We start from the raw sequence: 56,305 nt of genomic DNA, 5'->3' as shown, positions 1-56,305 counted from the left end.
ATGTCACCGCATGGTTGTAGTCCTGGCGCCCCTCCGCGGGGTCGCGGCCGCCGGAGCAGCGGCGTTCAGTGCGCGATCCCGACGGTCGCCCTGATCGTCTCGGGCGCGGTGACGGCCGCGAGCACATACTGGGCGAGGTCCTCCCGGGAGATGGTCAGCCCGCCCCGCACGCAGTCGCCCACGGCGGTGCGGTAGACGCCCGTGGCCGCCCTGTCGGTCAGGCGAGGTGGCTGGATCACCGTCCAGTCGAGGTCGCGGCCGCGGATCTCCCGTTCGAGCAGGCGGGCGTCACGATGGACGTGACGCAGCACGGTCGCCCGCGCCATCCGGGTCAGCAGGCCTTGGACCGGCCCTGCCGACGGGTGGTCGCCGAGCGCGTTGGTCACCACCACCAGCCGCCGGACGCCCTCCCCGTCCTGAACCGCGTCCATGGCGTCCATGACGTTGCGGCCGCCCTGTGAGTAGAGCCGCGTGGGGCCGGACTCGCTCGGCCCTGCGAGGAAGACGACGACGTCGGCTCCCTTGACGTCGAGCGTCTCCGGCGCCAGGACGTCACCCTGGCGGACGGAGAGGTTCGGGTGCCGCTCCGTGACCGCCTCCGGCCTCCTGGCGACGGCGACCACCTCGTGCCCCTTTGCGAGCGCGAGCCGTACGAAGTGCAGTCCGGTGCCGCGTGTCGCACCGAAGACGATGATGCGCACAGTTCCTCCAGTGGTAGTAAGTGAGCACTCACTCACCTCTATAGTGGTGAGTGTTCACTTACCCGTCAATACCGGAAGAGCCATACGTGGGCACTCGCGACCGCATCGTCGCCGCGGCGGATCAGGTCATCAACGAGCTCGGCCTGGTCCGGGCGACCACCCGGGAGATCGCCCGGGCCGCGGGCTGCTCCGAGGCCCTCCTCTACAAGCACTTCAGCCGCAAGGAGGATCTGTTCCTCGCGGTGCTGCTCGAGCGCATGCCGGCGCTGACGCCCGCCGTGACCAGGCTGAGCGGCCAGGTCGGCTTCGCGACCGTGGCGGAGAACCTGGAGGAGTTCGCCCGGGCGGCCATCGCGTTCTACCGCAGGTCGCTGCCGTTGAGCGCGGGCCTGCTCGCGGAGAGGTCCCTGCTGGAGGGCTTCCGCGCGATGCTCGCGGAGACGGGCGGCGGCCCGCATCTGCCCATCATGATGCTGGGAACGTATCTGCGGGACGAGCAGAAGATCGGCAGGGTGGGCGCGGACGCGGACCCGGACGCGGCGGCGGCGCTGCTCATGGGTGCGTGCTTCCACCGGGCCGTTCTCGCGGCCCTCGTCGATCTCGGGCCGGACGACAAGGCGCCCGGCTTCGTCGCGACGCTCATGGCCGGGCTCGGCCCGAGGTAGGCGTCACGCCCCCAGGATTCTGGCGGACTCCGACTCCTGTGCGAGGCGGCGGAAGACGTCGAGGGCCTTGCCGTACATGACGGTGCAGATCACCAGTGTCTCCACCGCGGCGTCCCGCGGCCCGTCGAAGGGGATCTTGCCCATCTCGTGGTCGCGGGCCAGGTTCATGGCCGTCTGGGCGTAGACGAGCAGGTCGGCGTGGGTGGCCGGCATGCCCAGGCGCGCGAGGGTGACGAGTGTCTGCGCGAGCTCGTCGCGGCCGGGTGCGAGCGGGCCGACCCCCCATCCGAGATCCGCGATCAACCGGTCGACGTCCTCGCGGGCCCGCGCCCACTCCTCGTCGCCGGCGAGCGGTTCAGGCCGGGAGGCGAGCGCATAGTGGGCGGTCCCCAGCATGGTGTGAACGTCGGTCCGCTCGTCCTCGACCGCCTCGATCACCGTGCGTATCGCCGCGACGGGAACGCGTCCCACCTCGAGGAGCGCGCGGATGAGGCGCAGTCTGCGCAGGTGGGCGGGGCCGTACTCCGCACGGGTCGCCGACGTCTGCTCGCCCTGCGGGAGGAGTCCCTCCCGCAGGTAGTACTTGATCGTCGGGATGGGAACCCCGGATTCCGCGCTCAACTGGGAGATCCGCATGGGGCGATCCTACTGGATAGTCAGACTATCCAGTCTGTGTGGGGAGTGGCCGCCGGGCCTCCGGTAATCATGGTCACTCTCACGGCCGATGGGCTACGCTCCGTCTACCCCTTGATCTGAGCACCGGTCGTTCCGGGCACCGGCCGATCGGGGCACCGGAGAAACGCGCGGAGAACCCATGGGCAGGCACAGGCGTGGAAAGACGCAGGGCATCCACACCGTGGGGGATCTCATCGAGGCGCTGGAACGGTACGACTCTGATCTCGAGGTGAGATTCGCCATCCAGCCGCGCATGCCCATGGGCTACACGGTCGGCCCGCTCGCCGATTACGACGACATCCTGTGGATAGGCGAGGCCGGATCCGACGGCTACGTCCCCGACGGCGCGGCCTCCCTCTTAGGCTGGCGCTGACCTGCGCCCTCCCCGGGCGGGGCCTGCGCCAGAAGGCCGCCGGCTCCCCGGCTCAGGCCTGCGCCGCACGCCAGTAGGACGCCGCCACGAGTTCGGCCACCAGGGGCTCGGTGAGCAGGGCCACGTCGCGATCGTCGTCGTGAAGGTAGCGGACGGAGCCTGCCTGACCGGCGAGATCCCCGCCCACGGTGAGGACGGCCGACCCCCGCTCGCGCACCCACTCCATCGCCTGCTCGTCGTAACGCGACCCAGGGAACACGATGGCCCGGTAGTCGTAGGTCTTGGTCAGATAGACGTCCACGTGCGCCCAATCGCCCGTCTCGCAGGCGTCCGCCTGACGGCGCGGCCCCTCCCGGAACATGAGCGCCGACTGCTCGGCGGACGACAGCCGTTCGGCGGGGGCGACGGTGTACACCCCGTGCGGGCCGTCAAGCAGACGGGCGGCCTCGTCCAGCCAGTCGCCCCGCCGGTCGAGCAGGTCCGCGGTGGCTTCGGCCGCCCTGCGCACCAGAGCGGGGACCCCTGCCCGGCCCGTCATGGCGAGCAGGAGGGCCACGGTGTGCTGGAACGTCCGGCAGGCGACACCGCCCGCCTCGTCGCCGGCGGCCATGTGCACCACGAGGTCGGCGCCCTCCGTGACCGGGGACCCGGGCCGGTTGGTCATCGCGACGACGAACGACCTCCCCGCGTGGCGGGACAGCGCGTCGAGGGTCTCCCGGCTGCCGCCCGACGCCGAGATCACGACCGCCACGGTCCGCGGTCCCGGGAGGGCTCCTGCCGACGCTGACGCGTACTCGGCGACGGCGTCGACCCCGGCGGCGCGCAGCCTCTGCGCGGCCACTCCCGCCGCGTACCGCGAGCTGCCCATTCCCAGGAAGACGATCCGGTCGAAGCCGTCCGGCAGCCCGCTGAACGGATCCGCGGCGTCGAGGAGGTCGGCCAGCCTGCCCAGCGCCTCCGGCTTGGCCTCGAGATCGGCCAAGAACCGCTCAGCGTCCACATCCGCTCCTCGTCGTGATCACGCGAACCACCCGCGCAGCACGCCCATGGGGGCGTACCGCCAGCGCGGCAGGTGCCGGGCCGCGTAGATCAGCTCGCGGCATTCCTGCTCGACCTCGAACGGCCTGAGCAGCGACCGGTCGAGCAGGTCCGCCCGGCCCGCGTCCGCGAGGCCGTTCTCGTAGGCCGTCCGCGTCTCGCTCCTGGCGGACCTCACCCAGGCCGCCGTGGCCGCGGGATCCGCCGACCTGCGCAGCACCGTCACCTGGCCGACATGGTCGAGGCTGGTCAGCAACTGCGCCAGATCGCGCGCCGCGGGCTGGAACGCCTCCGCCTCCGCCACCGTCGGGTTGCCGTCGAAGTCGACCACCGCGTAGCCGCCCCGCCACTGGAGGACCTGCCCGACGTGCAGGTCGCCGTGGATGTGGATCAGCGGCGTACGGCCCGCGCCGGCGAGCGGGGCCAACTCGGCACGCAACTCGCCGGCGTGACGCGCCAGCCAGTCGCCGTCGTCCCCGTCGGTGAGCGACAGGGCCTCGCGCAACGCTCCCTCGGCCCGTGCCGCGAAGTCGGGCCGGGGCGGGAGCCGTACGGGATCGGGGAAGGTCGCCGACGGAGCCGCGGTCGCCGCGTGCAGTTCGGCCGCCAGCCGTCCGAGGTCGGACGCGAAACCGGTGCGGCCGGCGGCCGCCTCGTCCACGCACCACTCCCATCCGTCCCGTGAGCCGGGCAGATACGCCGTGACCAGGGCGACCAGCGCGTCCTCCCAGAAGATCACGGCGTACGGCGCGGCCACGCTGGCGAAGCCCGCGAGATGGGCGAGCACGGCGGGAGCGGGATGCGGCGCCCGGGAGGGGGCGGGGAACCACTTGACCACCACGGCCTCACCCGCGATGACCGAGTGGTTGGTCTGGTCGACGGTGATCGCCCGTTCGCCGGGAGGCACGGCGGGCAGCGGCGCGAGCGTCCGGACGGTGAAAGGCGGCGGAGGGGCCGCGCCGTTCGCCAGGTCGCGCACCACCGACTCGGTGACTCCGGCACCCGCCGCGAGCGTGATCGTGCCGTCCGGCCCCCGCTCGACGACCGGCCACGGCGAGTGTTCCACGGGATCTCCTGAATCGGGGTTCAACTGCGAAGCCTGGCCTAGGGCTCATGATGGAAGCACGATTGCGCGCACTGCCGCAACACGAGCTCACCTGGTCCCGGGCGCGTCGGCGGCGAGCGGATGGCCGGTCGCGAGCCGCGCGTAGCCGAGGACGAGTTCCACGGCGGTCTCCGCGTCGATCGAGTGATGGCGGGCGATGACGCGGTAGCCGTAGGCGTCCTCGAGGGCGACGAGGTTGCGGCCGATGGTCTCGGAGTCCCCGGCCAGCGTGAAGACGCCCTGGGCGGCGCCGGTCTCCAAGATCGCCTGGTACATCGAGACCTGCCGGTCGAACAGCGTGGTGAGGAGCGAGCCGTACACCGGGTTGCGCCCGGCGGCGCCGCCCAGCTCGCACAGCAGGCGGACGCCGGCGTCTTCGGGGCCCTCGGGCAGGCCCGAGCGGATCGTGGTGATCAGCTTGCGGGCCGGGTCGGCGATGCCGCCGGCCTTCCTGATCCGCTGCTCGTAGAAGCGCTCCATCCCCGCGTGGTGCGCCTCTGTCAGCAGGTCGCGCAGATCGGGATAGTGGTAGAGCACGGCGCCCGACGTGAGACCGGCCATCTCGGCGATCTGGTTGAGGTGCACGCCCTCGGCGCCGTGCCGGATCACCGCCCTGCGGGCCGCGTCGACGAGGTCGGCCCTGCGGTCCGCCCTGCTCTTGCGCTGGGTCATCTCACTCCGATCCATCCGCGTCCGCGGTGTTCCGCCACAGCTCTTGACGCGTTCTCCCGCCGCGTATTTGAATCTCGATTCAACATACTCAGGGAGCCCTCACGTGACAGACAAGCGACTCACCGTCCTGTTCATGCCGGAGAGCGCCTACGGGCCGACGAACAACTGCATCGGGATCGGCGACGTCCTGCGCCGGCGCGGTCATCGGGTGGTGTTCGCCGCCGAGGCGTCGTGGAAGGGGAAGCTGGAGGCGCTGGGCTTCGAGGAGGACCTGGTCGATCTCGCTCCGCCGGCCGAGGAGGAGCAGGACCCGGGGCAGTTCTGGAAGGACTTCATCCGTGAGACGGCCCCCGAGTACCGCAAGAGCACGCTGGAGCAGCTGGAGACGGTGACCAAGCCGATCTGGGAGGCGCTCGCCGACGGCGCGAAGTACTGCGAGCCGCAGCTCAAGGAGATCATCCGGCGCGTGCGGCCCGACGTGATCGTCGAGGACAACGTCATCGCGTTCCCCGCTCTGGTGACGGCGGGCGTGCCGTTCGTGCGGATCGCGTCGTGCAACCCGCTCGAGGTGAAGGGACCCGGCGTCGCCCCGGTCTTCTCGGGCCTGCCCGCAGACGGGACCGGCTGGGCGGACTTCCGCGCCGAGTACGACAGGACCCACCGCGAGCTGTGGGCCTCCTTCAACGAGTGGGTCGTCGAGCAGGGCGCGCCCGCCCTTCCGGACCTCGAGTTCATCCACGAGGGCGACGCCAACCTCTACGTCTACCCCGAGATCATCGACTACGTCGCCGACCGGCCGCTCGGCGGCTCATGGACGCGGCTCGACTCCTCCGTCAGGGAGACGGACGAGGCGTTCACCCTGCCGGAGATCCCGGGGGAGGGCGCGCTCGTCTACTTCTCCCTCGGCTCGCTCGGATCGGCCGACGTCGAGTTGATGCGCCGGGTCATCTCCGTCCTCGCCGGGACGCCGCACCGCTACATCGTCTCCAAGGGGCCGCTGCACGAGGAGATCGAACTGGCCCCGAACATGTGGGGTGCGGAGTTCCTGCCGCAGACGAAGATCCTCCCGCAGGTCGACCTCGTGATCACCCATGGCGGCAACAACACCACCACCGAGGCGCTGCACTTCGGCAAGCCCATGATCGTTCTCCCGTTGTTCTGGGACCAGTACGACAACGCGCAGCGGGTCGCGGAGACCGGACACGGCGTCCGCCTGGACACCTACGGCTTCACCGACGACGAACTGGTGGGCGCCGTGGACCGGCTGCTGGGCGACGCGGAACTCCGTTCGAGGCTGGAGGCGGAGGGCGAGCGCATCCGCACCCGCGACGGCCTGCGCGCCGCCGCCGACGTGATCGAGAAGGTCGTGGAACGCCGATGACCACGCTGGTCAATCCCGCGGACGGGCGCACGGTCGCCGACGTCCCCGACACCCCCGCCGGCGAGGTCGCGGCGGTCGTCCAGACCGCTCGGGAGGCCTTCGAGCAGTGGCGGGAGGCGACGCCTGGAGAGCGGGCGCGGGTGCTGCTGCGGCTCGCCGACCTGGTCGAGGGCGACGCCGAGGAGCTGACCCGCCTGGAGGTCGAGGAGACCGGCAAGCCCGCGGCCGTGTTCAGGGACGGGGAACTGCCCTTCGCCATCGACAACCTGCGGTTCTTCGCCGGGGCGGCCAGGTCGCTCGAGGGGACCGGCGCCGGCGTGCTCAGCAAGGGGTACACGTCGGTCCTGGTCAGGCGGCCGATCGGCGTCGTGGGGTCGATCTCGCCGTGGAACTTCCCCTTCATCATGGCGGTCTGGAAGGCGGGGCCCGCGCTCGCGGCCGGCAACGCCGTCGTCATCAAGCCCGCCCCGCGGACACCGCGCACCACGCTGCGGCTCGCCGAGCTGTTCGCGGCGGCGGGCGCGCCGGACGGCCTGCTCCAGGTCGTCACCGGCGGCGCCGACGTCGGCCAGGCGCTGGTGACCGATCCCGGCGTCGACATGGTCAGCGTGACGGGCTCGACCGAGACCGGCCGGGCGGTGATGCGCGGCGCGGTCGACGGCCTCAAGCGGGTCCACCTCGAACTGGGCGGCAAGGCGCCCGCCCTGGTCTTCGCGGACGCGGCGCTCGAGCACATGGCCGCGGGCGTCGTGATGGGTGCGACGTACAACACCGGGCAGGACTGCACGGCCGCCACCCGCGTCTACATCGACAGGTCGCGGTACGGCGAGGCCGTCGAGGCGCTGCGGGACGCCCTGTCCCGGGTCCGGCCCGGCGACCCGTGGGAGGCGGACTCCGACATCGGCCCCCTGATCTCCGCCGAGCACCGCGACCGCGTCGACGGCTTCGTGCGCCGCGCCTCGGGGCGGGTCGTCTGGGGCGGCGCGCCGATCGACGGGCCCGGCTTCTACTACACGCCCACGCTCATCGCCGACGCCGACCAGTCCAGCGAGATCGTGCAGTCGGAGATCTTCGGCCCCGTGCTCGTGGCCGTCCCGTTCGACGGCGAGGACGAGGCCGTGCGCCTCGCCAACGACACGCCGTACGGCCTCGCCTCGTCGGTGTGGTCGGCGGACGTGTCGCGCGCGCTGCGCGTCTCCCACCGCCTCGACGTGGGGGTGACGTGGGTCAACGACCATCTCCCCATCGCGTCGGAGGCTCCGCACGGCGGGGTCAAGGGCAGCGGCTTCGGCAAGGACATGAGCCAGGAGGCGGTGCAGGAGTACTCGGTCACCCGGCATCTGATGATCAAGCACGCGGCACCGGAGGCGCGCGACTCCTTCCGCCCGGCCTAGGTGTACTGACCACCCCCCAGGGGTCAGCCCGAGTCGGCGTCGAAGTGCAGTTCGGAGGTCACCCGGTACCGGTCACCCCGGTAGATCGACCGGGTGAACTCCACGATCCGCCCGCTCACGTCGCGCGTGGTGCGCTCGACCATCAGCGCGGGGAAGTGCTCGGGCACGCTCAGCAGATCGGCCTCGGTCTCGTCGGTGACCGTGGCCTCGATGGTCTGGACGGCGCTGCGCACGTCGACCCCGAACCGCTCGCGCAGCACGCGGTAGAACGAGCCCGACTCCATGTCGTCGGGAACGAGCCCGTCGACCAGCGCATGGGGGAGATGGAGCCGCTCGATCGCCATCGGCTCGTCGTCCACCACGCGCAGCCTGACCACGCGCAGGACGGGTGCGGCGGGTGCGAGCTGCAGGCGCCTGGCGAGCTGCGGACCCGCCGGCGCCGCGCCGAACTCCAGAATCCGGCTCAGCCAGTGGCCTTCGGCGGGCGGTGCGTAGAACGATCCACTCGGAGTGGCGGCCAGGGCCTGGGTGACCCGGTGCGGGCCGGTGAAGGTGCCGCGGCCGTGTTCCTTGACGAGCACACCTGAGCGGACGAGGTCGTCGATCGCCGCGCGGAGGGTCGGCCGGGAGACTCCCAGCTCCTTGGAGAGGTCCCGCTCGGAGGGGATCGCCTCGCCCGCCTTCATGTCGGCGACGAAGTCCAGCAGGAAGTCCCGCACGCGGTCGCGCTTCAGCCCGGCTCCCGTGTTCAGAGTCACGCCACGACCTTACCAAAGCCTTACCAGTTTGCCGAATCTCCCGCGAAATATAGGTCTTGACGCCGTAACTGGTTAAGACCACTCTATCCGCAACAGGCAGATTACTTACCAATATATGACCACTGGGAGTAGCCATGAGGCGCCTTCTCGCCGCGGCCGCGGTGCTCACGATCGCAGCCGGTCTCACCTCGTGCAGTTCCTCCACCGAGACCCAGGGTCAGGGCCCCGGCTCGGCGGGTGGCACCGCCTCCACCAAGCTGACCGTGTGGATCATGCGGGACAGCATCTCCGACGCGCTGGTCCAGCGCTTCACCTCCGACTTCCAGGCCGCGCACGCGGGCACCACGCTGGACGTCCAGATCCAGGAGTGGGACGGCATCGGGCAGAAGGTCACCAGCGCGCTCGCGAGCAACGACGCCCCCGACGTCATCGAGGTCGGCAACACCCAGGTCGCGGAGTACGCGGCGAGCGGCGGCGTCAAGGACCTCACCGACAAGGTCGCCGAGCTCGGCGGCACCGACTGGCTGCCGGGCCTCTCCGAACCCGGCAAGATCGAGGGCAAGCAGTACGGCGTCCCGTGGTACGCCGCCAACCGCGTCGTCATCTACAACAAGGACCTCTTCGAGAAGGCGGGCGTCACCGCGCCGCCGAAGACCCGCGACGAGTGGATCGACGTCACCACCAAGCTGAACAAGGGCGGCGACCAGGGCATCTACCTCCCCGGTCAGAACTGGTACACCCTGGCGGGCTTCATCTGGGACGAGGGCGGCGACCTGGCCGCCAGCGACGGGACCACCTGGAAGGGCGGCCTCGACACACCGCAGGCGCTCGCGGGCATGGACTTCTACAAGAAGCTGCAGTCCCTGGGCGACGGGCCGCGCGACTCCGACGAGGCCAACCCGCCGCAGGCCGACGTCTTCGCCAAGGGCGACGTCGCGCAGCTGATCTCCGCGCCCGGCGGCGCGGTCGCGATCGAGAAGGCCAACCCCGCCCTGAAGGACAAGCTCGGGTTCTTCCCGATCCCGGGCAAGACCGCGGACAAGCCGGGCGCGGTGTTCACCGGCGGCTCCGACCTGATCATCCCGGAGGCGTCCAAGAACCAGGACGCCGCCTACGAGGTCGTCAAGGCCCTCGCCGGCGAGAAGTTCCAGACCGACATGGCCAAGGAGATGTCGTACGTGCCCAACCGCGTGTCGCTGGCCGGCGTGCTGAGCGGCAGCGAGGGCGCGGCGGCCATGGCGGTCGGCGCCGCGAACGGCCACGCGACGCCGAACTCGCCCAACTGGGCGGCGGTCGAGGCCAAGAACGTCATCAAGGAGTACATGACCGCCGCGCTCACCGGTGACGCCGCCGCGGAGGCAGGCAAGGCCTCGCAGACCATCGGCGAGATCCTCAACACCAAGTCCTGAGAGCCCGGTGTCCTGAGAGAGCAGCCTGTTCCGTTCCGCCCCCCTCCTCCCTTCCCGGGGGCGGAACGGGCAGGCCCGTGTGTGAGAGGAAAGCCGTGGCCTCCGAGGCTCCACAAACCTCCGGCGAGTTGGCGTCCGCCGGGATCTCCGCACCGCCGGGGCGGCGCAGGCCCGGCGCCGGGGAGCCGTCACCTCCCGGGCCGGAGGGCTCCGGCGGGCCGCGCCGGACTCCGGCGGCCCGTCCCTCCGGGGCGAACCCCCGGCGCAGGGACTCGGGCCGGGGCGCCGCACGGACGATCGCCGCGGCCTGGCCGTACCTCCTGGTCCTGCCCACCGTGGTCGGCACGGCGTACCTGCTCTTCTATCCGCTGCTGCGCAGCGTGGTGATCTCCTTCCAGCACTTCCGGACCGGCGAGCTGATCCGTGGCGGGGCGGCCTTCGTCGGTCTGGAGAACTACCAGGACGTGCTCGGCAGCGCCGAGTTCTGGACGGTGGTCCGCCGCACACTCGTGTGGACCGCGGTCAACGTCGTCCTCATCATGGTGATCTCCACGTTCACGGCGCTGATGATCGCCCGGCTCGGCCGCCGGATGCGGCTGGCGGTGATGAGCGGCCTGGTCCTCACCTGGGCCACCCCGGTCCTCGCCGCGACCACCGTCTTCCAGTGGTTGTTCCAGTCCCGGCTCGGGGTCGTCAACTGGGCGCTCGTCTCCCTCGGCTTCGACTCCTTCGACGGGTTCAGCTGGTTCGCGAACGGTCAGGCGACCTTCGCCATCATGGTGCTGCTCATCGTGTGGCAGTCGGTCCCCTTCGCGGCGCTCACCCTCTACGCGGGGCTGACCACGATCCCGGCCGAGCTGTACGAGTCGGCGCGGATCGACGGCGCGGGCACCTGGCAGGTCTTCCGCGGCGTCACCTTCCCGATGTTGCGGCCGCTGTTCGGGCTGATCACGTCGCTCGAGGTGATCTGGGTGTTCAAGTGCTTCGCCCAGATCTGGGCGATCACCCAAGGTGGTCCCGACGACGCCACCACGACCCTGCCGGTGTACGCGTTCCAGGTCGCCCAGTCGCTCCACAAGTACGACCTCGGCTCGGCGATCTCCACGCTCACCGTGCTCATCCTGCTCGTCGTCCTGGTCGCGCACCTGAGGCGCATGTACAAGCACGAAGGAGAAGGCCTGTGAAGCTCCGCCGGCTGCCCTTGAACATCGCGGCCCTCGGCGTGCTCGTGGTGTCGGTCTTCCCCGTCTACTGGATGGCGGTCACCGCGTTCAAGCCGACCAGGGACATCCAGGCCGACACCCCGCAGTTCCTGCCCCTGCATCCCACGCTCGACCACTTCAGGACCGCGGTCGGCGCCGACGGCTTCGCCCTGTTCTGGCGCAACAGCCTGCTCGTCTCCGTCGCCGCCGTGCTGCTGGCCCTCGCCGTGGCACTGCTCGCCGCCTTCGCGGTGGCCCGCATGCGCTGGCGCGGCCGCAAGGCCTTCATCCTGATGATCTTCATCGCGCAGATGGCGCCGTGGGAGGCGCTGCTGATCCCGATGTTCATCATCGCCCGTGACACGGGGATGCTCGACAAGCTGTCGATGCTCACGCTCATCTACTTCATCGTCACGCTGCCGTTCACCATCGTCACGCTGCGGGGCTTCCTCGCGGCGATCCCCGCGGAACTGGAGGAGGCCGCCCAGATGGACGGCGCGAGCAGGGCGGTGGCCTTCCGCAGGGTCGTGCTCCCGCTGCTCGCGCCCGGCCTGATGTCGACCTCGCTGTTCGGGTTCATCACCGCGTGGAACGAGTTCGCCTTCGCCAACGCCCTCATCATCAAGAACCAGGACGACCGGACGCTGCCCGTCTGGCTCTCCTCGTTCGGCAACGTCTTCGGCACCGACTGGGGCGCGACGATGGCCGCCGCCACCCTGTTCATGGTGCCTGTCCTGCTCATCTTCCTGGTCCTGCAGCGCCGCGTGACCACCGGTTTCATCGCCGGCGCCGTCAAGGGCTGAGCCCCGGCTCGTGTGTCATCGTGCGGCCCACCGCCGGGCCGCCCGTCAATCCTGCCTGGAGGGATTCCCAACGTGATCATTCCGCGGCCAAGAGAACTGGCCGTCCTCGGGGGCTTCGTCGCGTACACCGACAACGCCGTACGGCTGTCGCATGAACGCGACCTGGGACCGGAGGGGTACCGCCTCAGCGTCTCCGACGGCGTGATCGAGCTGACCGCCGGTGGGCCCGCCGGCGAGTTCTACGGACGACAGACCCTGCGGCAACTCGGCCCGGCAGTGCCGTACGGGACGATCGAGGACGGCCCGCGCTTCGGGTGGCGCGGCGTGATGCTCGACGTCGCCCGGCACTTCATGCCCAAGGAGTTCGTGCTGCGGCTGATCGATCTGATCGCCGAGCTCAAGCTGAACGTGCTGCAGCTGCATCTGACCGACGACCAGGGCTGGCGCCTGGAGATCAAGCGGCATCCCCGGCTCACCGAGGTCAGTGGAGACCACTACAGCCACGACGACATCCACGAGATCGTCTCGTACGCGGCCGACAGGTTCGTGCGGGTCGTCCCGGAGATCGGGCTGCCCGGGCACGTCCAGGCCGCGCTCGCCGCCTACCCGCATCTGGGCAACGATCCGGGCAGACGGCTCGGCGTCTGGGACCGGTGGGGGATCAGCGAGCACACGCTCAACCTCGAGGAGTCGACGATCGCCTTCTTCCACGAGGTGCTGGACGAGGTCGTCGAACTGTTCCCCGACGACTACGTGCACGTCGGCGGGGACGAGTGCCTGCCCGGCGAGTGGGAGCGCACGCCGCGGGCACAGGAACGCCTCCGCGAGCTCGGCCTGCCGGGCGCGCACGCGGCGCGGGCCTGGATCACCGCGCGCATGGCCGAGCACCTCGCCGCCCACGGCAGGAGGCTCGTCTACTGGTACGAGAAGGCGGACGGCCCGCCGGGTGCGACCACGATGACCTGGCTCGACGAGGAAAGCGGCCCGCAGGCGACGCTGGAGGGCAGGGACGTCGTCCTCGCCCCCCACCTGCGCACCTACCTCGACTATCCGCCCGCTCTCGAGCCGGGGCCGTTCGCGCCCGACCGGGTGTTGTCGCTCTCCGAGGCCTACCACTTCGACCCGCCCCCCGCCCCCGAGCGGGCGGGCGGGCGGATCCTCGGCGTCCAGGCTCAACTGTGGACCGAGTACATGCCCACGCCGTCCGACGTCGAGCGTCAGGCCTTTCCCCGGCTCTGCGCGTTCGCCGAGGTCGCCTGGGGATCCGCGGGGGACTACTCCGACTTCCTCCAGCGGCTCAATCCGCACCTGGCCCGGCTGGAGGCCCAGGGCGTCCGGGTCGGGCCGCTCATCCCCTAGACGCCAGGGCGGCCGCGCACACGGGGAGCAGGGGGACCACAGACCACGGGGGACCGCACCCAAGGAAAGGACGACAGTGTCCAGCAAGAAGTGGTTAGCCGGCGGGCTCGTGTCCGCCCTCGCTCTCATCGGCGTGGCCGCCCTTCCGGCCGACGCCGCGACCTCACTCCGCGTCCAGTACAAGACGAGCGCCGCCGGGGCCACGGCGGACCAGGTCGAACCGTGGTTCAACCTGATCAACAGCGGCACCGCCGCAGTGCCGCTGAGCTCGGTGAAGATCCGCTACTACTTCAAGGCGGACTCGCCGACCCAGCAGTACCGCTTCGCCTGCTCGTGGGCGGTCGTCTCCTGCTCGACCGTGACCGGCACGTTCGGCACGATCTCACCCGGGACGGCGACCGCCGACCGCTACCTCGAGGTGGGCTTCACCTCGGGCACGCTGGCTCCGGGCGCCCAGACGAGCGACCTGCAACTGCGCTTCTACCGCGCGGACTGGCAGCGGATCACGCAGAGCGACGACTACTCCTTCGGCGCCTCCAGGACCACTTACGGGGACTGGACGAAGGTGACCGCCTACCAGAACGGCACGCTCGTCTGGGGCGACGCCCCCGCCGGCGGCGACCCGACGCAGACGCCGACCCCCACACCCCCCACGTCGCCCAGCCCGCCGCCCACGGGCGGCAACGCGGGAGTCGTGTTCGACGACTTCTCCTACACCGACGCCAACGACACGCGGATCAACGCGCACAACTGGACTATCCGTACCAACCAGGGTGGCCCCGGCATCCCCGGCGCCTCCTGGCCCAAGGAGAACGTCTCCTTCCCGGTCGTATCCGGTTCCAACAAGGCCCTGCAGCTCAAGTCGGTCACCGACGGCACCGGTTCCGGCACCCAGCAGTCGGAGGTCCTGAACCAGCGCAAGTTCCTCGAGGGCACCTACGCCGCCCGGTTGAAGTTCTCCGACGCGCCCGTCAGCGGTCCGGACGGCGACGCCATCGTGCAGACCTTCTTCACGATCACGCCGCTCAACCGGGACCTCGACCCGGACTACAGCGAGCAGGACTTCGAGTACCTGCCCAACGGAGGCTGGGGCGAGCCGTCCAACATCATGTACGCCACCTCGTGGGAGACCTACCAGAACGAGCCCTGGCTGGCCGTCAACGTCCACAATGAGCTGCGGCAGAGCTACAACGGCTGGCACGACCTGGTGCTGCAGGTGTCCGGCGGCACGATCAGGTACTACATCGACGGCGCGCTCTTCGCGGAGCACGGCGGCGTCTACTACCCGGAGACCATGCAGTCGGTGAACTTCAACCTGTGGTTCATCAGCGGCGGCCAGATCGGCAGCCCGACCCCGCGCACGTACGTCCAGCAGGTCGACTGGTTCTACCACGCGAAGAACGAGGTCGTCGCGCCCAGTGAAGTGACCAACCGGGTCAACGGCTACCGCACGGCGTCGACCACCTGGGTCGACACGGTTCCGGCCGCCTGACCGGCGCTGACAGGCTCGGCTCGCGCGTATTCGGGGCGCGCGAGCCGTCAGCGGCGAACGGCCGCCGGCCCCGGCTCCTGCGCGACGATCCCCGCGGGCTCAGTCCTGGCCGGGGACGTTGCGCAGGGCCTCGCGCCGCGACAGCCCGGAGATGCCCTGATGGCCGACATAACGCACGACCTCGGCCGGGTCGGTCTTGGCGTACTCGCGCAGGGCCCAGCCGATGGCCTTGCGGGTGAAGAAGTCGATGTCCGGCAGGCTCGGCTCGATGCAGGCGTACAGGAGTCCGCGGTCGGTGCCGTGCTTGAACGAGTTCTGGCAGATGATCGCCGTGCGGCGCTTCCACCGGTCCGGCTGGTGGGCCCATTCCAGCATCAACGGGCGCATCGTCTCCGGGAACAGCCGCAGCAGCGGCCCGATCCTGTGGACGGCGAGTTCGTCCACGAAGTCCCACCAGGCGCCGGTGACGATCATCTCCTCGTACATGGGCAGCGTGTAGAGGGTCTGCCAGGGCTTGTAGTAGCGGAAGCCGGACAACTCGATCGCGGCGTACCGCTCCTCGCGGTACTCGGCCTCGCGCCACAGCGCGAGCACGGTCCTGCGCCACTCGGGGGCCGACTCCAGCCGGTGCTCGGCGAAGACCCGCCGCAGGGCGGCGCGCCGGGGCACGGCCGTCACTCCGAAGAACGGCATCGCCGATTTCATGTACGCCTGCATGGCGGGGGCGCGCGAGGGATCGGCGACCTCGGCGAGCGCGGCCCGCACCTTCTCGACGAGTGTCATGCCGGCTGCGTCGTCCGGTCCCCGGTGGCGAGTCCGTCGAACAGCACCCTGATGTAGTGGTCGGCGAGGGCGTCGGTGTCGAGCCGTCCGCCGGGGCGGAACCACCGGACCGCCACCCAGATCCCGTCGCGGATCATGCGGTAGGTGAGCTTGGGGTCGACGTCGGCGCGGAACTGGCCGCTCGCCTGGCCGCGCCTGATCTGCTCCATCCACATGCGCTCGACCTCGTCCTCGGCCCGGACGAGGTAGTCGAAGCGGTCGCCGGGCAGCGAACGGAGGTAGTTCCAGTCGTTCTGCATGACGGTGATGGCGGCGCGGTGCGGCTCGAGCGTGTGGAAACCGATGGTGACCAGCTGGGACAGGGCCTCCCGCGCGTCCTCGGCGTCGGCCAGCGCGGCGCGGTACCGCGCGATCAGATCCTCGAGGAAGGTGCGGAGCACCTCGTCGACGATCGTCTCCTTGGAGTCGAAGTGGTGATAGAGGCTCCCGGAGAGGATGCCCGCCTCGTCGGCGATCTCGCGGACCGTGGTGGCCTGGAAGCCCTTGCGTGCGAAGAGTTCGGCGGCGAGCTTCACGAGATGGTCGCGCCGCTCCGACGCCGGACCGGTCGCGCCGGTCCGCTTCGCCCGTACGGGAGCGGCGGTGGCGCCGGAGTTCTTACGCTGGTTCACGCCGACCATTATGAGCCTTCAAGCAAGCTCTTGCTCGAACGCCCGGAGCTTTCCCTAAGGACATAACCGTGCGACCACGGACGACTTCGGCATTCCGCCCCTGGTCGGCGGCCGGTACGGCGGGGCCACAGCGTACACGTGACGCCGTCGGGCCGTCGTCGGCGGTCTCCTCGGGGGGCTCGGCGATGCCGGGCGCGGCTCGCGTCGGCCTCCGGGGCCGCCGGGCGGGCCCCGGCGTCGACGATCACGGGCCTTTCTCTCGACGCGGAGCAAGACATCGCGTGTCGATCTGTAAAATCCGAGGTCAATAGACTAGCGAATAGGAAAGTTTCCTATTAGATTTCTCGCATGCCAGAGCGCTGCCCAGTGAGCACAGTATGAGACGGAGCCCGGACCTTCTCCGTCTGGCCGAAACCGTCCTCCTCCCCGGCTTCGTGGGGACCGCGGCGCCCGACTGGGTGCGCCGGCGGCTCGCCGACGGACTCGCCGGAGTCGTGCTCTTCTCCCGCAACGTCGACACCCCCGCGCATCTCGCCGATCTCACCGCGGCCCTGCGCGCGGAGAACGACGAGATCCTCATCGGGATCGACGAGGAGGCCGGCGAGGTCACCCGCCTGGAGGCCCGCACCGGCAGCTCCCGTCCGGGGAACTACGCGCTCGGCGTGGTCGACGACGTGGCCCTGACCGAGCAGGTCGCCCGCGACGTCGGGCGCGACCTGCACGCGGCGGGAGTGAACATCGACTTCGCCCCGGCGGCCGACGTCAACTCCAACCCCGACAACCCGGTGATCGGCCTCCGGTCGTTCGGCGCCGACCCCGCCCTGGTCGCCAGGCACACCGCGGCCTGGATCCGCGGCCTGCAGTCCGCCGGTGTGGCCGCCTGCGCCAAGCACTTCCCCGGTCACGGCGACACGTCGGTGGACTCGCACCACAGCATCCCCCGTGTCACCGCCTCGGCGGAGGAACTGGACGAGGTGGAGTTGTGGCCCTTTCGCGCCGCGATCGAGGAGGGCGTCCGCTCGGTCATGACGGGCCACCTGCTCGTGACCGCGTACGACGAGGAGCTTCCCGCCACCCTCAGCCCGAAGATCCTCACCGGCCTCCTCAGGAACCGGCTCGGCTTCGAAGGGCTGATCGTCACCGACGGCATCGAGATGGCCGCGGTGGCCGGGCGCTACGGGCTGGGTGGCGCGAGCGCGCTCGCCATCACGGCGGGCGCCGACTCCATCTGCGTGGGCGGGGAGAACTCCGACGAGGCCACGGTCGAACTCATCCGCGACGCCGTCGCCGACGCCGTCGTGGCGGGCGCCCTGCCGGAAGAGCGGCTGGCCGACGCCGCGGCGCGGGTGCGCAAGCTCGCCTCATGGCACGCCGCCGCGGCCGAGACGGAGCTTCCCGACGAGATCGGGCTCGCCGCGGCGCGCCGGGCCGTCAAGGTCACCCTCAGGCGCGGCGGCCCCGCCGTCCTGCCACTGACGGTGGCCTCCCACGTGGTCGAGCTGGCGCCCGAGACCAACCTGGCCATCGACAAGGGCATGCCGTGGGGGGCGGGCGAGCCGCTGAGCAAGCTGCTGCCCGGCACCACGGTCACCCGGCTGAGCGAGCCGGAGGCCGTGGACGGAGCCCCCGACCGCGCGCTCCGCGAGGCGGCCGACCGGCCCCTGGTGATCGTCGTACGCGACGCGCACCGCCACCTCTGGCAGCTGGACTTCGTGGAACGCGTCCTCGCCGCGCGCCCGGACGGCGTGATCGTGGAGATGGGCCTGCCCGGCCGTACGGACCTCGGCGCGGTGCACATCGCCACCCACGGCTCGGCCCGGGTGTGCGGCCAGGCCGCCGCGGAGGTGCTGACCGGGCAGGCCTGACGCCGGTTCTCCCCGCCCGTCCCGCGATCCGTACGATGGTCGCCGACGAGGGGGAGATGAGAACTCGATGAAGGTCGCATACGTCACCTGTGACAACCCTGTGGCGCGGTTCGACGACGAGCGGGAGATCCTGCTGGGCGCCTGGCTCGGCGCCGGCATCGAGGGGACGACGCTCGCCTGGGACGACCCCCGGGCCGACTGGTCCTCCTTCGACGCGGTCGTCGTCCGCTCGGCGTGGGACTACATCGAGCGCCGTGACGACTTCACGGCCTGGGCCCGGCGGGTCGAGCAGGTGACGCGGCTGTTCAACCCGGCGTCCGTGCTCGAGTGGAACACCGACAAGACCTACCTGCGCCGCCTGGGCGTGCCGACCGTGCCCACTCACTGGGCCGAGCCGGGGACGGAGACGGAGCTTCCCGACTGGGAGGAGTACGTCGTCAAGCCCGCGATCTCGGCGGGAGCGCGGGACACGGTGCGGACCGCCGACCGCGAGATGGCCGAGGCGCACGTCGCCAAGCTCGTCGGCGCGGGCCGGACGGCCATGGTGCAGCCGTACGTCGAGGCGGTCGAGCACGAGGGAGAGCTGTCCCTCCTCTACTTCGGCGGCGAGTTCAGCCACGCCGTACGGCGCCACCCGATGCTGACCGAGACGGCGATCGACGAGGCCAACCGGGCGCGCCTGCGCGATCCCGACGACGACCAGTTCACCCTCGCGGAGCTCGTCCTGAGCAAGGTGGGGGAGCGGCTGCTCTACGCCCGGGTCGACCTCGTCCGCATGCCGGGCGGGGAGCCGGTGCTGATGGAGCTCGAGGCGGCCGAGCCGTACCTATTCCTGCGCTACGAACTGGACGCGCCCGATCTGTTCGCGCGGGTGCTGGCGGACAGCCTCTGACGGCCTGCCGAGGCGCACGCACCAGGCGCACTCACCGGGCGCACTCAGCAGGCGTACGGCTAGGCGCGCCCGGCCAGGGCGAGACGCACGGCCCGGGACGGGTCGTCGGCGGGGACCGGCCCGGGGACGGGGCTCCCCGCCGAGTCGAGGATCCGCCATCCGCCGAGGGTGATCACAGGGGTGCCCCCGCGCCGGGCCAGCGCGAGCTCGGACAGCGTGCCCCATGAGCCGCCGACCACGATGACCGCGTCGGCGGCGCGGACGATGAGGGCGTTGCGCGCCTCGCCCATGCCGGTGGGGATCGCGACCGTCAGGTCGCGGCTCGCCCCCGTGCGGTCCCGGCCGGAGAGGATGCCGACCACGACGCCGCCGGCTCTGCGCGCGCCCGCGGCGGCCGCGGCCATGACGCCGCCGTAGCCTCCGCACAAGACCACCGCGCCCTGTTCGGCCAGCAGGCGGCCCACCTCCCTGGCGGCCGCCGCCTCCTCGGGAGTGCAGTCGGCCGGTCCGCACACCGCGACCTGCGTCATGGCGGTCATCCTAGGCGGCGGCGCCCTCTCCGGGGGGCAGGTCGCCGCGGGTCAGCCGTGGGTGGAGATCCCGCCGTCGACGGGGATGACCGCGCCGGTGAGGTAGGAGCCGGCGCGGGAGGCCAGATAGATGGCCGCGCCCGCCATGTCGTCCGGCCGGCCGATCCGTCCCAGCGGCACCGAGTTCTCGACCAGGGACCGCGTTCCCGGGTCGTCGAGGACGAACGCCATCATCTTCGACTCGAACGGGCCGGGCGCGATGGCGTTGACGGTGATCGACTCCGGGGCGAGCTGGTGGGCGAGGTGCCGGGTCAGCATGTGCACGCCGGCCTTGGCCGCCGAGTAGGCGTAGTTCTCCATGGCCGGGACGCGGATGCCGTCGATCGAGCCGACGTTGATCACGCGGGCCGGGTCGTCGGCCGACGCGGACGCCCTGAGCAGAGGAAGGAACCGGCGGGTCAGGAAGAAGATCCCCTTGACGTTGATGTTCCAGAGCTTGTCGAAGGCGTGCTCGGGATACTCCTCCAGCGGGGCGCCCCAGCTCGCTCCGGCGTTGTTGACGAGCACGTCGAGCCGGTCCTCGCGGGCCGAGACGGCCTCGAAGAGCGTCTCCACTCCCTCAGGTGTCGACAGGTCGGCCTGGACGGCCTGGCATCCGAGCTCCGCAGCCGTGGCCTCCAGCTCGTCCTTCTTGCGCGAGGAGATGTAGACCGTCGCGCCCGCGTCGAGGAAACCGGCCGCGATCATCTTGCCGATCCCGCGGGAGCCGCCGGTGACGACGACCGTCTTGCCTTCCACCGAGAACAGAGTCATGCCCGCAGCATACCGACCGGTCGGTCACGCGACAGGGCGATCTCGGCGGCGTTCGGGGCGGGGCGTCATCGAGATGGCGACGCGTCCTGGCGGGCGTGGGGGACCCGCCAGGACGCGCACCTCCCCGGCGGGAGGCTTCGACCCCGGCGAGGGTTGGGGTCGAAGCCTCGCTTGTTCGCGCGGAGTTCAGGGGGATCAGCCGTCCTCCGACTGCTGCTCCGGCACGCGGTAATGCCGCATTATCAGGCGTGTCGCGCCGTCGGGATCGTCGGACGGATGCGTGACCACCAGATCACCTTCGCTCCACACAAAGCATCCGTTCTTGCACCAGACGGTCAGTTCGGTAGATACCGACAGCACGGACATGCCGTTCCCGTTGCTCTGGTAGGTGTGGGTGAATCCCTGCCGATGCAGGGCGTAGCGAAGCAAACGCGTCGCCTCGCCGGGATCGCGCCAGGGCAGGTACGGCGTACCCGCGCGGACCGCTAGCACCGGCGCTCACCCCCATTTGATGGATTTGTACCAACGTTTGGATAATGCGCGGCCGAACGGGGTCAGGTCAAGGGGTTGTTCCCCGGCAGACCGAGATCGTCTAGATTTGTTGGAACAAAAGGGTAGATTGAGGAAAGATGGCACGATCATCGCTCTACCAACAGGTGGCCGCCGAAGTGCGCCGGGCCATCTATACGGGTGATCTCGCGCCAGGCGACCAGATACCGACCGAGACCGACCTCATGGAAATGCACGGCGTCAGCCGCAACACGGTACGGCTGGCACTGGGCGAACTGGAGAACGAGGGCCTCATCCTCCGGATGCGCCGGCGCGGAACGTTCGTGCGCGAACGCCGGCCTCTTCTCATGCGTCCCCAGGACGAGTTCCTCCCGCTCGACCAGAGCGAGCCCCGTTTCGACTCGTTCGTTCACGCGGTCACCTCGGAGGGCCGCCGGGCCGACCAGAACATCGAGGTCTCGATCGTCAAACCCCCGGAGGACGTCTCCATCCGGCTCGCCCTGGGCGACGACTCCCTCGCCGTCGTCCGCCGCCGTCTGCGTTTCGTGGACGGCCAGCCGTACAACACGTACGACTCGTACTTCCCGCTGGATCTCGTCGGAGACTCGGAGATCGCGAGGCCGGGGGACATCAAGCGCGGGGCCAACCGCGTACTGGCGGAGCTCGGGCATCACCAGGTACGGGCAGTCGACGATATTTCGGCACGTATGCCGACTCCGGATGAAGCATTGCAACTTCAGCTGGAACCGGGTACGCCAGTTGTCGTTTATGTCCGGGTTGGATATGACTCGGAAGATACGCCAGTGCGCGTCGCCGTGTCGGTTCTCCCCGCCGACAAGCACCTGATCAGATACGAGCTGGAACGCCATTGACGAAACACGGATGACCCCTCGCCGGAGGGGTCGTCTCTGGCTGTGCGCCCGCCGCGAGCGATCACCGCGCAACGCCCGGGCACCCTGATGCTGCTCACCTCCCTTCGCTGACGCGGCCGCCGTGCGGCGCGCGGCCGTCACTCTTCGTGTTCACATCAACTCGCTCAGCACCGGAAGGACTCACTCATGCCCACGAACACCCTTGATCTGCCCGCCGAACTCACGCTCCGTCGCGCGACGGCGAGCGATCTGCCGACCGTGCTCACACTCCTGGCCGAGGCGGCGAAGTGGCTGAACGCCGCCGGGGTGCGGCAGTGGCCGGACGGCGGCTTCCCGGCCGCGCGGATCGAGCCCCTGATCGACCAGGGCGTGATGTACCTGCTGGACGACGGGATCGATCCCGTCCCCGCCGCGACCATGGCGGTGGACGCCCACGCCGACCCGGAGTTCTGGTCGGCGCCCGACCGGCCGCACGACGCCCTGTACGTGCACAAACTCGCCGTCAGCAGGGCCTACTCGGGCCAGGGGCTCGGCGAGGTGCTGCTGGGCTGGGCGGTCGCGCGCGCGGCCCGGACGGGCAGGAGGTGGCTGCGCCTCGACTGCGCCAAGGACAACACCCGGTTGCAGGCGTACTACCGCGGGCTCGGGTTCCGCCACGTGCGCACGGTGGACCTGCCGCACCGGGCCTCCGGCGCTCTCTTCGAGCGGCCCGCCGGCGAGACCGGGTACGGCCGCGCCCTTGACACCGAGGCTCACAAGGAGTTGATCCAGGTCTGAACAGGGGCGGATGCCGTACGGCGTCTCAAAGGGACCCGATACTGTTCGCATCATGACCGGATCTCTCCTGGAAGTGATCGCGCTGGACGTGCGCGACGCGGTGGCCGCCGAGGAGGGCGGCGCTGACCGCCTGGAGATCGTGGCCGACATGAGCTCCGACGGACTCACCCCCTCGGCGGAGACCGTGGCGGCGATCGCGGCGGAGTGCGGGCTGCCCCAGATGGTCATGCTGCGCCGCAACGCGGGTTTCGGTGTGACGGGCGAGGAACTGGACCGGCTGCGCCGCGACGCCAAGGAGCTGTCCGAGGCGGGCGCGGCCGGCTTCGTCTTCGGGTTCCTCACCGGTGACGGCGTCGTGGACCTGCTCGCCACAGAGGCGCTGATCCACGCCGTCGCGCCGCTGCCGTGGACGTTCCACCGCGCCGTCGACCACGCCGCCGACGTCCGCGCGGCCTGGCGCGCCGTACGGCTCCTGCCCAACCTCTCCACCGTCCTCACGGCGGGATCGCCCGACGGAGTGGGAGACGGCCTGGCGGTCTTACGCGCCAGGGCCGAGGCGGGTGACGGGCCGCTCGCGCTCGCCGGGGGAGGGCTCAGGACCGAGCACGTGCCCGTGCTGCTCAATTACGGCATCAGAGCCTTCCACGTCGGCAGCGCCGTCCGGGACTCGTGGAGCCTGCCCGTCGACCCGGCCCGCGTCCGCGCGTGGCGGGAGCTCGTGGACCTCGCCTGAGATCCGCCGCGCGGCGGGCCGCGCGGTGCTCCCGTGACGCCGCCGGGCGGGCTCGGCGCGGACGCGGGTCAGGACAGCGCGTGGTCGGCGCGGGCGAGGGCCGCCATCATGGTCTTGACCGTCGCGGGCTCGTCCAGCGCGCCGCCAACCGCGGTGCGCTCGTCCTCCCAGGCGGAGATCCGTTCGGCGTAGGCCTCGTAACACTTGTAGTGGAAGGCGTAGACGGTCGCGAACCGGCTGACGAGATGGGACGGATGCATGTCCCAGCCCTGGTAGTAGCCGTGCGCCAGCGAGTGCCGCACCAGGGCGGAATGCCGCCGGAGGAGATCGCCGACGTCCTCGGGGGAGTCGGAGGCCGGAGCAGCCGCGAGCGAACCGTCCGAGAGCTCCACCCCGGTCCCGGCCAGGGCCGTCTGCATGACGTGCCTGGCGTGGTCGCAGGCGGGATGATCGAGCCGCTGCTCGTGCGGGGGCAGGCCGATCGCGGCGGTGTAGTCGAAGACGCCGAAGTGCGCCGCCGCCAGCCGTCCGCCCAGCGAGGGGACGAGGTCGGCGGAGCGCTGGAGGAACATCACCGTCTGCGGCGCCTCCACCTGCATCTCGAACCTGAGCGTGCCCGGGGCGAGGCGCAGGGACCGCTCGAGCGCCTCCAGGCACCCGGCGAACTGCCCGAGGTAGTCCTCGACGAGGACCTTGGGGAACGTCACGGTGAACCCGGCGGGCAGTTCTCCGGTGCGCTTCAGGACCTCGGTCAGGAAACCGTCCAGTGTGCGGAGCGACCGTCCCGGGTCCCCGTCGGCGAAGGACTTGACCCGCGGCCCCCAGCGCCGGGGCAGCGCGCCCGCCTCGTGCATCGCCGCGATCGCAGCGGCGGCGCTCTCGACGTGGTGGTCCTCCTCGTCCCACGGCCGGAAGCCGTAGCCGTCCTCGAAGTCGACGCGCAGGTCCTCGATCGGCTCCGCGGCGAGCTTCCTGCGCACCCGGTCGTGGACGGGGGTCGCGAGGTCGATGTCGAGATCGAACAGCGAGGCCAGCTCCGCGGGGGCGAATACGTGCCGGTGCAGCAGGTCCATGGCGGCCTGCCGCCATTCGGTCACGGTCCCCGGCGTCACCCGGTCGGCCGGGACGTAGACCGTGTGCACCGGCTGCCAGGCGATCTCCCGGGCGGGGTAGCGCTCCGACTGCCGCCGGTGGGCCGCGTGGAAACCCTCGATCAGCTCGTCCGGCGCGGCCAGCGTCGTGTCCATGGTCACGATCCTCGCAGAGTCCGCCGCGATCAGGGCCGCCCGTCCGGCGCGGGTTGGGCGACCCGCCCGCAGGCGGCGAGCATGGCTGCGCGGCCCACCAGCTTGACGCGTTCTCCCCGCTTCAGCGACGTGGCCAGCTCGGCCTCCGCGGTCTCGATCGCGAGCCAGTCCTGGTAGGTCAGGGGCGTCACGCCGCGGGCGCTCAGCAGGTCGTCGAGCCGGGCCCGGGCCGTCCCCGGCGTCGTCTCGGCCAGCAGCGTGCGGACGGTCTCCGCGGCGTCGGACTTGTTGGTCCCGATCACCCCGGTCGGCCCCCGCTTGAGCCAGCCGGCCACGTACTGCCGGTCGGACACCCTGCCGGCCACGTTGGGCACGGTCATCGTCGAACTGTCGAAGGGCACCCCGGCCAGCGGGACGCTCTGGTAGCCGACCGATCGCATCACCATGTCGGCGGGGATGGTCTCGAACTCGCCCGTCCCCACGACCCGGCCGTCACGCAGCAGCGTCCGCTCGAGCCGGATGCCCTCGACGTGGGAGACGCCCAGGATCTCGACCGGGCGCAGCCAGAAACGCACCTCCAGGCGCCGCGGCCGGTCCGAAGGCACGCGTCCCGACCACGCCTGCAGGACGTCGACGTTCCCCCGGGTCTGGCGGGACAGGGTGGTCAGATCCTCGACCTTCACCTCGTGGGGGAAGGTGAGGACGTCGGCGTTGATCAGCTCGCCGAGCTCACGCAACTCCTTGAGGGTGAACTTGGCGTGCTCCGGGCCCCTCCTGCCGACCATGTGGATGCGCCGGACCCGTGACTCCTCCAGGCGCCGCATGACCTCCTCGGGTACGTCGGTTCCCCGCAGTTCCGCGGCGCCCTTGGCGAGCACGCGGACGACGTCGACCGCGACGTTGCCGACGCCGATGACCACCACGTCCTCGGCGTCGAGGGTGAAGGCGTCCGGCGGCACGTCGGGGTGCCCGCAGTACCAGTTGACGAAGTCGGTCGCGGCGACGCTCCCAGGAAGGTCCTCGCCGGGGACGCCGAGGTGCCTGTCCACCATGGCGCCCGTGCAGTAGACGACGGCGTCGTAGCACGACAGCAGTTCGTCCGCCGACACGTCCGAGCCGAACTCGACGCCGCCGAGGAAACGGACGCCCGGGCTCTCGAGCACGCGGCGGAGGTATCCCGCGATCGACTTGATCGAGGTGTGGTCGGGGGCCACGCCGTACCGCACGAGGCCGTAGGGGGTCGGCAGGCGCTCGATCACGTCGATCTCCACCGGCCCCTGGGCCTGTTTGATCAGCGCTTCCGCCGTGTAGATCCCTGCCGGACCCGATCCGACGACCGCCACGCGCAACGCCATCATGGCCTCCACAGTGCCAGCGTCCTCCTCGTGATTCTCAGGCATCGGCACCCCTCCCGGCCAGAACCCGGGAGCGCGATCTTGCGCGGCGTCGCGCCGTTGCCGTCCCACGCCCGGTCATCGCCGGCCGGCGGGGCCGTCCAGGCGCGTCATCGGCTGCGGTCTCCCCGTGCCGAGATCGCGCGCGGACACGCTGAACAGCCCTCCCGCGTCGACCGCGAACGTGATCTCGATCTGCGGGCGGCCGCGCGGAGCGGCGACGATTCCGGTCACCTCGTACCTGCCCAGCTCCGTGGCGGAGGCGACGCGCCCGTCGTTCCCCTGGAAGACCGCGATCTTGATCGATTCCTGGGCGTCCTCGGCCGTGGTGAAGATCTCCGCCCGGCTCGCCGGGAGCACCGTGCCGCGCTCGATGACCGGCGTGAGCGTGCCGCCCCTGGTCTCGATGCCGATCGAACTGGTCAGACGGTTCGCGGGGACGCGTTCCGCCGGCTCGTCCGCGGGTGCTCCCGCCAGGAGGGCGGCGCCGAGGACGACGGCCTCGTCGGGGCCGGCGGCGATGGGCTCCCTGCCGGTCAGCTCCCTGACCAGCGCGGAGAAGGCGGGCATCCGCGTCGCACCGCCGGCCAGCACCACGTGGGCGACGTCGGACATCCTGACCCCCGCCTGCTTGACGACCTGGTGGAAGGGGGCTCTGCAACGATCGAGCAGGTCAGCCGTGATCAACTCGAACTCGCCCCTGGTCAGGGTCTGATCCAGGAACGACGGGAATCCCTGGCGGGTCCTTCTGTAGGCCGTGTGCACGCTGGTCTGCGACCTGTCGGACAGCTCGATCCTGGCCCTCTCCGCCGCCTCTGCGAGGCGCCGGAGAGCCTGCTCGTCGCCGGACATGTCGACATCGTGCAGGACCCTGTAGCGCTTCAGGAGCTCGTCGACGAGACGCCTGTCCCAGTCGTCGCCGCCCAGGCGGGCGTCGCCGCTCGCCGCACGCACGTGCACGCCGCGGGGGCCGACGTCGAGCAGGGACACGTCGTACGTGCCGCCGCCGAGGTCGAAGACCAGGACCGTCTGCTCCTTCCCCGCGCCGAGCCTGTTCAGCCGGTGAGCCATGGCCGCGGCGACGGGCTCGTTGGCGATGCGGAGCACGTTGAGGCCCGCGATCTCGCCGGCCTCCCTGGTGGTCCGCCGCTCGGGCTCGCCGAAGCAGACCGGGACGGTGATCACCGCGCCGGTGACGCTCTCGCCCAGGCGGGCCTCGGCGTCCTCCTTGAGCTTGCGCAGGATGAAGGCGCTGATCTGCTGGGGCGCGAACGTCCTGCCGTCGATCTCGACGGTCCGGCCGGTGCCCATCAGGCGCTTGACCGAACGGACGGTGCGTCCGGGATTCACCACGGCCTGCCGCCTGGCGGCCCCGCCGACGAGGACCTCGCCGGTGTCGGTGAAGGCGACGACGGACGGGGTGGTCCGTGCGCCCTCAGCGTTGACGACGACGCTCGGCGAGCCGCCCCTGAGGATCGCCACGGCGGACTCGGTGGTTCCCAGGTCGATGCCCACCACGCGCCGCGTCTTGCGCCGGTCCCAGATCCGCTCGCCCATCGGCCCTCTCCTCCGCGCGGTCTCCGGACGGTGAGACGCACGTGGTGAGTATCACGTCCGATCGTTATTTGAGCAATGCGGCGAAATTTCCTGTCAAACAATGCATCCTTCGAATAAAGGTTGTCATTCGTTTATTTGACGGAAAGGCGGGCTCGGCCCTCGGGGTGGCCGCAAAGGTCGTTTCCGGTCGCGACTTTTCCGTCCGGCCGGGCCCGTTCCCTGACCCCGTCGTGCGCCGCCGCACGGGCGTGCATCGGGCGGAGGGCGTGGACGTGCGGTTCTTTCACGTCCGAGTCCCGCCGCTGTCCGGCCCGGCCGGGAGCGGCGCAGACCACGAGAGCTCCTGCCGCGGCCCAAAAGACGGCAACTCCAGGACGAGGGGGCCGATAGATGAAACCCTCCGAGGCATGACGGCACTCCGCGGGGGGCGGGACGAGATCGGGCCGCAGGCGGCCTTCGATCGTGACGACGCCCGGACACCGAATGCACGGCGGTACGAGGCATTAGGCCGCGTCATGGCCGTACTGGCGGGTGAGGCAGAGATGCTCGAGGCCTGCCGCGATCTCGCCTGGTGGCGGGGGAGCGACCACTCCTGGCACATCGAGTGGCGGGACGGGCCGAACGCCTCAGAGGTGGCGGCGCTGCTGGTGGAACGCGTCCAGGAGCCGGGATTCGCCGGCTCGCTGGCCGGGCCGGCCGGCCTCGTGACCGCCTCCATGGCGACACTGGACGTGATGGGCGTGAGCTTCGTGTTGCGGGCCGTCGACCCGATCGGTATGACCCGCCTGCGGGCGCGCCCGGGGTTGTGGCGTATGTCGGCGACGCTCGACGGCGCGGTGACGGCGGGCAGGCGCGTCACCCCGCGCAGGCAGTGGGAGGAGCTTCTCGGCGGCTGACGCCCCGGGGGACGTTTTTCCAGGGGCGCCGCGTGGCCGGGACTGGATACCCTTGGTGCACGTCGTACTCACGTCGTCTCTCAGGCGCCGGTCTCCGCGAGCTTCCCGCAGGACGCGGCATGAGAGCTCTCACGAGCAAGGAGTAGCCGTGCTACTGCGTATGTCGACCCTGTTCCTGCGCACCCTGCGTGAGGATCCGGCGGACGCGGAAGTGCCGAGCCACAAGCTGCTCGTCCGCGCCGGATACGTCCGCAGGGTCGCCCCCGGAATCTACTCCTGGCTGCCGCTCGGCAAGATCGTCCTGGAGAACGTCGCCCGGGTCGTCCGCGAGGAGATGAACCGGATCGGCGCCCAGGAGGTGCTCTTCCCCGCGCTGCTGCCCCGCGACTACTACGAGGCGACCGGCCGGTGGACCGAGTACGGCGACACGCTGTTCCGCCTCAAGGACCGCAAGGGCGCCGACTACCTCCTCGGGCCGACCCACGAGGAGATGTTCACCGACATGGTCAAGGGGGAGTACTCCTCCTACAAGGACTATCCGGTGACCCTCTACCAGATCCAGACGAAGTACCGCGACGAGGCACGTCCCCGGGCCGGCATCCTGCGCGGGCGCGAGTTCGTCATGAAGGACTCCTACTCCTTCGACCTCGACGACGACGGCCTCAAGCGCTCCTACGAGATGCACCGCGAGGCCTACATCCGGATCTTCGAGCGGCTCGGCATCGACTACCGCGTCGTCTTCGCCATGTCGGGCGCCATGGGCGGATCGGCGTCCGAGGAGTTCCTGGCCAAGGCGCCCACGGGTGAGGACACGTTCGTGGCCTGCCGCAACTGCGACTACGCGGCCAACGCCGAGGCGGTCGTCACGCCCGCCCCGCCGGCCGTCAGGACCGCGCAGCCCGCGCTCGAGGTGCTCGACACGCCGAACACGCCCACCATCGAGTCCCTCGTCGACCACGTCAACGAGCATTTCGGCCTCGGGATCACCGCGGCGGACACCTTGAAGAACATCGTGGTCAAGGTCCGCACGCCGGGATCGGACAAGCTCGAGACGCTGATCATCGGCGTTCCCGGTGACCGTGAGATCGACTTCAAGCGGCTGGAGGCCTTCCTCGCGCCCGGCGTGCCGGAGATCTTCGAGGCGGAGGACTTCGTCCGTCACCCCGGCCTCGTGCGCGGCTACATCGGCCCGCAGGTCCTCAAGTCGCTCGGCATCCGCTACCTCGTCGATCCCCGCGTGGTCGAGGGCTCGGCGTGGGTCACCGGCGCCAACCAGCCCGGCAAGCACGCCGCCCACGTGGTCGCGGGACGCGACTTCGAGGCCGACGGCACGATCGAGGCGGCCGAGGTCAGGGCCGGGGACGCGTGCCCGCGCTGCGGCCACCCCCTGTCGATCGACCGGGGCATCGAGATCGGCCACATCTTCCAGCTCGGCCGCAAGTACGCCGACGCGGCGGGGCTCGACGCGCTCGGCCCCGACGGCAAGCCGATCCGGATCACCATGGGCTCCTACGGTGTGGGCGTCTCGCGTGCCGTGGCCGTCCTGGCCGAGCAGCGGCACGACGAGCTCGGTCTGGTCTGGCCGCGTGAGGTGGCCCCCGCCGATGTGCACATCGTCGGGACCGGCAAGGAGAACCAGATCGAGGTGGCCGCCCAGCTCGCGGAGACGCTGGAGGCGCGCGGTCTGCGCGTCCTGGTCGACGACCGTCCCGGGGTGTCCCCGGGCGTGAAGTTCAAGGACGCCGAGCTGCTCGGGCTGCCCACGGTCCTCATCGTCGGGCGCGGGCTCGCCCAGGGCGTCGTGGAGCTGCGCGACCGTGCGGCGGGGACCAAGCAGGAGATCCCGCTCGACGAGGCCGTGGACCGCGTCCTCGCGGCCGCCCAGGCCTGATCACCCGGTCGCCGCGCCGGGTCACTGGGCGGCGACCGGCTCCGAGGCGATCGGCGTGGGGTCGATCGTCTCGGTGGTCGCGCTCGTATCTCCGGTGCCGTCGGTGGCCTCGTCAGTGGTGTCGCCAGTGGTGTCGTCCGTCTCCTCGCCCGCGCCGTCCGGCTGCGCGGGTGAGGCAGTCTGCCCGGGCATCCCGGGGAACGCGGTGACCGCGGGCTGCCAGCCGTACGCGCGGGTGGCGGACTCCTGGGCGGCCAGCGCGGCGACGCGGCGGACGGCCGCGTCGGCGTCGGCCGCCAGTTCGAGATAGGCGGTGACGAGCCGCTGTTCGACGACCACGGCGAGGCGTACGGCGTCGGAAGAGGTCGTCACCTCGAACGGCAGCCGGTAGGTCGGGGCCGGCTCGGCCGGTTCCACGCCCCGCTGGTTGATCAGCGCGCGCAGCTGGTCGCGCCGGGCCCGATGCGCGTCGAACGACGTCGTGGCCCTGGCGCGCAGCTTGCCCGTCGTCTTCGCGCCGATCACGCCGTAGGCGTACACCGCGGCGTGCTCGGCGGCCAGGGCCTTCGCGAGGGGATCAGCCACGCAGACCTCCCAGAGCCATCACGTGGACGGCCTCGCACGCCCCGACGCTGGCGAGCAGCTGGGAGAGGGCGGGAGAGGCCTGGGCCATCTGCGCGGGCCGCCCTGCCGCCGCCTTGCGCTCCGCGTCGCGCAGCTTCTTGACGGAGACGGCGGACGTCGGCGCCGGCGACGGGGTTCCCGCCGCGGAGGGGGTCGCCGCGGCGTCGGCGGGGAGGAGCTTGCGGAAGGCCGCCAGATGGGCGGCGTGGCGTTCCTGGAACGGCGCGAGCGCGGACGCGGGCACGTTCTCGGAGAGCGTCCCCCGCTGGTAGAGCTCGATCATCTGCTCCTTCGCCGCGATGAGCGACCTCAGCAGCACCACCTGGGGATCCACCGGTTTCGGCGCGGCCGGCCCGGAGGACATCGACGAGCAGCCGGAGACGAGCAACCCGGATACGGCCGTGCCCAGCAGGGCACGCCTCGTGACGTGTCCCCCGGTTGTGTGCTCCACGTCATAGATCGTACGGCTCGGCACCCAGTGGTCACCGCCTGACACGGATGGTCGTGCGTGTGGTGGGCAGCCGCCGGGTGTGGCGCTCTTTCCGCCCCGCAGTGTCGATAGGCTGTTGGCACATCGGGCGAGTCAAACGAACAAATGGGAGGTCGGTATGGGCGACGGAGCTCGACGCGACCGCCTTGAGAAGTTGCTCGGCCCGGTGGTCGCCGCCGACGGATTCGATCTCGAGGACGTCACGGTCACTCCGGCGGGCAAGCGCAGGCTGGTGCGTGTGGTGGTCGACCGCGACGGCGGCGTGAGCCTCGACGACGTGGCCGAGGTCAGCCTGTCGATCTCCAAGGAGCTCGACGCCGCGGACCCACTGGGCTCGGCGCCCTACGTCCTGGAGGTCACCTCCCCGGGAGTCGACCGTCCGCTCACGGAGCCGCGCCATTGGAGGCGCGCGACCGGCCGCCTGGTCAAGGCGGAGCTGAAGGACGGCACGTCGGCCGAAGGCCGCGTGACCGGCGCCGACGATTCCGGCGTCGAGCTGGACGGGACGCGCCGCCTCGGGTTCGAGGAACTGGTCAGGGGTCGTGTGCAGGTCGAGTTCAGCCGTGCGGCCGATCTCGACGACGACGCGGACGACGGCCTGGACGACCTCGGCGACGACGACATCGACGACGAGGGCTAGGGGGAACCTTGTGGACATTGACATGAGCGTCCTGCGCAGCCTGGAGCGGGAGAAGGACATCTCCTTCGACCTGGTCGTCAAGGCGATCGAGGACGCGTTGCTGATCGCTTACTTCCGCACGGAGGGCGCGGCGCAGAAGGCGCGTGCCGAGCTCGACAGGGTCTCGGGACACGTGACGATCTGGGCCGCGGAGCTCGACGAGGGCGGCGAGGTCGCCAGGGAGTACGACGACACTCCGGGCAACTTCAGCCGGATCGCCGCCACGACGGCCAAGCAGGTCATCCTCCAGCAGTTGCGCGACGCGGAAGACGAGATCAACTTCGGTGAGTTCGCCAGCCGTGAGGGCGAGCTGGTCGCCGGCATCATCCAGCAGGGCAAGGACCCGCGCGTCGTGCTGGTCGACCTCGGCAAGATCGAGGCGATCCTCCCGCACAACGAGCAGGTCCCCGGTGAGGAGTACGTCCACGGCGAGCGCCTGCGGTGCTACGTCGTGCAGGTGAAGAAGGGGCCGAAGGGTCCCTCCGTGACCCTGTCGCGCACCCACCCGAACCTGGTGAAGAAGCTGTTCGCCCTGGAGGTGCCGGAGATCGCCGACGGCACGGTGGAGATCGCGGCCATCGCCCGTGAGGCGGGCCACCGCACGAAGATCGCGGTGAGGTCCAGGAAGCCCGGAGTGAACGCCAAGGGCGCCTGCATCGGGCCGATGGGATCCCGTGTCCGGAATGTGATGACCGAGCTCCACGGCGAGAAGATCGACATCATCGACTGGTCGGACGATCCGGCCGAGTTCGTCGGGAATGCGCTCTCGCCCGCACGTGTTTCGCGTGTCGAGGTGATCGACCTGGACGGCCGGGTGGCGCGGGTGACCGTGCCCGACTACCAGCTGTCGCTGGCCATCGGCAAAGAGGGGCAGAACGCCCGCCTCGCCGCGCGCCTGACCGGATGGCGCATCGACATCCGGTCGGACGCTCAGGAGGTACCGGCTGATCCCGCTGATGCCTCGGCAAGGTAAGCTGGAGAGCGGTGACCAGGCTGCCCCACTGCGAACATGTGTGGGGTGCCGGGTTCGCACGGTAAAGTCCGAGTTGCTCCGCCTGGTAGTGGTCGATGACGTCATCGTCCCCGACCTACGAGGACGGCTTCCTGGGCGTGGTGCTTCGTTGCATCCGTCTCTGGGCTGTCTGGAGCTCGCCGAACGCCGCCGGGCGTTCTCTCGCGCGTTCCGCGCGCAGAGGGCGCTCGATGTGGCGCGTCTGCGTGCTCACCTCGAGGGGCTTGACTGAGGGTAAGTGCCGGGTGAATGGTTACCGCTGGCCCCTGAATTCGGCCTGGGGCCGACGCACGAAGAACTGTCATGTAGGACGCCGAGTTGAATGGGCGGAGTCAGATTGCTATGAGCGCCTGATGAGCACGCGGCGATGAGTATGTCCAGGTAGCGACGGTCCGGCGGCACTGCGAGCCTCCCGGGCCGAGTTAGGGAGTGCAGTGGCGAAGGTCCGTGTGTACGAACTCGCCAAGGAGTTCGGGGTAGAGAGCAAGGTCGTGATGGCCAAGCTCACCGAGATGGGCGAGTTCGTTAGGTCGGCGTCTTCAACGATAGAGGCGCCGGTCGTCCGCAAGCTAACAGAGGCGTTCGGCAAGGGCGACGCCTCCCGGGGTGGCGGCAAGCCTTCCCCGCGTCCGGCGCAGCCGAGGCCCACGCCGAGGCCGGCCGAGAGCCTGGCCGGTGGCGCCCCGTCGGCGTCGCTTTCCCCGTCGGCCGACGTGGTGGCGAAGCCGGGCCCCAAGCCGGGTCCGCGGCCTGCGCCGCGTCCGGTTCCCATGCCCCATCCGGCCCAGCCGGCTCCGCAGCCGGAGATGCGCCAGCCCGAGGCGGCGCGTCCCGAGGCCGCGCGTCCCGAGGCCGACCGTCCCTCCGTCCAGCCTCAGCGTCCGGCCGCGTCCGGCGGCAGGCCGGCCGGACCCGGAGCGCCGAAGCCAGGCCCTCGGCCGGCACCGGCCCCCCGGCCCACGGGTGCCGCTCCAGGCGCGCCCACGGGCGGCGCCCCGCGTCCCGGTGGTCCCAAGCCGGGTCCCCGTGGCCCGCGTCCGGGCAACAACCCCTTCTCCTCGACCGCGAGCGGCATGGGTCAGCGCCCCGCGCGGCCCGGCAGCCGCGACGGCGCCGAGCGTCCCGAGCGGGGCGACCGGCCGGATCGCGGCGACCGTGGAGATCGCGGTCCCCGCGAGCCGCGTCGTGACGGCGGCCGTGACGGAGCCATGCCGCGTCCGGGGGGCGCACGCAGCGGCGGTCCCGGTGCGGGCGGTCCTCGTCCCGGTCCCGGCGCCGGTGGTCCTCGTCCCGGTCCCGGCGCAGGTGGTCCTCGCCCGGGTCCCGGCGCGGGTGGTCCTCGTCCCGGCGGTCCGCGTCCCAACCCGATGATGATGCCGCAGGGCCGTCCCGCCGGTCCCGGCGCCGGTGGTCCCCGTCCTGGCGGCGGTGGTCCCCGTCCCGGTGGCGGCGGCCGTCCCGGTCCCGGTGGCGGCGGTCGTCCGGGCGGCGGCTTCGGCGGTCCGCGCACCGGTGCCGCGGGCACCGGCCGTCCCGGTGGCCCCGGTGGCGGTCCCGGTGGCGGTGGCGGTGGCGGCGGCTTCGCCGGCCGTCCCGGTGGTGGCGGCGGCCGTGGTCGCGGCGGCGGTACGGCGGGTGCCTTCGGGCGTCCCGGCGGCCGGCCGACCCGTGGTCGCAAGTCGAAGCGCCAGAGGCGTCAAGAGTTCGACAACATGCAGGCCCCGGCGATCGGTGGCGTGCAGGCTCCGCGTGGCGGCGGGCAGACGATCCGCCTTCCGCGCGGCGCGTCCCTCGCCGACTTCGCCGACAGGATCGGCGCGAACCCCGCCTCGCTGGTGCAGATCATGCTGCACCTCGGCGAGATGGTGACCGCGACCCAGTCGGTCAACGAGGAGACGCTGCAGCTTCTCGGCGCCGAGCTCGACTACGTCGTCCAGGTCGTCAGCCCGGAGGAGGAGGACCGGGAGCTTCTCGAGTCCTTCAAGATCGAGTTCGGTGAGGACGAGGGTGACGAGGCCGACCTCGCGCCGCGTCCGCCGGTCGTGACCGTCATGGGTCACGTCGACCACGGTAAGACGAAGCTGCTCGACGCGATCCGCAACACCAACATCGTCGCCCGCGAGGCCGGCGGCATCACCCAGCACATCGGCGCCTACCAGGTGAAGGCCGTGCACGAGGGTGAAGAGCGGAAGATCACCTTCATCGACACCCCGGGTCACGAGGCGTTCACCGCCATGCGTGCCCGTGGTGCGCAGGCCACCGACATCGCGGTGCTGGTGGTCGCGGCCGACGACGGTGTGAAGCCGCAGACCATCGAGGCGCTCAACCACGCCCAGGCGGCGAACGTGCCGGTCGTGGTGGCGGTCAACAAGATCGACAAGGAGGGCGCGGACCCGACCAAGGTCCGGGCTCAGCTGACCGAGTACGGCCTGGTGGCCGAGGAGTTCGGTGGTTCCACGCTGTTCGTGGACATCTCCGCGAAGAACGGCACCGGCATCGACAACCTGCTCGAGGCCATCGTGCTGACCGCGGACGCCGAGCTGGACCTGCGGGCCAACCCGCACATGGACGCCCAGGGCCTGGCCATCGAGGCGAACCTCGACCGCGGCCGCGGTCCCGTGGCGACCGTGCTCGTGCAGCGCGGCACCCTGCGAGTCGGCGACTCGATCGTCTGTGGCGAGGCCTTCGGCCGCGTCCGGGCGATGCTGGACGACAACGGGGACACGGTCGAAGAGGCCGACCCGTCGCGTCCGGTCCAGGTGCTCGGCCTGACCGCCGTCCCCCGCGCCGGTGACAACTTCATCGTCGTCACCGACGACCGGATGGCACGCCAGATCGCCCAGCAGCGGGCGGCCCGGCAGCGCATCGCGGACATGGCCAAGTCCGGTCGCCGGCGCACTCTCGAGGAGCTGTTCAAGGACCTCGAGAAGGGCCAGGTCGACGAGCTCAAGCTCATCATCAAGGGTGACGTCTCCGGTTCGGTGGAAGCCCTTGAGGACGCGCTGCTCAAGATCGATGTGGGTGAGGAGGTCAACCTCCGCGTCCTGCACCGCGCCGTCGGTGCGATCACGGAGTACGACGTCAACCTCGCGATCGCCGACGACAACGCCGTCATCATCGGTTTCAACGTCCGCCCCGAGGTCCGGGCGCGCGACCTGGCCGAGCGCGAGGGCGTCGACATCCGGTACTACTCGGTCATCTACCAGGCGATCGAGGAGATCGAGGCGGCCCTGAAGGGCATGCTGAAGCCGGAGTTCGAAGAGGTCCAGACCGGTACCGCCGAAGTCCGCGAGGTCTTCAAGGTGCCGAAGATCGGCAACGTCGCCGGTGCGCTGGTCCGCTCGGGCACGATCACCCGCAACAGCAAGGCCCGCATCATCCGCGACGGTGTCGTCGTGGCCGACAACCTGACCGTCTCCTCGTTGCGGCGGTTCAAGGACGATGCGACCGAGGTCCGCGAGGGCTTCGAGTGCGGTATCGGTGTCGGATACAGCGACATCAAGATCGACGACGTCATCGAGACGTTCGAGATGCAGGAGAAGCCGCGCAGCTGACGCCTTCGGCCGCCGCCCTCACCGGGCGGCGGCCGAACCGTCTGACACGTGGACGTCACCCATGTATGTAGGTGCACTTTCCCTGGACATCCTGCTCGGCGACGTGCATTCGCTGAAGCAGAAGCGCTCCGTGATCCGCCCGCTCATCGCTGAGGTGCAGCGGCGGTTCCCCGGTGTGGCCGTGGCAGAGACCGGCCACCTGGACCTGCACCGCCGGGCGGAGATCGGCGTCGCCGTCGTCTCCGCGTCGGCGGCCAACTGCGACGAGGTGCTCGACGCGTGCGAGCGAGTGGTCGCCTACCACCCCGAGATCGAGTTGCTGTCCGCCCGGCAGCGGCTGTTCAACGACCACGAGGAATAGACCGGACGGCCGGCGCGTCAGCCGTACATCGAACGAGGGAGCGTGAGCATGGACGCAGCCCGCGCCAGGAAGCTGGCCGACCGCATCCAGCAGGTCGTCGCCGAGATGCTCGAGCGGCGGATCAAGGATCCGCGGCTCGGCTTCGTGACGGTGACGGACACGAGGATCACCGCTGATCTGAGCGACGCGACGGTGTTCTACACCGTGTTCGGCTCGGAGGCGGATCGCAGCGGCACCGCCGCCGCGCTGGAGAGCGCGAAGGGGATCATCCGGTCCGAGGTCGGCCGCCAGACCGGCCTGCGGCACACGCCGACGCTGAACTTCGTCCACGACCCGCTGCCCGACAGCGCACGCCACCTCGACGACCTGCTCGCCGTGGCCAAGGCCAGGGACGCGGAGATCGCCAAGCGGGCGGAGGGCGCCCAGTTCGCCGGCGACGCCGACCCCTACCGGTTCGACGACGAACTGGACGGCGAGGCCGACGAGGACGAGGACGAGATCTCGGACCGGGCGGGGCACCGCACAACGTGATCATGCACGGTACGGCCGTCGCCGAGACGGACTGGGAGCGGGCCGTCGAACTGGTCCGCGGCGCGGGCTCCGTCGCGCTCGCCTGCCATGTGTCCCCTGACGGAGACGCGCTCGGATCGATGCTGGGCTTCGGCCTGGCCCTCCGGCGGGCGGGCGTGGACGTCGTCGCCTCGTTCGGAGACCGCGGATTCGCGGTGCCCAGGCTGCTGCGGTTCCTCCCCGGCCAGGACCTCCTGGTGGAGCCGGCGGCCTATCCGCCGGAGCCGCCGCTGATGATCACGTTCGACGCCTCGACCATGGACCGGCTCGGCCTGCTCGTCCCCAACGCGGGCAAGGCCGGGGAACTGATGGTGATCGACCACCACGTCTCCAACACCGGATTCGGGACCCTGCACCTCGTCGACCCGTCTGCCGCCTCGACCACGGTGCTCGTGGAGGAGTTCATTCACAGGCTCGGGCTCGTGATCGACCGGGACGTCGCCGCCTGCCTCTACACGGGGCTGGTGACCGACACCGGGTCCTTCCGGTACTCGGCGACCACTCCCGCCGCCCACGTCATGGCCGGGCGGCTGATCGCCGCGGGCCTGCGTCCGGACGAGATCGCCCGCGAACTGTGGGACCGGTCGCCGTTCGCCTACCTGCGGGTGCTGGGCGCGGCGCTCGACCGCGTCGCGTTGGAGCCCGCGGAGGCCGCCGGTCACGGGATCGTGTGGACCTACGTGACGAGGGCCGACCGCGCCGCCCATGCCCTGCCGTACGACGAGGTGGAAGGTGTGATCGACGTCGTACGCCGGGTCGACGAGGCCGACGTCGCGGTCGTGCTGAAGGAGGCCGACGACGGCGTCTGGAACGTCTCGACCCGATCCAAGGGCGCCGTCGACGTGGGCAGGGCCTGCGCCGCCCTCGGCGGGGGAGGCCACGCGAGTGCCGCCGGCTTCTCCTCCCACGTGTCCCCGGAAGAGACGATGGCCTCCCTCCGCCCACACCTCCACCCCGCGTGATCATGCACAGGTTCGCGCGCAGGTCCCCCGACCTGCCCCAACCCCGTGCCGTGATCATGCACGGGTTCGGGCGCGACACTGCTGACCTGCCACGAACCAGTTCGTGATCATGCGCGAATTCCCGAACCTGCACCCCGACCTGCGTACCCTCGTTTCGTGACCATGCATTGGACCTCTCATGAGTACGGCTAGGCCGCGCCGGCCCGCGCCCCCCAGTGGGCTGATCATCGTCGACAAGCCGGCGGACTGGACGTCCCACGACGTGGTCGGCAAGATGCGCGGCATCGCCGGGACCCGCAAGGTGGGCCACGCGGGCACCCTGGATCCGATGGCGACCGGGGTCCTGGTGATCGGCGTGGAGAAGGCCACCCGGCTCCTCGGGCATCTCGCGCTCACCCAGAAGGTCTACGAGGCAACCCTGCGTCTCGGCGTCACCACCAGCACCGACGACGCCGAGGGCGAGGTGACCGCCACCACGCCCGCGGGGCACGTCGCGGAGGAGGACGTCCGCAAGGGGATCGCCGCGCTGACCGGTGAGATCATGCAGGTTCCCCCGCAGGTCAGCGCCATCAAGGTGAACGGTGAGCGGGCCTACAAGCGGGCGAGGGCCGGTGAGGAGGTCGAGCTCGCGGCCCGCCCGGTCACGATCCACGCCTTCGAGGTGACCGGGATCCGCCGGGAGGGGGAGACGGTCGACGTCGACGCCACCATCACCTGCTCAAGCGGCACCTACATCCGCGCCCTCGCGCGCGATCTCGGCTCCTCGCTCGGCGTGGGCGGCCATCTCACCTATCTGCGCCGCACGCGGGTAGGGCCGTACGGCATCGAGTCGGCGAAGACCATCGAGGACCTGTCACGAGAGTGCGTGATCCTGCCCATGGCCGAGGCGGTGGCCGCTGCGTTCCCCCGCAGGGACGTGTCGGAGGACGAGGCCCGGCTGGTCGCGCACGGAGGGCGCCTCGCCGCGGCGGGTCTCGGTCCCGGGCCCGTCGGGGTCTTCGGGCCCGACGGCACGCTGCTCGCGCTGGTCGAGGAGCGCGGAGGCGCCGCGAGGCCGCTCGCGGTCTTCGTGCCCTGACGCCGCAGGCGGGAACCTTGATCGCGGTCTCGCGCGAGACTGTTCAGGGGCTGGTTCCCGCAATCGCCGGAGGGCATGGCAGGCTTGTCTTCGGCCGGTTGGCGAAAGCCGTACAGGAATCGAGGTCGAAGTGCAGGGCTGGCACGGACTGGACGACGTCCCGGAAGACTGGGGCAGGTCCGTCGTCACGATCGGCGTGTTCGACGGCGTGCACCACGGGCATCAGCGCATGGTGGCCCAGGCGGTCGATCTGGCCCGCGACCTGGGCGTTCCCGCCGTCGCGGTGACCTTCGACCCCCATCCGGACGAGGTCGTGCGGCCGGGCAGTCACCCGCCGCAGCTGACCACCCCCCATCGGCGCACCGAACTGCTCGCCGAGCTCGGCGTCGACGCGGTGTGCGTGCTTCCGTTCACTCTCGAGTTCTCCCGGATGTCGCCGGACGAGTTCGTGCAGACCGCCCTGGTCGACCGGCTGCATGCGGCGGGGGTCGTGGTGGGGGAGAACTTCCGCTTCGGCCACAAGGCCTCCGGCGATATCGAGACATTGCGGACGCTGGGCGAAAAATACGATTACGTGATCGAGGGTGTGCCGCTGGTGGGCGACGGCGACGCCATCTCGTCGACCTTGATCCGCGAGAGGCTGGCCGCGGGCGACGTGGCCGGCGCGGCGGCGGCGCTCGGGCGGCCCCACCGCGTCGAAGGCGTGGTGGTCCGGGGCCACCAGCGCGGACGCGCGCTCGGCTTCCCCACCGCCAACGTCGAATCCCCTCAGCACACGGCGATCCCGGCCGACGGCGTTTACGCGGGGTGGCTCCAGTGCACGCAGGAGCCCTCGGCGTACGCGGGACAGCGGTGGCCGGCGGCGATCTCCATCGGCACGAATCCGACCTTCGACGGAGTCGCGCGCACGGTCGAGGCGTACGCCCTGGACCGCGACGACCTCGATCTCTACGGCGCCCACGTGGCGGTCGACTTCACCGAGCGGCTCCGTGACACGCTCAGATTCGACTCGATCGAGGATCTGATCGCCCAGATGCGCGCCGACGTCGACGCCGCCCGCCGCCTGACGGCCGGGGACGACCAGGCACGGTGACGGGAAGGCCCTGCGGTGGCGGCCGTCCGGGCCCTTCGGAGATCGCAAGTGTGCGGCCCGCTGAGCTGCGGTGGTAGCCTTGCATGTCAGCCACGTTCAGATGGTGTTCCACACCACATGGCTGGTCTGTCACGGCGACTGTAGGCACGCACGGTCGTTCGCGGGCTTGAGATCATGCCGCGTGCCTTCCCATGAGAAGGAGAAGCAGTGTCGCTTGACACCGCCACCACCAAGGCCATCGTCACCGAATACGGTACGGGCGAGGGCGACACCGGGTCCCCGGAAGTCCAGATCGCGCTGCTGAGCAAGCGCATCAGCGACCTCACCGAGCACCTGAAGACCCACAAGCACGACCACCACAGCCGTCGTGGCCTGCTCCTGCTGGTCGGCCGCCGTCGTCGGCTGCTCAAGTACCTGCAGGCCAAGGACATCACCCGCTACCGCAGCCTGATCGAGCGGCTTGGTCTGCGCCGATAGCGTGAGCGAGGAGCGGCGAGTCTTCGCCGCTCCTTTCCCGTAGCAGGCCACAATTGGGCCTGCTACGGGAAAGGCCCGGGAAACCGGTGGTCGAAAGATCCGGAACCGGGCCGACTGCGACAATTGAATAGCCGAGAGGGAGAGGGCACCGGACGGGTGCCTCGACCCGCCAGAACATGTGCCCCGCGTCCGCAAGCAAAGCAGCACGCGCGATCCCGCGGCGTGAGAGGGCCGGTCCTCGGTAGTGGCCCCCGGTAAGTACGGCGACAGCCGTACAGACGAACCGGGCGCTTCGATCGAAGACCGGCACTGCACCTGAACGGGGAGCCCGGCAACGGTAGGACGCGGGAGACCGACCCGAGAAGGAGGTCCCCCGTGGAGGGTGTCCACAGCACGGAAGCCGTCATCGACAACGGCTCCTTCGGCACGCGCACGATCCGGTTCGAGACCGGTCGCCTCGCGCGCCAGGCGGCGGGAAGCGCCGTCGTCTATCTCGACGACGAGACCATGGTCTTGTCCGCGACCACCGCGTCCAAGCATCCCAAGGAGAACTTGGACTTCTTCCCGCTCACCGTCGACGTCGAGGAGCGGATGTACGCCGCGGGCCGGATTCCCGGCTCGTTCTTCCGCAGGGAGGGCCGGCCGTCCGAGGACGCGATCCTCACCTGCCGCCTGATCGACCGGCCGCTGCGCCCGTCGTTCGTCAAGGGCCTGCGCAACGAGGTCCAGGTCGTGGCGACCGTCATGTCGCTGCACCCGGAGCACCTGTACGACGTGGTCGCGATCAACGCGGCCAGCCTGTCCACGCAGCTCGCCGGCCTGCCGTTCTCCGGCCCGATCGGCGGCGTCCGCGTCGCGCTGATCGAGGGCCAGTGGGTGGCCTTCCCGACGCACACCGAGCTCGAGAACGCCACGTTCGACATGGTCGTCGCGGGCCGTGTCCTGGCGGACGGCGACGTCGCGATCATGATGGTCGAGGCCGAGTCGACGCGTGACACGCTCAAGCTGGTCGCCGAGGGCGCGGTCGCCCCGAACGAGGAGACCGTCGCCCAGGGCCTCGAGGCGGCCAAGCCGTTCATCAAGGTCCTGTGCGACGCGCAGGCGAAGCTCGCCGGGGTCGCCGCCAAGGAGACCGCCGAGTACCCGATCTTCCTGGACTACCAGGACGACGTCTTCGAGGCCGTGAACGCCGCCGTCGGCACCGAGCTGGCCTCCGCGCTGACCATCGCGGGCAAGCAGGAGCGCGAGCTCGAGATCGAGCGGGTCAAGGCGCTGGCCGCGGAGAAGGTCCTGCCCGACTTCGAGGGCAGGGACAAGGAGATCGGCGCCGCGTTCCGCTCGGTGACCAAGAAGCTGATGCGCGCCCGCGTCCTCAGCGAGGGCGTCCGGATCGACGGGCGCGGCCCCAAGGACATCCGGCAGCTCAACGCCGAGGTCCACGTGGTGCCGCGGGTGCACGGGTCGGCCCTGTTCGAGCGTGGTGAGACCCAGATCCTCGGGATCACGACGCTGAACATGCTCCGCATGGAGCAGATGATCGACACGCTGAACCCCGAGCGCACCAAGCGCTACATGCACAACTACAACTTCCCGCCGTACTCCACCGGTGAGACCGGCCGCGTGGGCTCGCCCAAGCGGCGCGAGATCGGCCACGGGGCGCTCGCCGAGCGCGCGCTCATCCCCGTGCTGCCCTCGCGCGAGGAGTTCCCGTACGCGATCCGGCAGGTGTCGGAGGCGCTGGGCTCGAACGGCTCGACCTCGATGGGTTCGGTCTGCGCCTCGACGATGGCGCTGCTCGACGCGGGCGTCCCGCTCAAGGAGATGGTGGCCGGCATCGCCATGGGTCTCATCAGCGAGGGCGACCAGTACGTCACGCTGACCGACATCCTCGGCGCCGAGGACGCCATGGGCGACATGGACTTCAAGGTCGCGGGCACCAAGGACGTCATCACGGCCCTGCAGCTCGACACCAAGCTGGACGGCATCCCGGCCAGCGCGCTGGCCGCGGCGCTCCGGCAGGCGCGCGGCGCCCGCCTGGCGATCCTGGACGTGATGCAGGAGGCCATCGACTCTCCGGCGGAGATGAACCCGACGGCGCCGCGCATCATCACGATCAAGGTCCCGGTAGACAAGATCGGCGAGGTCATCGGCCCGAAGGGCAAGATGATCAACCAGATCCAGGACGACACGGGCGCCGAGATCACGATCGAGGACGACGGCACGATCTACATCGGCGCCACCGACGGCCCGTCCGCAGAGGCGGCCCGGTCGCTGATCAACGGCATCGCGAACCCGCACATGCCGGAGGTCGGCGAGCGCTACCTGGGCACGGTCGTCAAGATCGCGGCCTTCGGCGCGTTCGTCTCGCTGCTGCCCGGCAAGGACGGCCTGCTGCACGTCTCCCAGATCCGCAAGCTGCACGGCGGCAAGCGCATCGAGAACGTCGAGGACGTCATGAGCGTCGGCGAGAAGATCCAGGTCGAAATCGCCGAGATCGACGCCCGCGGCAAGCTGTCCCTGGTGCCGGTCGAGGTCGTCGAGAAGGAGGCCGCGGAGAAGGCCGCCGGCGGCGGCGCCGAGGGCGAGGACGCACCCGCCGCGGCGGCCGTCGAGTCGCAGGACGAGCAGCCGCGCTCGGAGAGGCCGCGTCGCCGCACCCGCGGCGGCCGGGATGACCGCAACTCGTGACGACCACGACTCTGCACCCCGGTAAGGACGGCGCGGGGGTCATCCGCCGCACCGTCCTTCCCGGTGGTCTCCGAGTGGTGACCGAAACGATGCCGACCGTGCGCAGCGTCGCGGTCGGCATGTGGGTCGGCATCGGATCGCGCGACGAGGCCCCCGAGCACATGGGGGCCACCCACTTCCTCGAGCATCTGCTCTTCAAGGGCACCCCGACGAGGGACGCCATGGAGATCTCGGCGTCCATCGAGGGCATCGGCGGTGAGATCAACGCGTTCACCGCCAAGGAGTACACCTGCTACTACGCGCGGGTGCTCGACGAGGATCTGCCGGTCGCGATCGACGTGCTCGCCGACGTCGTGACCTCCTCGCTGGTCACCGCGGAGGACGTGGAGTCCGAGCGCGGCGTGATCCTCGAGGAGATCGCCATGCACGACGACGATCCGTCCGACGTGGTGCACGAGCAGTTCTCCGCCGAGCTGTACGGCGACACGCCGATCGGGCGGCCGATCCTCGGGAACGAGGATTCGATCAATGCGCTCACCCGTGACCGCATCGTCGAGTACTACCAGCGCTATTACCTGCCGCCGCACACCGTCGTGTCGGTGGCCGGGAACGTGAGCCACGAGCGGGTGGTCGAGTTGGTTGCCGCGGCGTACGAGCGGGCGGGGGCGCTGGGCAGCGTGGCCAGTCCCGCGCCGCCCCGTCTGGGCGGTCCGGGCGTCGCGGAGCGTTCCGGCATCAGGGTCGTCGACCGTCCCACCGAGCAGGCCAACCTGGTCCTCGGCATGACGGGAGTGTCCCGGACCGACGAGCGGCGCTTCGCCCTCGGCGTTCTGAACGCGGCCCTCGGCGGCGGCATGTCGTCACGCCTCTTCCAGGAGATCAGGGAGAAGCGCGGCCTGGCCTACAGCGCGTACAGCTACACCTCCCAGTACGCCGACACCGGCCAGTTCGGCATCTACGTCGGCTGCCTGCCGTCCAAGATCGACGATGTGCTGAAGATCTGCCGTGACGAGGTGGCCAGGGTCGTGGCCGAGGGCATCACCCCCGAGGAGATCGCCCGCGGCAAGGGCCAGATGCGCGGCGGGCTCGTGCTGGGGCTGGAGGACACCGGCTCACGCATGTCCCGCATCGGCAAGAGCGAACTCGTCTACGAGGAGCTCATGTCGGTGGACGACGTCCTCGCCCGGATCGAGGCGGTCACGCCCGACGACCTCACGGCCGTGGCGGCGGACATCCTGAACCGGCCGCTGACGCTCGCCGTGATCGGCCCCTACGCCGACAAGGACTTCGGCTTCGCCATCGCCTGAGGCACCTGAGCCCCGATCGTCGTCTCGAAGCCGCGCGTGCGCCCGTCGCCCGCGCGGCTTCGTCATGTCGGGACACGAGGCCGATATAGCCTTGGGCGCGTGATTAAGGTCGGAGTTCTGGGCGCTCGCGGGCGCGTCGGTGTGGAAGTCTGCAAGGCCGTGCACGCGGCGGAGGACCTGGAGTTGGTGGCGGCCGTCGACAAGGACGACCCCCTCGAGGCTCTGGCGAGCGCGGAGGTGGTCGTCGACTTCACCCACCCCGACGTCGTCATGGGCAACCTCGAATGGTGCATCGGCCACGGCATCCACCCCGTGGTCGGCACCACGGGATTCGACGCGGCACGGCTCGAGACCGTGCGCGGGTGGCTCGCCGCCAACCCGGGGACCAACGCGCTGATCGCGCCCAACTTCGGCATCGCCGCCGTCCTCATGATGCATTTCGCCCAGCAGGCGGCGAAGTACTTCGAGTCGGCCGAGATCGTCGAGCTGCATCACCCCAACAAGGCCGACGCGCCCTCGGGAACGGCCCGCCGTACGGCCGAGCTGATCGCTGAGGCGCGCACGAAGGCGGGCCTCGGCCCGTCGCCCGACGCCACGACTTCCGAACTGGCGGGCGCGCGCGGGGCCTCTGTCGACGGCGTCCACGTGCACGCCGTACGGCTGGCCGGGCTGGTCGCCCACCAGGAGGTGATCCTCGGCGGTGACGGGGAGATCCTGACGATCCGGCACGACACGATGAACAGGTCGTCCTTCACGCCGGGCGTGCTGCTCGGCGTCCGGCGCATTCAGGGGCTCGACGGGCTCACGGTCGGCCTCGACCGGCTTCTCGACCTGTAACGGGCCTCGCGGGTACGGCTGCCGGCGTCTTCGCGGCGGCAGCCGTACGAGCTGGAGGTCAGAGGGCGAGACCGAGCGCGAACAGGACGCCGAAGACGAGCTGGAGGCGGCCGGTCTGCTGCAGCGTGGCGATGAGCGCGGGGCCGGTCGCGCCGGAGCGGACCGCCTTGACGGGTGCCGCCACCAGGGGGACGGCCAGCAGGGTGAGCAGCGTGAAGGGCCGCGCCGGGACCAGAAGCAGCGCGATCACGATCGGCAGGATCAGGGCCGCCGCGTAGAGCGTGCGGGTGCGGCCGTCACCGAGGACCACGGCGAGAGTCCGCTTGCCGGACACCCCGTCGGTGCCGATGTCGCGCAGGTTATTGACGACCAGCAGGGCGCACGCGAGCAGCCCCACCGGGATCGCCGCGACGAGGGACAACCACGTCACCCGCTCGAGCTGGACGTAGGTCGTGCCCGCGACGGCCACCAGGCCGAAGAACACGAAGACCGATATCTCGCCCATGGCGCGGTAGCCGTACGGACGGGATCCGCCGGTGTAGAACCAGGCGGCGAGGATGGCGGCCAGCCCGACCAGGAGGAGCCACCACGCGCCGGTCGCGATCACCAGGGCCAGACCGGCGACCGCCGCGGCGGCGAAGCACGCGAGAGCGGCGGCGAGCACCTGTTTCGGCGCGGCCGCGCCCGAGCCGACCAGCCGCATCGGGCCCACCCGGTCCCGGTCGGTGCCCTTGACCCCGTCGCTGTAGTCGTTGGCGTAGTTCACCCCGACCTGCAGGGCGAGCGCCACGAACAGGGCGACCACGGCCCGCCACCAGACCGCGCCGCCTTGGGAGATCGCCGCCCCTGTGCCGACGACGACGGGGACGACGGCCGCGGGGAGCGTACGGGGGCGCGAGCCCGCTAACCACTGAGCTGGTGTGGCCACATTCTTACCTTTTCTTGCTTGTCTTGCCTTCGCGGGACCGCGGAAGGGACGCCTCAGATGCATGATCACGGACTGGATGCCCGCAGGTCACAGCCGCGCGCGCGAATCCGTGCATGATCACGCGGGAGGTGTGCGCAGGCCGGAGGCCATGTGCACGAACCTGTGCATGATCACGCGCAAACCCCCCCGGGGGGCCGGGGGGTCAGCTGATGTCGGTGGTCAGGCGGATCATCCGGATGGGGCGGCCCATGTCGAGCACGCGCTCCGCGCCGTCCTCGCCCCAGCCGGCCGATTCGAGGAAGCCGATCATCGCGTGGTCGTCGGCGAAGACCCAGGTCACCACCGTGCGGAAACCGTCGTCACGCAGGTGGTCGACGGTGGCGTTGAGCAGCCGGCTGCCGTGTCCGCGCCGGATGTGATTGGGGTCGATCAGCAGGGTCAGCAACTCGGCGGTGCTGGAGGCGTTCACGTCGGGGTCCTCGGCCGGGCCGTGCGAGGCGAGCCCCACGACGCGGTCGGAGTCCGGCACCTCCTCGCCCTCCGAGCTGTCCGAGGCGTCGCCGTCCGGCATGACACGTTCCACCGCCACGAGCACGCGGTGCCGGGGGGTGGGCGGCGAGGTGATCGCCTCGTCCCACTGCCGGCGCCACATCTTCTCTGCCGACGCTCCGGTCATCTGCTCCAGCGGACCGAGGGGCAGGAAGTCGCGGTAACCGTACTTCCATGCGCGGATCTGGGTGCTCGTCACCGCTTCGACGTCCTCAAGACGGGCAGTTCTGACACCCATCCGGCTCAACTCCCTTCCTTGCCCGTATCACCGTACTGGTCGGCGTGCTCTGATGAGTCGTCCGCCCGACGTCGCGCCCGATATGTCCGAGTTTTGCTGCGGTTCCCGCACACGCGCATCGAGCACCAGGAGCGGGACCGGTTCTTCGAGGAGTCGAGGAACGCCCACTGGCAGGTGCTCTCGGCGCACACCTTCAGCCGCGGCCAGGTCCCGTCGGCGTGCGCGGCGGGGATCAGGGCGGCGATCCTCGCCAGCCCGGCCTGCGCTCCGGTGACCGCCGGCTCCAGCGACGGCGTCCCGCCGATCAGCGTCACCCGCATCGGCAACGCGCGCAGCGCGGAGGCCAGTTCCTCGGAGGCGTCGTAAGGGACGCCGTCGTGGCCGGCGATCAGGGCCTGCCGCAGTCCCTCGCGCAGCCGGGTCGCCACCAGGAGGTCGCCTTCCATGGCGCTGTCGGCGGCGTCGATCAGCCCCTGCTCGCGGAGCCATACGGAGAGTTCGGCGGGGGAGGACAGCTCATCGGCGTCCTCCTCGACGTCGTAGGTGTTCACGAAGTCGCGGAGCAGTTCCGCCGGACTCGTCATGTGAGTGATCGCCTCCTGCCACCACTGTAAGGGAGTCGCGGGTCATGAAATACTCAACACCAGTGTAAGTGTTTTACTGGTGTCTATAATTCTGGAGGAGCGATGCGATTCAGCTACCTGGCCTACCTGGCCGTGCAGGAGAAGAACCGCCGCGAGCGCAGGCGTGCGCTCGCCGTCCGCAAGAAGCCCGCCGCCGCCCGCTGAAACGGCACTTCGGGCGATGAAGCGTCTCACCGGGCCCGATCGTTTCCGGCTTCATCGAGGAGGCCGCGGAGCGCGACGGCGAAGCGCCGCACACCCTCGTCGAGCTCGGCGAGGGTGACGGCCGCGATGTGGGTCAGCCGGATCCGCGGGCCCGGCGGCTCGGAGGGGTAGTAGATCCGGCCCGGGCTCACCAGGACGCCCTCCCGGCGCGCCGCCTCCACCAGGGTCGCCTCGTCGGCCTCCGCGGGCAGCCGCAACCAGACGTGCAGGCCTCCCCTGGGGACGAGATGGACCGTCGCCTCGGGGGCGTGGCGGGCCAGGCCGGTGAGAAGCGCCGCCTGCCGGGCGTCGACCTCGCGCCCGACCGTCGCGAGGTGCCGGCGCCATCCCGGCGAACCGACGAACTCGAGTGCGGTCTCCTGAAGGGGGCCGGCGACGAAGAAGGACTCGACGACCTGGCTCGCCCGCAGCCGTTGGGCGGCGGGGCCTCGAGCGATCAGCCCGGCCACCCGCAGGCTGGGAGCGGTGATCTTGCTCAGCGACAGGATGTGGACGACCGTGCCGTGGCGGTCGAGGCTGACCAGCGGAGGCGGCACCGGCCCCCGGGTGAGATACCGCGCGTAGTCGTCCTCGATCACGAAGGCCCCGGCGGCCGCGGCCACGGCCAGCACCTGTTCCCTGCGATCGAGGGACAACGTCGCCCCCGTCGGGTTGTGGAGTGTCGGCTGGCAGAGGAAGACCCTCGCGCCGGTGACCGCGAAGGCCTCCGCCAGCAGGTCGGGACGCACGCCGTCGACGTCGACGGGCACGGCGGTCGCCCGCAGCCCTGCCGCCCTCGCCGCGGCCAGCGCCCCGGGATAGGTGGGGGTCTCCACCAGCACGGGCTCGCCGGGTGCGGCCAGCGCGCGGAAGGCGTGCGTCAGCGCCGACTGGCCTCCGCTGACCACCAGCACGTCGCTCTGCGTCACCGTGCCGCCGACCTCGCTCGCGAACCACCGCCGCAGGTCGGGCAGGCCGTTGAGGGGCGGCACCGCCCAGCTTCCGGGTCTCCGTACGGCTCTCGCCGCCGCGGCCGACAACTCCCGCACCGGCCGGAGTTCGGGGTTCAGGTAGCCCCCCGTCAGCGGGACGACCCCGTCCGGCGGCTGCGCGAGCAGGCTCACGACGCCGGAGTCGTCCACGACCCTGTCCCCGAGGGAGACCGTCTGCCACGACAGGTCCGGAGCCTCGGCCGCGGGCGCCCTGACCGGCGCCACGAACGCTCCGCTGCCCGGCCGCGTCACCACTCGCCCCTCGGCGGCGAGCTGGGCGATGGCCCGCGAGACCGTCACCGGGCTCACCCCGTGGCGGCGCATGATCTCCCTGCTCGACGGCAGTCGCTCGCCGGGCCGCGACGCGTCCACCTCGGTGCGGAGGATCGCGGCAAGACGCACGATACTGCTATCGTCATTCATGAAAGTTGACAATAGCGCTATCGTCACGCTTCCGGTAGCGCAGTCCCCCGCGGAGGGACGGCGGCACGCCTGGCATGGCACTCTGCTCGCCGGCCTCGGAGTGATCGCGTTCTCCGGCTCGTTTCCCGCGACCGTCTTCGCGATGCGCGGCCTCGATCCCTATCTGGTGGCGATGGGGCGGGCGGCCTTCGCCGCCGTCCTGGCCGCCGTCTCCCTCAAGGCGGCGGGCGCGCCGATCCTGCCGCCGCGGGCGCATCTCCGGTCCTACGTGCTGATCGTGCTCGGCGTGGCCGTGGGCTTCCCGTTGTTCAGCGGGCTGGCCCTGCACGGCGGCGCGAGCACGGCGCACTCCGCGGTCGTCATCGGTCTGCTGCCGGCGGCCACCGCCGCCTTCGCCGTCCTGCGGGCAGGGGAGCGGCCGCGCCCGCTCTTCTGGCTCGCGTGCGCCGGTGGAGTGGTGTCGATCACGGCGTTCACCCTCACCCGGGGGAGCGGGGAGTTCGCCGTCGCCGACCTGCTGCTCGTCCTCGCCCTGCTCTCCGCGGCCGTCGGGTACACCGAGGGCGGCCGGCTGGCCCGCTCGGAGCCGGGCTGGCGGGTCATCTCGTACGCGCTGGTCGTGGCGGCGCCTGTCACGGTGCCCGCGACAGTCGTGCTGGCGCTGGTCACCGAGCCCCGGCTCACCGCCGTGTCCGTGGGGGGCTTCGCCTACGTCAGCCTGATCTCGATGTTCCTCGGCTTCATCCCCTGGTACGCCGGGCTCGCCAGGGGAGGGATCGCCCGCGCCGGGCAGGTGCAGCTGGCGCAGCCGCTGCTCACCCTCGTCTGGGCCTGGTTGTTCCTGGATGAGCGGTTCGGCATGGCGACGGTCGTGGCCGCGGCGGCTGTACTCGTCTGCGTCGCGGTGAGCCAGGGCAGCCGGCGGTCCGGCGGTTGAACGAGAAGCATGGCCGGGAAGGGCTTGAATCGTGTAACAGGTCGGCGCAGGATAGGGCTGAAACTGTCACACCATTCGAGCGGCGGTGAAGCGATGGCGGACGTCACGATTCCCGAAGGCGGTCTGTGGCCCGCACCCGAGGTCCCGCAGCCGAACATCTACCCGATGGAGTGGCGGGTCGAGACGGCGAAGCTGGCGGCGATCTACGAGAAGTCGAAGCGGATGGTGTGGAATCCGGCCGACCTTCCCTGGGACCTCCTCGATCCGTCGGCGTTCACGCGCGAACAGCGGCTGGGGATCATGTACTGGTTCTCCGTGCTGGCCAACTTCGACGCGTCCGGGCCCGCCGTCTTCGCGCGTGCGACGATCCAGGCGTTCGAGAAGCACGAGGAGGATCCCGTCCGCAAGTGCTTCTTCTCGATCACCCGGGACGAGATGAACCACGAGGAGTGCTGCCAGCGGTCGATCGCCCGCCTGTGGCCGGGCGGTCCGCTCGACTGGCAGCCGTCCACCGACCTGGAGCGCGCCGCGCACAACAACATCGGCTGGCTATACCACAACGGCGGCCGTTACTGGACGGGCTACAACGCCGCCGTGGGGAAGTACTCGCTGGCCGTGCTCTTCACCAGCTTCATGATGGGGGAGATGGCCGCCTCGACGCTGTTCCGGGGGATGGCCTCCGCGACCGCCCACCCGGTGTTCTCCGAGATGTTCCACAAGATCGGCCGGGACGAGTCGCGCCACCTGCAGATCTGCATGACGATCCTCGAGAACGAGTGGCCGGGGCTCACCGATGACGTGCGCGGCCTCATCACCAGGCAACTCCGCGCCGGCTTCGTGTTCCTGTCGATGATCCTCTGGGAGCCGCCGGAGGGCTTCTGGGAGATCCCGCCGTACTTCCTGCACAACCACCGGGTGCTCATGGACCACGCGCGGGAGGCCGGGCTCGGCGTGTTGTCCTACGAGGACCAGGCGGAGAACTGGCGGGTCGCCATGGCGCGCGTCCGGGTGATCGTCGAACGGTGGGGCATCGAGTTCCCCGCGATCCCCGAGCTGGACATCGAGGGCGTCGCGGTCGACGTGATCGACCCCGAGGACATCATCCCCGTGTTCTGACCCGGTCCGGGCGCGCTCGTGGCGTGATCTGCAATACACGTGTCGTGGACGCCATGCCGTCCTGCTGGCCACGATGGACGGCATGGAACGACGCGTCGTGATCGTGGTCTTCGACGGATTTCAGCTGCTCGACCTGGCCGGGCCGGCGGACGTGTTCGACACCGCGAGGCTGCTCGCGGCCGAGTACGGCTACCGCGTCGAGGTGACCGCCGTGCGGTCCGGTCAGGTGGTGGCGCAGAACGGGATCGCGACCGTCGTGCAGACCCCGCTCGACCGGATCGAGGGGCCGATCGACACGCTCATGATCGTGGGCGGCCTGTCCGCGCAGAAGCAGCGGCGTGATCGGGACCTCGTCAGGGGGATCACCCGTCTGGCCTCCGTCTCACGCAGGGTCGCCTCGGTGTGCAGCGGCGCCTTCCTCCTGGCCGAGGCCGGGCTGCTCGACGGCAGGCGCGCGACCACGCACTGGCTGACGGCCTCCGAACTGGACGCCGGCTATCCCGAGGTCGAGGTGGACGCCGACCCCATCTACGTCAAGGACGGCGACGTGTGGACCTCCGCCGGAGTCACCGCCGGAGTGGACCTCGCCCTCGCCCTCGTGGCGGAGGACCACGGCCACGCGCTCGCGCGGGACATCGCGTGCGGGCTCGTGGTCTACCTGCACAGACCCGGAGGGCAGAGCCAGTTCAGCACGGCCATGCACGCCGTCGTCCCACGCCTGGAGCCGCTCCGGGCGCTCCAGGCCTTCATCGACGCCAACCCGGCTGAGGATCTCAGCGTGGCCGCCCTCGCACGTCGTGCCGGGATGAGCGAGCGCCACTTCTCCCGAATCTTCACCGAGCAGACCGGCATGTCACCCGGCAGGTACGTCGAGCGCAGCAGGGCGGACACCGCCCGGAGGCTGCTCGAGGTCACCGCCCACCCGCTGGACCGGGTCGCGAGGGAGTCCGGGCTCGGCGCGCCGGAGACCCTCTACCGCGTGTTCCGCCGCCACTGGCGCATCTCACCCGGCGACTACCGTCGCCGGTTCCAATCGAAGGAGAACCGACCGTGCACGTCGCCATCCCCCTCTACCCCCGCTTCACCGCCCTCGACGCCGTCGGGCCGTACACGGTGATGGCGTTCGCGCCGGGCTGCACGGTCACCTTCGTGGCCGCGCGCCCGGGGCCGGTCGTCGACGACCGGGGAAGTCTCGGCCTGACGGCGACGGCGTCATTCAGGGACGTCCCCCGCCCGGAGATGATCGTCGTTCCCGGTGGGCCCGGCACGACGGAGGCGCTGAACGACGCGGATCTGATCGCCTGGATCGCGGAAACGCACGAACACACCGCCTGGACGACGTCCGTCTGCAGCGGCGCGTTCCTGCTGGGGGCTGCGGGCCTGCTCACGGGCCGGCGGGCGACCACCCACTGGGGGTGGCTGGAACAGCTCGCCGTTTTCGGGGCCGAGCCCGTCAGCGAGCGCGTCGTCGTGGACGGGAAGATCGTCACGGCGGCGGGCGTCTCTTCCGGCATCGACATGGCGCTGACCCTGCTTGCCCGTCTCGGCGACGTGACGACGGCGCAGGCCGTCCAGCTGGCCATCGAGTACGCCCCCGAGCCGCCGTTCGACGCCGGTTCGCCGGCCACCGCCCCGGAGGGACTGGCCGCTCGGGCGCTCCAGCTGATCGGCTGACCCCGGGCGGTTCCGGGAACCGGTCGGGCGGAGAGCGGCGGGCGCGATCCCCGGAGCATCCGGCCGGTCGAGGGACTACGGGCGGGGCTGCTCGTCCTCGGGGGAGACGAAGCTGCCCCGTTGCGGGACCGTGTAGATCCAGCCCTCCTCGCGCAGGACCGCGATCGCCTTGCGCGCGGTCTCGCGCGCCACGTCGTACTGCTGGACCAGCGTGGTCTCACTCGGGACGGGACGGCGGGGGCGCAGATCTCCACTGCGGATGCGGTCGACGAGATCGTTCGCGATCTGCCGGTACAGGGGGATCCTGCGCGGCTCCCGCGCCGCCTTGCTCGAAGGGCCGACGAACGTGCCCTCTCCCTGCACCGTGTAGATCAGGCCTTCCTCGCGCAGCAGGTGGAACGCCCGCCGGGCCGTGGTCCTCGCCACGCCGTACTCGCTCTGGATCGTCGCCTCGCTCGGCACGGCGTGTCCGGGTGCGAGGTCGCCGCGCAGGATCTGCTGCCGGATGATCTCGGCGATCTGCACGTATAGATGAGTGTCACCGTCGTGGTCGAGCACGCTCGAAAGATAGGCGACCCGGAACGGGGCCTCTCGTAGGGCTATGTCTATTTAGACCGAACTATTCCACTAGACAGGAGCATACAACTAGACGTATCTTCGATCCGTGTCAGAGGGAAGGGCGATCCTGCGCCAGGCCGCGTCGGTGACGATCACATGGTCGAGGAACCGCAGGTCGACGGTCTCCGCGGCCTCGCTGAGCCGGGCGGTGACCTCGAGATCGGCCGCGCTCGGCTCGAGCGAACCGCTGGGGTGGTTGTGCGCGAGCGCGAAGGCGGCCCCGCCGGAGACGAGGACGGTGGTCACGATGTCGCGGACCGGCGCGGAGGTGTGGTCGGTGCCGCCCTCGCTGATCACGGTCCGCCTGATCACGGCGCCGCGGGGGTCGCAGATCACGATCACGAGCTTCTCGCGGGGACAGCCGTGGAGGAGCGGCGCGGCCACCGTCGCGACGTCGGCCGAGCAGCGGACGCGGAGCCGCTCCGGCTCGGCCTGCGCCCGACGCATGAGATGGAACGCGGCCGCGATGCGCGCGGCCTTGGCGGGCCCCACGCCGGGCACCGCCAGCAGGCGGTGTGCTTCGGAGCGGGAGAGCTCGCCGAGATCGCCGCAGTGGGCGATGAGCTGGGAGGCGAGCTCGACGGCGCTGACGCCCCTGCTGCCCGAGCCGAGCAGCAGGGCGAGCAGCTCTCGATCGGCCAGGGCCGTCGCACCCGAGCTCAGGAGTCGTTCACGAGGCTGGTCGGCCGGGGGCAGGTCCTTGACGCGCATCGGCACCTCCGGAGGGGGGATCCGGAATGGTTGTACCAGCGGTCACCGACAGTCACAGGGAGACGGGAATTCCGTAGACCAGGCGGAACTTGTCGCCCGGGATCACGATGTCACTGGTCTCGACCGGGCGGTCCGCGGCCCAGTGGGTTCGCTCGACGTGCAGGACCTGAACTCCTGCGGGGAGCTCGAGCAGGTCGCTCTCGGTCGGTTGCGGCACCCGCACGTGAACGCTCTCACTGATCTCCGTGATCTTGGTGCCGTTCGCCGCCATGCGCGACACCGTGCTCCTGCGCTCGGAGGTGCCCTCTTCCGGGGCCTGGCTCTGGCCGAACTCGATCAGCTCGTAGGACGTCGCCAGCTGCATCGGCTTGCCGTCGCCGCGGTAGACGAAGCGGATCCTGATCACGGGGCTCCACTGGCTGAGCTGCAGGCGTTGCGCGATCTCCGGCGGCGCCTCGGCGAGCTCGCTTCGCCAGTTCCAGCTCGGCTGCCGGCCGCCGGCCTGCATGTCCATGGCGAAGGGGGTGTGGGGTTCGGGGACGCGGCTGCGGTAGGACGGCAGCAGCGTGGGCTTCTCGCGGACCCGGTGGCCCGAGCCCACCCGTCCGACGATCAGACCCTCCTGGGCCAGCACGCGCAGTGCGTGCCGTGCGGCGGTCTCGCCGACGCTGTACTTCCTGGTGATCTGATGCCGCGAAGGGATCGGAGCTCCTGGCGGAAGCGTGCCATCGACGATCTGACGGCGGAGGTCCTCGACTACGCGCAGGTAAACCGGATCAGAGTTGGCCATCAATCCATCCCTCGGGGGCTGGGCGGAACCCCAATCTTGGCGTATTCGCCAGACAACCCTGAGTAATGAAGCTCGCCTGTGGCTCCAACTTTGCCAGCCGAAAGGTGGCCCAATGGCCCAATGTGGTGCTCCACGGTCAGGTCCCCAATTTCAGGATTCTTCGCGCAATCTCGACGTGATCACCGGCGGCGCACGTCCGTCGGGAGAGCAGGGCCGCAGCCGTCCCGTTCCCCGCGGCGCGTCGGCTCCCCGGAGCGCATCGGCGAAGGTCCGCGGCTCGGCCAAGACCCGTGCCCGCCGACCGGCCGAGGC

The 56,305-nt window shown here is 70.6% G+C and carries 57 protein-coding genes (1 of these 57 cut by a window edge); 34 read left to right on the top strand and 23 right to left on the bottom strand.

Going from position 1 to position 56,305, the window contains the following annotated elements; all coding sequences use genetic code 11:
- Positions 1-65: 65 nt before the first annotated feature.
- The gene (locus Pka01_RS12210) at positions 66-701 is read right to left on the bottom strand and encodes an NAD(P)-dependent oxidoreductase (RefSeq protein ID WP_203882806.1); all 636 of its coding nucleotides are present in this window, start codon (positions 699-701) and stop codon (positions 66-68) included.
- Between the two features lie 86 nt (positions 702-787).
- Between Pka01_RS12210 and Pka01_RS12205 the strand changes: the two genes are divergently transcribed.
- On the top strand, positions 788-1,366 hold the full coding sequence (locus Pka01_RS12205; protein ID WP_203882805.1) for a TetR/AcrR family transcriptional regulator: 579 nt from the start codon (positions 788-790) through the stop codon (positions 1,364-1,366).
- 3 nt (positions 1,367-1,369) lie between these two features.
- Here Pka01_RS12205 and Pka01_RS12200 read toward each other — a convergent pair whose 3' ends face one another.
- Complete coding sequence (locus Pka01_RS12200) at positions 1,370-2,002, bottom strand: MerR family transcriptional regulator (RefSeq protein WP_203882804.1); 633 nt, start codon at positions 2,000-2,002, stop codon at positions 1,370-1,372.
- 178 nt (positions 2,003-2,180) lie between these two features.
- Between Pka01_RS12200 and Pka01_RS12195 the strand changes: the two genes are divergently transcribed.
- Positions 2,181-2,414, top strand: a complete 234-nt coding sequence (locus tag Pka01_RS12195; RefSeq protein WP_203882803.1) for a hypothetical protein — start codon at positions 2,181-2,183, stop codon at positions 2,412-2,414.
- Between the two features lie 52 nt (positions 2,415-2,466).
- Here Pka01_RS12195 and Pka01_RS12190 read toward each other — a convergent pair whose 3' ends face one another.
- The 3 genes from Pka01_RS12190 to Pka01_RS12180 all read right to left on the bottom strand — a co-directional run bounded on the left by Pka01_RS12190 (position 2,467) and on the right by Pka01_RS12180 (position 5,229).
- Entirely contained in the window at positions 2,467-3,414 is a 948-nt protein-coding gene (locus Pka01_RS12190) for an SIS domain-containing protein (RefSeq protein ID WP_203882802.1), read from the bottom strand.
- 18 nt (positions 3,415-3,432) lie between these two features.
- Positions 3,433-4,518, bottom strand: coding sequence for a hypothetical protein (locus Pka01_RS12185; RefSeq protein WP_203882801.1), 1,086 nt, complete (start codon positions 4,516-4,518; stop codon positions 3,433-3,435).
- Between the two features lie 87 nt (positions 4,519-4,605).
- The gene (locus Pka01_RS12180; protein WP_203882800.1) at positions 4,606-5,229 is read right to left on the bottom strand and encodes a TetR/AcrR family transcriptional regulator; all 624 of its coding nucleotides are present in this window, start codon (positions 5,227-5,229) and stop codon (positions 4,606-4,608) included.
- Positions 5,230-5,332: 103 nt separating this feature from the next.
- Here Pka01_RS12180 and Pka01_RS12175 point away from each other — a divergent pair, with 103 nt between their 5' ends.
- Both Pka01_RS12175 and Pka01_RS12170 read left to right on the top strand, forming a co-directional pair.
- Entirely contained in the window at positions 5,333-6,610 is a 1,278-nt protein-coding gene (locus tag Pka01_RS12175; protein ID WP_239114923.1) for a glycosyltransferase, read from the top strand.
- A complete protein-coding gene (locus Pka01_RS12170) occupies positions 6,607-8,004 on the top strand; it encodes an aldehyde dehydrogenase family protein (RefSeq protein WP_203882799.1) in 1,398 nt (465 codons plus the stop codon). The genes Pka01_RS12175 and Pka01_RS12170 overlap by 4 nt, the downstream gene beginning before the upstream one ends.
- A gap of 23 nt (positions 8,005-8,027) precedes the next feature.
- On the opposite strand, the gene Pka01_RS12165 is transcribed toward Pka01_RS12170, so the two are convergent.
- Positions 8,028-8,762 carry a GntR family transcriptional regulator gene (locus Pka01_RS12165; protein ID WP_239114922.1) on the bottom strand — a complete coding sequence of 245 codons (735 nt, stop codon included), beginning with the start codon at positions 8,760-8,762 and terminating at the stop codon, positions 8,028-8,030.
- A 134-nt stretch (positions 8,763-8,896) separates the two neighbouring features.
- On the opposite strand from Pka01_RS12165, the gene Pka01_RS12160 reads away from it, so the two are divergent.
- The 5 genes from Pka01_RS12160 to Pka01_RS12140 all read left to right on the top strand — a co-directional run bounded on the left by Pka01_RS12160 (position 8,897) and on the right by Pka01_RS12140 (position 15,027).
- Positions 8,897-10,171, top strand: coding sequence for an extracellular solute-binding protein (locus Pka01_RS12160; RefSeq protein ID WP_203882798.1), 1,275 nt, complete (start codon positions 8,897-8,899; stop codon positions 10,169-10,171).
- A gap of 95 nt (positions 10,172-10,266) precedes the next feature.
- Positions 10,267-11,355: a carbohydrate ABC transporter permease gene (locus tag Pka01_RS12155; RefSeq protein ID WP_239114921.1), complete on the top strand. Its 1,089-nt coding sequence runs from the start codon at positions 10,267-10,269 to the stop codon at positions 11,353-11,355.
- Complete coding sequence (locus Pka01_RS12150) at positions 11,352-12,176, top strand: carbohydrate ABC transporter permease (protein WP_203882797.1); 825 nt, start codon at positions 11,352-11,354, stop codon at positions 12,174-12,176. The genes Pka01_RS12155 and Pka01_RS12150 overlap by 4 nt, the downstream gene beginning before the upstream one ends.
- A 72-nt stretch (positions 12,177-12,248) precedes the next feature.
- Positions 12,249-13,535: a beta-N-acetylhexosaminidase gene (locus tag Pka01_RS12145; RefSeq protein ID WP_203882796.1), complete on the top strand. Its 1,287-nt coding sequence runs from the start codon at positions 12,249-12,251 to the stop codon at positions 13,533-13,535.
- A 76-nt stretch (positions 13,536-13,611) separates the two neighbouring features.
- Positions 13,612-15,027, top strand: coding sequence for a cellulose binding domain-containing protein (locus Pka01_RS12140; protein WP_203882795.1), 1,416 nt, complete (start codon positions 13,612-13,614; stop codon positions 15,025-15,027).
- A 99-nt stretch (positions 15,028-15,126) separates the two neighbouring features.
- Here the strand turns inward: Pka01_RS12140 and Pka01_RS12135 are convergent, their stop codons facing one another.
- Both Pka01_RS12135 and Pka01_RS12130 read right to left on the bottom strand, forming a co-directional pair.
- The gene (locus Pka01_RS12135; RefSeq protein ID WP_203882794.1) at positions 15,127-15,810 is read right to left on the bottom strand and encodes a DNA alkylation repair protein; all 684 of its coding nucleotides are present in this window, start codon (positions 15,808-15,810) and stop codon (positions 15,127-15,129) included.
- The gene (locus Pka01_RS12130) at positions 15,807-16,490 is read right to left on the bottom strand and encodes a TetR/AcrR family transcriptional regulator (RefSeq protein WP_203882793.1); all 684 of its coding nucleotides are present in this window, start codon (positions 16,488-16,490) and stop codon (positions 15,807-15,809) included. Before Pka01_RS12130 ends, Pka01_RS12135 begins: the two co-directional genes overlap by 4 nt.
- Before the next feature lie 368 nt (positions 16,491-16,858).
- Here Pka01_RS12130 and Pka01_RS12125 point away from each other — a divergent pair, with 368 nt between their 5' ends.
- Together Pka01_RS12125 and Pka01_RS12120 are read left to right on the top strand one after the other, a co-directional pair.
- Positions 16,859-18,346 carry a glycoside hydrolase family 3 protein gene (locus Pka01_RS12125; RefSeq protein ID WP_203882792.1) on the top strand — a complete coding sequence of 496 codons (1,488 nt, stop codon included), beginning with the start codon at positions 16,859-16,861 and terminating at the stop codon, positions 18,344-18,346.
- A gap of 67 nt (positions 18,347-18,413) precedes the next feature.
- On the top strand, positions 18,414-19,238 hold the full coding sequence (locus Pka01_RS12120; protein WP_203882791.1) for an ATP-grasp domain-containing protein: 825 nt from the start codon (positions 18,414-18,416) through the stop codon (positions 19,236-19,238).
- 59 nt (positions 19,239-19,297) lie between these two features.
- On the opposite strand, the gene Pka01_RS12115 is transcribed toward Pka01_RS12120, so the two are convergent.
- The 3 genes from Pka01_RS12115 to Pka01_RS12105 form a co-directional block, all read right to left on the bottom strand.
- Positions 19,298-19,768 carry a TIGR00725 family protein gene (locus Pka01_RS12115; protein WP_203882790.1) on the bottom strand — a complete coding sequence of 157 codons (471 nt, stop codon included), beginning with the start codon at positions 19,766-19,768 and terminating at the stop codon, positions 19,298-19,300.
- A 51-nt stretch (positions 19,769-19,819) separates the two neighbouring features.
- The gene (locus Pka01_RS12110) at positions 19,820-20,581 is read right to left on the bottom strand and encodes an SDR family oxidoreductase (protein WP_203882789.1); all 762 of its coding nucleotides are present in this window, start codon (positions 20,579-20,581) and stop codon (positions 19,820-19,822) included.
- 195 nt (positions 20,582-20,776) lie between these two features.
- The gene (locus Pka01_RS12105) at positions 20,777-21,073 is read right to left on the bottom strand and encodes a hypothetical protein (RefSeq protein WP_203882788.1); all 297 of its coding nucleotides are present in this window, start codon (positions 21,071-21,073) and stop codon (positions 20,777-20,779) included.
- 137 nt (positions 21,074-21,210) lie between these two features.
- On the opposite strand from Pka01_RS12105, the gene Pka01_RS12100 reads away from it, so the two are divergent.
- From Pka01_RS12100 to Pka01_RS12090, 3 genes are all read left to right on the top strand, one after another.
- Positions 21,211-21,963, top strand: a complete 753-nt coding sequence (locus Pka01_RS12100) for a GntR family transcriptional regulator (RefSeq protein ID WP_203882787.1) — start codon at positions 21,211-21,213, stop codon at positions 21,961-21,963.
- A gap of 186 nt (positions 21,964-22,149) precedes the next feature.
- Positions 22,150-22,740: a GNAT family N-acetyltransferase gene (locus tag Pka01_RS12095; RefSeq protein ID WP_203882786.1), complete on the top strand. Its 591-nt coding sequence runs from the start codon at positions 22,150-22,152 to the stop codon at positions 22,738-22,740.
- A gap of 52 nt (positions 22,741-22,792) precedes the next feature.
- Entirely contained in the window at positions 22,793-23,473 is a 681-nt protein-coding gene (locus Pka01_RS12090) for a copper homeostasis protein CutC (RefSeq protein WP_203882785.1), read from the top strand.
- Between the two features lie 68 nt (positions 23,474-23,541).
- Here Pka01_RS12090 and Pka01_RS12085 read toward each other — a convergent pair whose 3' ends face one another.
- The 3 genes from Pka01_RS12085 to Pka01_RS12075 all read right to left on the bottom strand — a co-directional run bounded on the left by Pka01_RS12085 (position 23,542) and on the right by Pka01_RS12075 (position 27,671).
- The gene (locus Pka01_RS12085) at positions 23,542-24,720 is read right to left on the bottom strand and encodes a DUF6986 family protein (RefSeq protein WP_203882784.1); all 1,179 of its coding nucleotides are present in this window, start codon (positions 24,718-24,720) and stop codon (positions 23,542-23,544) included.
- Between the two features lie 29 nt (positions 24,721-24,749).
- Complete coding sequence (locus Pka01_RS12080; RefSeq protein WP_239114919.1) at positions 24,750-26,120, bottom strand: FAD-dependent oxidoreductase; 1,371 nt, start codon at positions 26,118-26,120, stop codon at positions 24,750-24,752.
- Positions 26,121-26,192: 72 nt separating this feature from the next.
- The gene (locus Pka01_RS12075; protein WP_203882783.1) at positions 26,193-27,671 is read right to left on the bottom strand and encodes an Hsp70 family protein; all 1,479 of its coding nucleotides are present in this window, start codon (positions 27,669-27,671) and stop codon (positions 26,193-26,195) included.
- A gap of 407 nt (positions 27,672-28,078) precedes the next feature.
- Here Pka01_RS12075 and Pka01_RS12070 point away from each other — a divergent pair, with 407 nt between their 5' ends.
- Entirely contained in the window at positions 28,079-28,567 is a 489-nt protein-coding gene (locus Pka01_RS12070) for a hypothetical protein (RefSeq protein ID WP_239114918.1), read from the top strand.
- Positions 28,568-28,715: 148 nt separating this feature from the next.
- Positions 28,716-30,458: a proline--tRNA ligase gene (locus Pka01_RS12065; protein ID WP_203882782.1), complete on the top strand. Its 1,743-nt coding sequence runs from the start codon at positions 28,716-28,718 to the stop codon at positions 30,456-30,458.
- A 21-nt stretch (positions 30,459-30,479) separates the two neighbouring features.
- On the opposite strand, the gene Pka01_RS12060 is transcribed toward Pka01_RS12065, so the two are convergent.
- On the bottom strand, positions 30,480-31,043 hold the full coding sequence (locus Pka01_RS12060; protein WP_203882781.1) for a ferritin-like domain-containing protein: 564 nt from the start codon (positions 31,041-31,043) through the stop codon (positions 30,480-30,482).
- Positions 31,036-31,533: a hypothetical protein gene (locus Pka01_RS12055; RefSeq protein WP_203882780.1), complete on the bottom strand. Its 498-nt coding sequence runs from the start codon at positions 31,531-31,533 to the stop codon at positions 31,036-31,038. The genes Pka01_RS12060 and Pka01_RS12055 overlap by 8 nt, the downstream gene beginning before the upstream one ends.
- A gap of 157 nt (positions 31,534-31,690) precedes the next feature.
- On the opposite strand from Pka01_RS12055, the gene rimP reads away from it, so the two are divergent.
- The 13 genes from rimP (at position 31,691) to dapB (ending at position 46,190) form a co-directional block, all read left to right on the top strand.
- A complete protein-coding gene (gene rimP, locus Pka01_RS12050) occupies positions 31,691-32,212 on the top strand; it encodes a ribosome maturation factor RimP (RefSeq protein WP_203882779.1) in 522 nt (173 codons plus the stop codon).
- A gap of 22 nt (positions 32,213-32,234) precedes the next feature.
- Complete coding sequence (nusA, locus tag Pka01_RS12045; protein ID WP_203882778.1) at positions 32,235-33,224, top strand: transcription termination factor NusA; 990 nt, start codon at positions 32,235-32,237, stop codon at positions 33,222-33,224.
- Positions 33,208-33,495: a YlxR family protein gene (locus tag Pka01_RS12040; protein WP_203882777.1), complete on the top strand. Its 288-nt coding sequence runs from the start codon at positions 33,208-33,210 to the stop codon at positions 33,493-33,495. Before nusA ends, Pka01_RS12040 begins: the two co-directional genes overlap by 17 nt.
- A 202-nt stretch (positions 33,496-33,697) precedes the next feature.
- Positions 33,698-36,817: a translation initiation factor IF-2 gene (gene infB, locus Pka01_RS12035; RefSeq protein WP_203882776.1), complete on the top strand. Its 3,120-nt coding sequence runs from the start codon at positions 33,698-33,700 to the stop codon at positions 36,815-36,817.
- Positions 36,818-36,878: 61 nt separating this feature from the next.
- On the top strand, positions 36,879-37,178 hold the full coding sequence (locus Pka01_RS12030; RefSeq protein ID WP_203882775.1) for a DUF503 domain-containing protein: 300 nt from the start codon (positions 36,879-36,881) through the stop codon (positions 37,176-37,178).
- 48 nt (positions 37,179-37,226) lie between these two features.
- Complete coding sequence (rbfA, locus tag Pka01_RS12025; protein WP_203882774.1) at positions 37,227-37,709, top strand: 30S ribosome-binding factor RbfA; 483 nt, start codon at positions 37,227-37,229, stop codon at positions 37,707-37,709.
- A gap of 2 nt (positions 37,710-37,711) precedes the next feature.
- Complete coding sequence (locus Pka01_RS12020) at positions 37,712-38,710, top strand: DHH family phosphoesterase (RefSeq protein WP_203882773.1); 999 nt, start codon at positions 37,712-37,714, stop codon at positions 38,708-38,710.
- Positions 38,711-38,888: 178 nt separating this feature from the next.
- Positions 38,889-39,788, top strand: coding sequence for a tRNA pseudouridine(55) synthase TruB (gene truB / locus Pka01_RS12015; protein WP_203882772.1), 900 nt, complete (start codon positions 38,889-38,891; stop codon positions 39,786-39,788).
- A 130-nt stretch (positions 39,789-39,918) separates the two neighbouring features.
- The gene (locus Pka01_RS12010) at positions 39,919-40,881 is read left to right on the top strand and encodes a bifunctional riboflavin kinase/FAD synthetase (RefSeq protein WP_203882771.1); all 963 of its coding nucleotides are present in this window, start codon (positions 39,919-39,921) and stop codon (positions 40,879-40,881) included.
- Positions 40,882-41,088: 207 nt separating this feature from the next.
- Positions 41,089-41,358: a 30S ribosomal protein S15 gene (rpsO, locus tag Pka01_RS12005; RefSeq protein ID WP_203882770.1), complete on the top strand. Its 270-nt coding sequence runs from the start codon at positions 41,089-41,091 to the stop codon at positions 41,356-41,358.
- A 375-nt stretch (positions 41,359-41,733) separates the two neighbouring features.
- Entirely contained in the window at positions 41,734-44,046 is a 2,313-nt protein-coding gene (locus Pka01_RS12000) for a polyribonucleotide nucleotidyltransferase (RefSeq protein WP_203882769.1), read from the top strand.
- Positions 44,043-45,353: a M16 family metallopeptidase gene (locus tag Pka01_RS11995; protein WP_203882768.1), complete on the top strand. Its 1,311-nt coding sequence runs from the start codon at positions 44,043-44,045 to the stop codon at positions 45,351-45,353. The genes Pka01_RS12000 and Pka01_RS11995 overlap by 4 nt, the downstream gene beginning before the upstream one ends.
- A gap of 99 nt (positions 45,354-45,452) precedes the next feature.
- Positions 45,453-46,190: a 4-hydroxy-tetrahydrodipicolinate reductase gene (gene dapB, locus Pka01_RS11990; RefSeq protein WP_203882767.1), complete on the top strand. Its 738-nt coding sequence runs from the start codon at positions 45,453-45,455 to the stop codon at positions 46,188-46,190.
- 58 nt (positions 46,191-46,248) lie between these two features.
- On the opposite strand, the gene Pka01_RS11985 is transcribed toward dapB, so the two are convergent.
- From Pka01_RS11985 to Pka01_RS11970, 4 genes are all read right to left on the bottom strand, one after another.
- Positions 46,249-47,118, bottom strand: a complete 870-nt coding sequence (locus tag Pka01_RS11985; RefSeq protein WP_203882766.1) for a 1,4-dihydroxy-2-naphthoate polyprenyltransferase — start codon at positions 47,116-47,118, stop codon at positions 46,249-46,251.
- Between the two features lie 202 nt (positions 47,119-47,320).
- Positions 47,321-47,905, bottom strand: coding sequence for a GNAT family N-acetyltransferase (locus tag Pka01_RS11980; RefSeq protein WP_203882765.1), 585 nt, complete (start codon positions 47,903-47,905; stop codon positions 47,321-47,323).
- A gap of 5 nt (positions 47,906-47,910) precedes the next feature.
- Entirely contained in the window at positions 47,911-48,489 is a 579-nt protein-coding gene (locus Pka01_RS11975; protein WP_203882764.1) for a CGNR zinc finger domain-containing protein, read from the bottom strand.
- Between the two features lie 230 nt (positions 48,490-48,719).
- Entirely contained in the window at positions 48,720-50,147 is a 1,428-nt protein-coding gene (locus tag Pka01_RS11970; protein ID WP_203882763.1) for an aminotransferase-like domain-containing protein, read from the bottom strand.
- On the opposite strand from Pka01_RS11970, the gene Pka01_RS11965 reads away from it, so the two are divergent.
- The 4 genes from Pka01_RS11965 to Pka01_RS11950 all read left to right on the top strand — a co-directional run bounded on the left by Pka01_RS11965 (position 50,146) and on the right by Pka01_RS11950 (position 53,874).
- On the top strand, positions 50,146-51,084 hold the full coding sequence (locus Pka01_RS11965; protein ID WP_203882762.1) for a DMT family transporter: 939 nt from the start codon (positions 50,146-50,148) through the stop codon (positions 51,082-51,084). The two genes, Pka01_RS11970 and Pka01_RS11965, sit on opposite strands and share 2 nt — an antisense overlap.
- Before the next feature lie 93 nt (positions 51,085-51,177).
- The gene (locus Pka01_RS11960) at positions 51,178-52,200 is read left to right on the top strand and encodes a hypothetical protein (protein WP_203882761.1); all 1,023 of its coding nucleotides are present in this window, start codon (positions 51,178-51,180) and stop codon (positions 52,198-52,200) included.
- Positions 52,201-52,282: 82 nt separating this feature from the next.
- Positions 52,283-53,317, top strand: a complete 1,035-nt coding sequence (locus tag Pka01_RS11955; protein WP_203882760.1) for a GlxA family transcriptional regulator — start codon at positions 52,283-52,285, stop codon at positions 53,315-53,317.
- On the top strand, positions 53,251-53,874 hold the full coding sequence (locus Pka01_RS11950; protein ID WP_203882759.1) for a DJ-1/PfpI family protein: 624 nt from the start codon (positions 53,251-53,253) through the stop codon (positions 53,872-53,874). Before Pka01_RS11955 ends, Pka01_RS11950 begins: the two co-directional genes overlap by 67 nt.
- Positions 53,875-53,949: 75 nt before the next feature.
- Here the strand turns inward: Pka01_RS11950 and Pka01_RS11945 are convergent, their stop codons facing one another.
- The 3 genes from Pka01_RS11945 to Pka01_RS11935 all read right to left on the bottom strand — a co-directional run bounded on the left by Pka01_RS11945 (position 53,950) and on the right by Pka01_RS11935 (position 55,993).
- A complete protein-coding gene (locus Pka01_RS11945) occupies positions 53,950-54,432 on the bottom strand; it encodes a GntR family transcriptional regulator (RefSeq protein ID WP_203882758.1) in 483 nt (160 codons plus the stop codon).
- 87 nt (positions 54,433-54,519) lie between these two features.
- Entirely contained in the window at positions 54,520-55,203 is a 684-nt protein-coding gene (gene radC, locus Pka01_RS11940) for a RadC family protein (RefSeq protein WP_203882757.1), read from the bottom strand.
- A 52-nt stretch (positions 55,204-55,255) separates the two neighbouring features.
- A complete protein-coding gene (locus Pka01_RS11935) occupies positions 55,256-55,993 on the bottom strand; it encodes a GntR family transcriptional regulator (protein WP_203882756.1) in 738 nt (245 codons plus the stop codon).
- A gap of 175 nt (positions 55,994-56,168) precedes the next feature.
- On the opposite strand from Pka01_RS11935, the gene Pka01_RS11930 reads away from it, so the two are divergent.
- Positions 56,169-56,305 carry the start of a hypothetical protein gene (locus tag Pka01_RS11930; protein ID WP_203882755.1) on the top strand. The gene runs 280 nt beyond the window's last position, so the window shows 137 of its 417 coding nt (coding positions 1-137); its start codon is at positions 56,169-56,171; its stop codon lies off the right edge, out of view.

Source organism: Planotetraspora kaengkrachanensis (genome assembly GCF_016862895.1).
Taxonomy (GTDB): Bacteria; Actinomycetota; Actinomycetes; order Streptosporangiales; family Streptosporangiaceae; genus Planotetraspora; species Planotetraspora kaengkrachanensis.
Note: the sequence above shows the minus strand (reverse complement) of the source record. Positions and strands in the feature narration are given on the sequence as shown.

Bases quoted from the DNA above. Each gene is read 5' to 3' on its own strand.
- Pka01_RS12090 (WP_203882785.1), top strand. From the start codon at position 22,793: ATGACCGGATCTCTCCTGGAAGTGATCGCGCTGGACGTGCGCGACGCG.
- nusA (WP_203882778.1), top strand. From the start codon at position 32,235: ATGAGCGTCCTGCGCAGCCTGGAGCGGGAGAAGGACATCTCCTTCGAC.
- Pka01_RS12020 (WP_203882773.1), top strand. From the start codon at position 37,712: ATGCACGGTACGGCCGTCGCCGAGACGGACTGGGAGCGGGCCGTCGAA.
- Pka01_RS12200 (WP_203882804.1), bottom strand. From the start codon at position 2,002: ATGCGGATCTCCCAGTTGAGCGCGGAATCCGGGGTTCCCATCCCGACG.
- Pka01_RS12170 (WP_203882799.1), top strand. From the start codon at position 6,607: ATGACCACGCTGGTCAATCCCGCGGACGGGCGCACGGTCGCCGACGTC.
- Pka01_RS12130 (WP_203882793.1), bottom strand. From the start codon at position 16,490: ATGGTCGGCGTGAACCAGCGTAAGAACTCCGGCGCCACCGCCGCTCCC.
- Pka01_RS12180 (WP_203882800.1), bottom strand. From the start codon at position 5,229: ATGACCCAGCGCAAGAGCAGGGCGGACCGCAGGGCCGACCTCGTCGAC.
- Pka01_RS11955 (WP_203882760.1), top strand. From the start codon at position 52,283: ATGGAACGACGCGTCGTGATCGTGGTCTTCGACGGATTTCAGCTGCTC.
- Pka01_RS11970 (WP_203882763.1), bottom strand. From the start codon at position 50,147: ATGAATGACGATAGCAGTATCGTGCGTCTTGCCGCGATCCTCCGCACC.
- Pka01_RS11935 (WP_203882756.1), bottom strand. From the start codon at position 55,993: ATGGCCAACTCTGATCCGGTTTACCTGCGCGTAGTCGAGGACCTCCGC.
- Pka01_RS12080 (WP_239114919.1), bottom strand. From the start codon at position 26,120: ATGCCTGAGAATCACGAGGAGGACGCTGGCACTGTGGAGGCCATGATG.
- Pka01_RS12195 (WP_203882803.1), top strand. From the start codon at position 2,181: ATGGGCAGGCACAGGCGTGGAAAGACGCAGGGCATCCACACCGTGGGG.
- Pka01_RS12100 (WP_203882787.1), top strand. From the start codon at position 21,211: ATGGCACGATCATCGCTCTACCAACAGGTGGCCGCCGAAGTGCGCCGG.
- rimP (WP_203882779.1), top strand. From the start codon at position 31,691: ATGGGCGACGGAGCTCGACGCGACCGCCTTGAGAAGTTGCTCGGCCCG.
- Pka01_RS12110 (WP_203882789.1), bottom strand. From the start codon at position 20,581: ATGACTCTGTTCTCGGTGGAAGGCAAGACGGTCGTCGTCACCGGCGGC.
- Pka01_RS12135 (WP_203882794.1), bottom strand. From the start codon at position 15,810: ATGACACTCGTCGAGAAGGTGCGGGCCGCGCTCGCCGAGGTCGCCGAT.
- Pka01_RS11960 (WP_203882761.1), top strand. From the start codon at position 51,178: ATGGCGGACGTCACGATTCCCGAAGGCGGTCTGTGGCCCGCACCCGAG.
- Pka01_RS12030 (WP_203882775.1), top strand. From the start codon at position 36,879: ATGTATGTAGGTGCACTTTCCCTGGACATCCTGCTCGGCGACGTGCAT.
- Pka01_RS12115 (WP_203882790.1), bottom strand. From the start codon at position 19,768: ATGACGCAGGTCGCGGTGTGCGGACCGGCCGACTGCACTCCCGAGGAG.
- Pka01_RS12070 (WP_239114918.1), top strand. From the start codon at position 28,079: ATGACGGCACTCCGCGGGGGGCGGGACGAGATCGGGCCGCAGGCGGCC.
- Pka01_RS12040 (WP_203882777.1), top strand. From the start codon at position 33,208: ATGCCTCGGCAAGGTAAGCTGGAGAGCGGTGACCAGGCTGCCCCACTG.
- Pka01_RS11965 (WP_203882762.1), top strand. From the start codon at position 50,146: ATGAAAGTTGACAATAGCGCTATCGTCACGCTTCCGGTAGCGCAGTCC.
- Pka01_RS11975 (WP_203882764.1), bottom strand. From the start codon at position 48,489: ATGACGAGTCCGGCGGAACTGCTCCGCGACTTCGTGAACACCTACGAC.
- Pka01_RS12085 (WP_203882784.1), bottom strand. From the start codon at position 24,720: ATGGACACGACGCTGGCCGCGCCGGACGAGCTGATCGAGGGTTTCCAC.
- Pka01_RS12120 (WP_203882791.1), top strand. From the start codon at position 18,414: ATGAAGGTCGCATACGTCACCTGTGACAACCCTGTGGCGCGGTTCGAC.
- truB (WP_203882772.1), top strand. From the start codon at position 38,889: ATGAGTACGGCTAGGCCGCGCCGGCCCGCGCCCCCCAGTGGGCTGATC.
- radC (WP_203882757.1), bottom strand. From the start codon at position 55,203: ATGCGCGTCAAGGACCTGCCCCCGGCCGACCAGCCTCGTGAACGACTC.
- Pka01_RS12125 (WP_203882792.1), top strand. From the start codon at position 16,859: ATGAGACGGAGCCCGGACCTTCTCCGTCTGGCCGAAACCGTCCTCCTC.
- Pka01_RS12160 (WP_203882798.1), top strand. From the start codon at position 8,897: ATGAGGCGCCTTCTCGCCGCGGCCGCGGTGCTCACGATCGCAGCCGGT.
- rbfA (WP_203882774.1), top strand. From the start codon at position 37,227: ATGGACGCAGCCCGCGCCAGGAAGCTGGCCGACCGCATCCAGCAGGTC.
- Pka01_RS12095 (WP_203882786.1), top strand. From the start codon at position 22,150: ATGCCCACGAACACCCTTGATCTGCCCGCCGAACTCACGCTCCGTCGC.
- Pka01_RS12075 (WP_203882783.1), bottom strand. From the start codon at position 27,671: ATGGGCGAGCGGATCTGGGACCGGCGCAAGACGCGGCGCGTGGTGGGC.
- Pka01_RS11980 (WP_203882765.1), bottom strand. From the start codon at position 47,905: ATGGGTGTCAGAACTGCCCGTCTTGAGGACGTCGAAGCGGTGACGAGC.